The organism is Streptomyces collinus (assembly GCF_031348265.1).
In the GTDB taxonomy this organism is placed as follows: domain Bacteria; phylum Actinomycetota; class Actinomycetes; order Streptomycetales; family Streptomycetaceae; genus Streptomyces; species Streptomyces collinus.
Genome location: NZ_CP133771.1, coordinates 1,953,286 through 2,009,314, shown reverse-complemented (window position 1 = coordinate 2,009,314; position 56,029 = coordinate 1,953,286). Strand labels below are relative to the sequence as shown.

Here is a 56,029-nt window from a genome sequence, read left to right as displayed (position 1 = left end):
GCACACGCCCCGGCCGGGCGAGCCCGGCGATCGCGTCCGCCGGGTGCAGCACCGACGTCGGGTTCGTCGGGTTGCCGATCACCACCAGGTCCGCGTCCTCGGGCACGGCCGCCGGGTCCAGACGGAAATCGTCCTCCTCCCGCAGCAGCACCCGGCCGACGGCGTGTCCGGCATCCCGCAGCGCCGCCTCCGGCTCCGTGAACTGGGGATGCACGACGACCGGCCGCCGCACCTTCAGCGCCCGCGCCAGCAGCACGAACGCCTCCGCCGCACCCGCCGTCAGCAACACCCGTTCCACCGGCAGCCCGTGCCGCGCGGCCACCGCCGCCCGCGCGGTACGCCCGTCGGGGTAGGCCGCGAGCCCGCCGAGCGACGCGGCGATGTGCTCCCGCAGCCAGACCGGCGGCGTGTCCGCGCGGACGTTCACGGCCAGGTCGACGAGCGAACCGCCGTCGTCCCGGACCTCCGCGTCCCCGTGGTGACGCAGATCGTGCCCGCTCTCAGTGCGCATGCGAGTGAGCGCCGTGGTGGTGCCCGTGGCCGTGTCCGTGGTGGTGGTCGTCGTCGTCCGGGTGGAAGTGCGGCTGCTGCGGCATGCCCACCTTGTCCTCGAAGCCCGGCAGCGCGATGCGGTACACGCACGAGTCGCAGTTCATCCGCAGATCGCCCTTGACGGCCTCCTCGTACCGCTCCCACACCAGATCCAGCAGCTCCGGCTCCGGCCCGATGACGTCGGCCGACAGCACCTCGACCTCCGGGTGCGCGGCGGCCCAGCCCTCCGTCTGGTGCCGCACCCGGTCCGGCAGGATGCCCGTGAACAGGAAGTAGGGCAGGACGACGATCCGCCGGGCGCCCAGCCGCACACAGCGGTCGAGCCCGCTCGGCACGTCCGGCGCCGCCAGCGACACGAACGCCGTCTCGACGCCCGCGTACCCGCGCCCCTCCCACAGCAGCCGGGCCGCCTTGTGCACCTCGGCGTTCGCGTCCGGGTCCGTGGAGCCGCGCCCGACCAGCAGCACCGTCACGTCGGCCCGGTCGCCGGGCGTACGGCCCGCCGACCCCAGGGCCTCGTCCAGCCGCCGCTCCAGCACGTTCAGCAGCGCCGGGTGCGGGCCGAGCGGACGCCCGTACGTGTACGAGATGCCCGGGTGCCGCTCCTTCTCGCGGGCCAGGGCCGCCGGGATGTCGCCCTTGGCGTGCCCGGCGGACACCAGCATCAGCGGGACGGCGGCGAAGCGCCGCACGCCCTGCTCGACCAGTTCGGTGACGGCCTCGCCCAGCGGCGGCGGGGACAGCTCGATGAAGCCGCCCGCGACGGGCAGTTCGGGGTGCCGGGCCCCCAGCTGCCGTACGAAGTCGCGGAACGCCTCGGCTCCGGCGTCGTCCCGGGTGCCGTGGCCGGCGATGAGCAGGGCGGGCGGGGTGGTCACAGTTTCTCCTCGGCGGAAGTGGGGTGGTACAGCAGGGCGTTGAGCGCGGCGGCGGCGACCGCCGACCCGCCCTTCTCGGACACGTTGCTCACGGCGGGCAGGCCGCTCTCGCGCAGCGCGGCCTTCGATTCGACGGCTCCGACGAAACCGACGGGCAGTCCGATGACGAGCGCGGGGTCGGCGTCGAGCGTCAGCAGCTCCTCCAGCGCGGTCGGCGCGTTGCCGATCACCCAGAGGGCGCCGGGACCGACCTGCTCGTAAGCGAGCCGGATGGCGTGCGCAGACCGGGTCAGCCCGGGACCGGACTCGGCGTCCCTCAGACGGCAGACGGTCTCGCGCCGGGTGATCCCGGCGCCGACCATCTCCACGTCCACGACCACGGGCGCCCCGGCGTGCAGCGCAGCGTGCGCCTTCTCCAGGTCGGCCTCGTCCAGGACGAGGTCGCGGGCGTAGTCGAGGTCGGCGGCGGAGTGCACGACCCGCTCCACGACCGCGCGGGTCAGCGGCGGGAAGTGCGAGGTGTCCAGCCGGGCCCGCATGCGCCGGTAGGACTCCACCTCGATGGGATGGACGACACGGTTCACTCGGAGCCCTCCTGCGCCGACTGCCAGCGGTAGCCGCGAGGCGTCACCATGCGCCCCGCGATGTCCCGGGTCGCCGTGTTGCCCACGGTCACGACCGTCATCATGTCGACCGTCGCCGGGTCGAGCGCGCCCAGGGTGGTGAGCCGGCTGGACTCGTCCGGACGCGAGGCGTTGCGCACGACACCGACCGGTGTCTGCGGAGCCCGGTGCTCGGCGAGGATGCCCAGCGCCTTGGGGAGCTGCCAGTCACGGCCGCGCGAACGGGGGTTGTAGAAGGTGACCACGATGTCCGCCTCGGCCGCCGCCCGCACCCGCCGCTCGATGACCTCCCACGGCGTGTGCAGGTCGGACAGGCTGATCGACACGTGGTCGTGGCCCAGCGGGGCGCCCAGGATCGCACCGGCCGCGAGCGCCGCCGTCACCCCGGGCACACCGACCACGTCGATGTCGTCGGAGGCCTCGGCCAGCGCGGGGGAGGCCATGGCGTAGACGCCCGCGTCCCCGCTGCCGATCAGCGCGACGGCCTGCCCCTCGCGGGCCTCCTCGACGGCAGTGCGCGCCCGCTCCTCCTCGGCTCCGAGCCCCGACTCCAGGATCCGGGTGCCGGGCCGCAGCAGATCACGGATCTGGTCGACGTACTGGTCGAGCCCCACGAGCACGGACGCCCGCCGCAGTTCGGCCTTCGCGCGGGGCGTGAGCAGGTCCCGGGCGCCCGGCCCGAGCCCGACCACCGCGAGCCGCCCGCGCCCCGGACGCCGTACGACGGCACAGGTCGCCATGGCCGGGCTCGCGGCCGACTTCCGCTTGGGGACGAGCAGTTCGCCGCCGCCCACGAGCGCGGCGGCCTCCGCGACGGACGGGGTGCCGACGGCCGCGAGCGGGGCGTCGGACGGATTGGGCACGTCGACCCCGGCCAGCTCCTCCGCGGAGTACGTCACCAGCGGCACCCCGAGCCGCCGCGCGGCCTCGACGATGCCGGCCTCCTCGGACTTGGCGTCGACGGTGGCGAGTTCGGCGACGGACGCCACCGACAGCCCGGCCTCCCGCAGGGCGTCCCGGACCAGTCCGAGGACCTCCTCCACGGGGGCGCCCTTCGACGCCCCGACCCCGACGACCAGGGTCGGCGGACGCAGCACGGCCTCGCGCTCGGCCGTCTCCACGAGCCGGTCGGTGAGCCGGATCGTGTACGACCCCTCCTCCGCGACCGGCAGCGGCGGCAGCGGCCAGGCCACCTCGGCCCGCAGCGCCACGGCCTCGCCGTCCAGCAGCGCCCGCGACACCCCGGCGACGTCGCCCTCCACGGGCAGGCCGAGGGTGTCCAGGCCCGCCAGGTCCACGGCGTCCGTGGCCGTCGTCACCACCGGCTCGGCGCCCAGCACGTCACCCACTTCGCGGGCCAGTTCGTTGGCGCCGCCCGCGTGCCCGCCCAGCAGGGACACGGCGAACCGCCCGCCCTCGTCGACGCACACCACGCCCGGGTCCTCGGTCTTGCCGGACAGCAGCGGCGCCACCAGCCGCACCACCGCGCCCGTCGCCAGGAAGCACACGAGCTGCTCGCACTGCGCGAACGCGGTCCGTACGGCGTCCCCGACGGGACCCTCGTACACCCGGGTGCGGTCCGGCCACGCGGCGGCCAGCCGGTCCCGGGCAGCCGCTCCCGCCGCGGTGGCGGAAATGAGGCCGATCACTGGGCGACTCCTTCTTCGACAGCTGCCGGGGGCCGGACGCCCCACAGCAGGAAAACGGGGTTGGTCGCCGCGAGCCGGGTCACGTCCCCGGGCAGCGGCGCGAGCCGCGACGACTGCAGCAGCACGCCGTCGCAGCTGAGACCGGCGCTGGTCAGGGCCTCGCGCGCGGCCGGCACCCGGTCGAGCGCGGCCATGGCGACGACCACCGTGCGCCGGGCACGCCGCGCGCACGCGGCGACGATCGCGGGCAGTTCGCGCCCGCCGCCCCCCACGAACACGGCGTCCGGGGTCTCGGCGAGCTCCGCCAGCGCCTCCGGTGCCGCGCCCCGTACCACCCGCACGTCCACACCGTGCGCGGCGGCGTTGGCGCGGACGCGCTCCACGCCGTCCGCGGTCTTCTCCACGGCGGTCACGGCCGCACCGAGCCGCGCGCACTCCACGGCCACGGACCCCGAGCCCGCGCCCACGTCCCACACCAGGTCGCCCGGGCGCGGCCCCAGCCGGGCCAGGGCAAGCGCCCGCACCTCGAACTTGGTGATCATCGAGTCCCGGTGGGCGAACTCCGCCTCCTCCAGGGCCCAGCCGGCGGGCTGCTCCCCGGGCCCCGCGACCGTCCGCACCGGGCCGAGCGCCCGCGCCTCGTCCAGGCACAGCACCACGTTCACCGCCGTGCCCCAGTCCCGGGCGGCGGCCTCGGCGGGCGTCACCCGCTCCACGCGCTCCCCGCCCGAGCCGAGCCCGGACGCGACGACCAGCACCCGCGCCGTGTCCCGCAGCGCGGCACCCAGCTCCGCCGGACCCGCGCCCGGGCCGGTCAGCACGGCCGTCTTCGGCTGCGCCCGGCACACGTTGACGGCCGTCCGCAGCTCCCGCCCGTGGGCGCTCACCACCACGGCGTCGTCCCACGGCAGGCCGATCCGGGCGAACGCGGTGGCGACCGACGACGCCCCGGGCCGCACGTCCAGCCGCTCCGGCCCGAACCGCTCCGCCAGCACCCGCACGATCCCGAAGAACCCGGGGTCGCCGGAGGCCAGCACCAGAACGGGACGGTCCTTCGCGACGTACTCGCCGATGGTGTCGAGGGCCGGCGCGAGAGGCCCGAGCACGACCCGCTCGGCCGTCTCCGGCAGCCGGGCGGCGTCGAGATGCCGCCGCCCGCCCACCACCAGCTCGGCACCGGCGAGGACGTCGTCGGAAGGCGCCGCCCCCGTCCCCGTGCCGACCACCGTGATCACGTACTCGCCCCCCGCTCGCGCAGCGCCCGGCGGGCCTCCGGGTCCGCCTTGCGGTACCCGTGGAAGTGGCCCGGGTGGTACAGGTGCGAGCGCGTGCCCTGCGCGTCGAGCGCGGGGCCGACCAGGAACAGGGTGTGCTTCCAGAGCTTGTGCTCCTTGACCGTCTCCTCCAGCGTGCCGATCGTGCACTTCACGACCAGCTCCTCCGGCCAGGTCGCCTGGTACGCCACCACGACCGGCGTCGTCGTCGGGTAGCCGCCCTCCAGCAGCTCCCGCACGAGCTGCCCGCTGCGGGCGGCGGAGAGGAACACCGCCATGGTGGTGCCGTGCTTGGCGAACTCCCGGACCTCCTCCCCGGGCGGCATGGGCGTCTTGCCGCCGCCGAGCCGGGTCAGCACGACCGACTGCGCGACCTCCGGGATGGTCAGCTCGCGCTGCGCGAGCGCCGCGACGGCCGAGAAGGAGGACACGCCGGGCACGATCTCGGTCGCGATGCCGATCTCGGCACAGCGGTCGACCTGCTCCTGCGTGCCGCCCCACAGGGCAGGGTCGCCGGAGTGGATACGGGCGACCTTCAGCCCCTGGGCGCGGGCCCGCTCGTACACGGCGACGACGTCCTCCAGGGACATGGTCGCCGAGTCGAGGATCTCCGCGTCCTCACGGGCGTGTTCGAGGACCTCCTCCTGGACCAGGCTGGCCGCCCAGATCACGACGTCGGCCTCGGCGATGGCGCGCGCGGCGCGGAACGTCAGCAGGTCGGCGGCGCCGGGGCCGGCGCCGACGAAGGTCACTTTGCCGGCGGGGGCGTCGGCCATGGGATGGGTCCTCTCGTACAGGGGGTGAAGGGGGGCGGGGCGGTGGTGGGCGGGGTGCGTCAGAGCTTTCCGCCCCGGCCGCCCTCGCGCCGGGCGGGCGCGATGAGCGTCGACAGATAGGGCAGGGGCGCCTCGTCGAGGTCGGCGGCCGGGCGCACGGACTCCTCCGGGAGCCCCAGCGCCGAGCCCCACACGGCGTCGGCGAGCCGCCCGGTCTCCCGCAGCGCCTCGGCGACCTCGTGCGCCTGCCGCCCGAACTTGTAGGCGACCACGGTCCCGGGCCCGGCCAGGGCGTCCTTCAGCACGGCCGCCCCGGCGGTGACGGGCACGAGCGTGAGCGGCTCGGTGCCCTCGGTCAGCACGGCGCCCGACCGGGCGGCGAGGTCCTGCATGGCGGTGATCCCGGGAACGGTCTCGACGACGGTCCCCGGCACCAGCTCGGCGATGGTCTGCGCGAGGTAGGTGAACGTCGAGTACACGTTGGGGTCGCCGATGGTCGCGAAGGCCACCGAGGCGTGGCGCCGCAGCAGTTCGGCCACCCGGTCCCCGGCCGCGTCCCAGGCGGCCTCGCGCCGCCCCCGGTCGCTGCGCTCGTTCAGCGCGAACACGACCCGGACGACCTTCTCCTCGGGCACGTAGTGCAACACGGTCGCCTCGGCCCGGCCGCGCTCCATGGTGTCCATCACGGGGACCACCACGACATCGGCCTCCCGCAGGGCGTTCACGCCCTTGACGGTCACCAGCTCCGGATCCCCGGGGCCCACCCCGACTCCGACCAGCCTGCTGCTCATGACGTCCGGCACCTCTCGACGAACCTACGGGCGACACCGGGCTCGGACGCCCAGTGCGTGTGCAGATAGCTCGCGTGCACACCGCGCTCCACGAAACCTTCGACCCGCGGCCTGGGGCCGCGGACCCCCCAGGCGGGCTCCGCCCCCGAGCCGGGCTCCACGGCGGTCCGGTGGAACTCGTGGCCCCGCATCCGGGTCCCGGCCGCCGCGAGCACACTGTCGCCCACGGCCACGGCGTCCCGGTAGCCCAGAGTGAGCCGCTCGGTCATCCGCGCCCCGGCGTCCAGCACCCCGCACATCGGCAGCCCGTCCAGCTCCCGGCACAGATACAGCAGCCCGGCACACTCGGCGGCGACGGGAGCACCGCTCCCCGCCAGCTCGGCAACGGCCTTGCGCAGGGGTGCGTTGGCGGACAGCTCCGAGGCGTACACCTCGGGGAACCCGCCCCCGATCACCAACCCGGCGGTCCCCTCGGGCAGTTCCTCGTCCCTCAAAGGGTCGAAGGTGACGACGTCGGCACCGGCGGCGGTGAGCAACTCGGTGTGCTCGGCGTAGGAGAAGGTGAACGCGGCCCCACCGGCGACGGCGACGACGGGTGCACGCTGCTGATCCGCTTCATCCGACCGCGTCGGGTGGTGGGCGGGCGAGGCGGGAGTCCAGGGGGCGGAGCCCCCTGGCACGGCCCCGGCTGCACGTGCCAGGGCTTCCAACGCCCCCAGGTCACAACCGTCCACGACCTGCGCGGCCATCGCCGCAACGGCCTCGACCGCCGCGGCGTGCCGCTCGGCGACCGGCACCAGCCCCAGGTGCCGCGACGGCGTGTCCACCTGCGCAACCCGCCGCAACACCCCCAGCACCGGCACCCCGGCCTGCTCCAGCGCCTCCCGCAACAGCTCCTCGTGCCGGTCCGAGGCGACCTTGTTCAGGATCACGCCCCCGACCCGCACCTCCGGGTCCCAGGAGGCGAACCCGTGCACCAGCGCCGCCACCGACCGGGACTGCGACGACGCGTCCACGACCAGCACCACCGGCGCCCGCAACAGCTTCGCGACATGAGCCGTGGAGGCGAGTTCCCCCTCGCCCGCGGCCCCGTCGTACAGCCCCATCACGCCCTCGACGACGGCGATGTCACAGCCCTGTGCCCCGTGCAGGAACAGCGGCCCGACCAGCTCGGGCCCGCACAGGTACGCGTCGAGGTTCCGTCCCACCCGCCCGGTCGCGAGCGCGTGGTACCCGGGGTCGATGTAGTCCGGCCCGACCTTGTGCGGGGACACGGCGAGCCCCCGCGCGGCGAACGCGGCCATCAACCCCGTGGCGACGGTGGTCTTGCCGCTGCCCGAGGAGGGCGCGGCGATGACCAGCCGTGGGACGGAAGCACTCACCACTCGATGCCCCTCTGGCCCTTCTGGCCCGCGTCCATCGGGTGCTTGACCTTGGACATGTCGGTCACGAGGTCGGCGAAGTCCACGAGCTTCTCGGGCGCGTTCCGCCCGGTGATGACGACGTGCTGGGTCCCGGGCCGGTCCCGCAGCACGGAGATCACCTCGTCCGTGTCCACCCAGCCCCAGTGCATCGGGTAGGCGAACTCGTCCAGCACGTACAGCTTGTACGTCTCGGCCGCCAGGTCCCGCTTGACCTGCTCCCAGCCCTCCCGGGCCTTCTCCTCGTTGTCCATCTGGGCGTCGCGCTGCACCCAGGACCAGCCCTCGCCCATCTTGTGCCAGTCGACGGACCCGCCCTCGCCGGAGGCGCCGAGCACCCGCAGCGCGTTCTCCTCGCCGACCTTCCACTTCGCCGACTTGACGAACTGGAACACCCCGATCGGCCACCCCTGGTTCCAGGCCCGCAGCGCGAGCCCGAAGGCGGCGGTGGACTTGCCCTTGCCGACGCCCGTGTGGACGACGACCAGCGGCCGGTTGCGCCGCTGGCGGGTCGTCAGTCCGTCGTCCGGCACCACACTCGGCTGTCCCTGCGGCATTACGCGGCCCTCCTCTGCACGTCCTTCACGAGCCCGGCGATGCTGTCCGCGCGCAGCTCGTCCAATGTCACGGCCGTACCGCCCAGTTCGCCCGCGAGCTGCCCGGCGAGCCCCAGCCGCACCGGCCCCGACTCGCAGTCCACGACGACCGAGGCGACCCCGTCGGCCGCGAACAGCCGCGCCGCGCGCCCGGCCAGGGCGACCGGCTCCGGGCCGCCGGTGGCGCGCCCGTCCGTCACCAGCACGACCAGCGGCCGCCGCGCGGGATCGCGCAGCCGCTCCACGCGCAGCACGTCGTGCGCGCGCAGCAGCCCCGCGGCGAGCGGTGTACGCCCGCCCGTCGGCAGCGTCTCCAGGCGGGCCGCCGCCGCGTCCACCGACGAGGTCGGCGGCAGCGCGACGTCCGCGTCCGTGCCGCGGAAGGTCACCAGGCCCACCTTGTCGCGCCGCTGGTAGGCGTCCAGCAGCAGCGACAGCACGGCGCCCTTCACGGCGCTCATCCGCTGCCGTGCCGCCATCGACCCGGAGGCGTCCACGACGAACAGCACGAGATTGCCCTCGCGCCCCTCGCGGGTGGCCTGCCGCAGATCGTCCCGGCGCACCACCAGGCCCGGCCCGGACCGTCCGCGCGCCCGCTGGTGCGGGGCCGCGGCCTGCACGGTCGCCGCCAGATGCAGCTTGGTGAGCGCGCCCCGGGGCCGCCGGGCCCCGGTCGTCCGGCCGTGCTCGGTCCGCGCCCGCGAACGCCGCCCGGCGGCGCCCTCGCCGATCCCGGGCACGCTCAGCACCTTGGTGCGGAACGGCTCGGAGGCGCGTGCGGGCGACTGCTCGCCCCCGCCCGAGGGCTGCGGCTGCCCGCCCTCGCCGGCCTCGGGCCGGGCCGCGGTGTCACCGTCGCCCTGAGGCGCGTCGTCGGGTTCCGGCTGTCCGCCGCCCCCGCCGGGCCCGTCCGGGCCGGGGTCCGGATCCGGGTCGTCGTCGTCCGAGCCGCCGAACTCCTCCAGGGTCTCGTCGAGCTTGTCCTCGTCGAGCCCCGGCGCGTCGAAGGGGTTGCGCCGCCGCCGGTGCGGCAGCGCGAGCAGCGCCGCCTGCCGGACGTCCTCGGCGAGCACGTCCGTGCGCCCGGCCCAGGCCGCCAGCGCGGTGGCGGTCCGCGCCATCACGATGTCGGCGCGCATGCCGTCGACCTCGAAGGCCGCGCAGGTCGCCGCGATCTGCCGCAGCGCCCCGTCGCCCAGCCGCACGGACGGCAGCAGCTCCCGCGCGGCGACGATCCGCGCCCGTACGGCGGCCTCCTCCTCGGCCCAGCGCGCGGCGAAGGCGGCCGGATCGTCGTCGTAGGCCAGCCGCCTGCGCACGACCTCCACCCGCTGGTCCGGCTCCCGCGAGGCCGCGACCTCCACGGTCAGCCCGAACCGGTCGAGCAGCTGCGGCCGCAGCTCGCCCTCCTCGGGGTTCATGGTGCCGACGAGCAGGAAACGGGCGGCGTGCCGCACCGAGACGCCCTCGCGCTCGACGTACGAGGCGCCCATCGCGGCCGCGTCCAGCAGCAGGTCCACCAGGTGGTCGTGGAGGAGGTTGACCTCGTCGACGTAGAGGATCCCGCGGTGCGCGTCGGCGAGCAGGCCCGGCTCGAAGGCCTTCACGCCCTCGGAGAGGGCCCGCTCGATGTCCAGTGCGCCGACCAGCCGGTCCTCGGAGGCGCCGACCGGCAGTTCGACCATGCGGGCGGGCCGCTCGGCACCGCCGCCGGCCTCGTGGGGTCCGTCCGGGCACCCCGGGTCGGGGGAGGCGGGGTCGCACGAGAAACGGCAGCCGGGGACGACCGGGACCTCCGGCAGCAGCGCCGACAGGGCCCGCACCGCCGTCGACTTGGCCGTGCCCTTCTCGCCGCGCACCAGCACACCGCCGACCGCCGGGGACACCGCGTTCAGCAGCAGCGCGAGCCGCAGGTCGTCCTGGCCGACGACGGCCGTGAACGGAAAGGGGGTGGTCACTTCTCGTCGCCCTCCAAGTCGCCTTCGAGCTCCAGATAGGTGGCGCGCAGCCGCTCCAGCGTCTCCGCGTCCGGTTCGGCCCACAGCCCGCGCTCCGCGGCCTCCAGCAGCCGTTCGGTGATGCCGCGCAGCGCCCACGGGTTGGACTTCTTCATGAAGTCCCGGTTCTCCGGGTCGAAGACGTACTCGGCGCTGAGCTTCTCGTACATCCAGTCGTCCACGACCCCGGCCGTCGCGTCGTACCCGAACAGGTAGTCCACGGTCGCCGCCATCTCGAAGGCGCCCTTGTAGCCGTGCCGCCGCATGGCCGCCATCCAGCGCGGGTTGACCACCCGGGCGCGGAAGACGCGGTGCGTCTCCTCGCCGAGGGTGCGGGTCTTCACCTGGTCCGGGGTGGCCGAGTCGCCGACGTACGCCTCGGGGCTCGCGCCCGTCAGGTGCCGCACCATGGCGACCATGCCGCCGTGGTACTGGAAGTAGTCGTCGGCGTCGACCAGGTCGTGCTCACGGGTGTCGACGTTCTTCGCGGCGACGGCGATCCGCTTGAACGCCGTCTCCATGTCCCCGCGCGCGGCCCGCCCGTCGAGCCCCCGCCCGTAGGCGTAGCCGCCCCACACCGCGTACACCTCGGCGAGGTCCGCGTCGGAACGCCAGTTGCGGGCGTCGATCAGCGGCAGCAGACCGGCACCGTACGCCCCCGGCTTGGAGCCGAAGATGCGGGCCGTGGCGCGGCGGCGGTCGCCGTGCTCGGCGGTGTCCTGGTCGGCGTGGGCCCGGACGTAGTTGGACTCCGCCGGCTCGTCCAGCTCGGCCACCGTCCGCACGGCGTCGTCGATCAGGCCCACGACGTGCGGGAACGCGTCCCGGAAGAAACCCGAGATGCGGACCGTCACGTCGATGCGCGGCCGGCCCAGCTCCGCGAGCGGGACCACCTCGAACCCGGTCACGCGGCGCGAGGCGTCGTCCCACACCGGCCGGCAGCCCAGCAGCGCCAGGATCTCGGCGATGTCGTCGCCCTGGGTGCGCATCGCCGAGGTGCCCCACACCGTCAGGCCGACGGACGTGGGGTACTCGCCGGTGTCCTGCAGATACCGCTGCACCAGCGAGTCCGCGAGCGACTGCCCGACCTCCCAGCTCAGCCGGGACGGAATGGCCTTGGGGTCGACGGAGTAGAAGTTGCGGCCCGTCGGCAGGACGTTGACGAGACCGCGGGTCGGCGAACCGGAGGGGCCCGCCGGGACGTAGCCGCCGTTCAGCGCCCGCAGGATGTGCCCGATCTCGTCGGTGGTCTTCTCCAGCCGGGGCACGACCTCGGTGCAGGCGAACTCCAGCACGGCGACGGCCTCGGGCAGTTCGGTGCCGAGGACCTCGCGGACCAGCGGCGCGCTCCCGTCGACCGCCCAGCCGCGCTCCTCCATGCCCTCCGCGATCCGCCGGCACAGCTGCTCCAGCAGGTCGATCGCGTCGGCGGCGCTGCGGGCCGGGCCGTCCACCAGGTCCGTCAGCTCGACGGGCACCTTCACCGGGGCGCCCGGCTCGGCGAGCAGGTCCTTCTCCACCAGCCCGAAGTGCCGTGCCAGCGACGCCCGCAGGCCCGGCAGCGCGTTGGCCTGCCCGCCCCACACCTGCGAGGCGCGCAGCACGGCCAGCACGAGGTTGACGCGGGGCTCGCCGACCGGACCGCCGCCCAGGATGTGCAGCCCGTCGCGGATCTGCACGTCCTTGATCTCGCACAGATAGCCGTCGATGTGCATGACGAACTCGTCGAACTCCGCGTCGTCCGGCTGCTCGTCGACGTGCAGGTCGTGGTGGAGCTCGGCCGCCTTCACCAGCGTCCAGATCTGGGCGCGCACGGTCGGGGCCTTCGCCGGGTCCAGGTCGGAGACCAGCGCGTACTCGTCGAGGAGCTGCTCCAGCTTGGCCAGGTCGCCGTAGGTGTCGGCACGGGCCATCGGCGGCACGAGGTGGTCGACGACCGTGGCGTGCCCGCGCCGCTTGGCCTGGGTGCCCTCGCCCGGGTCGTTGACGATGAACGGGTAGATCAGCGGCAGGTCGCCGAGGACCGCGTCCGGGGCGCAGCCCCCGCTGAGCCCGAGCCCCTTGCCGGGCAGCCACTCCATGGTGCCGTGCTTGCCCATGTGGACGATGGCGTCGGCGCCGAAGCAGTTCTCCAGCCACCGGTAGGCCGCCATGTAGTGGTGGGACGGCGGCATGTCCGGGTCGTGGTAGATCGCGATCGGGTTCTCGCCGAAGCCGCGCGGCGGCTGGATCATCACGACGACGTTCCCGAACTGCAGGGACGCCAGCACGATGTCGTCGCCGTCGACGTAGAGGCTGCCCGGCGGCTCGCCCCACGCCTCCGTCATGGCGTCCTTCAGCTCCGGGTCGAGCTTCTCGAACCACGCCCGGTAGTCGGCCAGCGGCACCCGCGCGGGCGCGGCGGCCAACTGCTCCTCCGTCAGCCACTCCACGTCGTGCCCGCCGGCGTTGATGAGCCGGTGGATCAGCTCGTCACCCTCGTCCGGATGCCCCTCGACTACGTACCCGGCGTCCCGCAGCGCGTCCAGCACCCGCACCGCCGAGGCCGGGGTGTCCAGCCCGACCGCGTTGCCGACCCGCGAGTGCTTGGTCGGGTAGGCGGTGAAGACCAGTGCGAGCTTCTTCTCGGCGTTGTCCTTGTGCTTCAGCCGGGCGTGCCGTACGGCGATGCCGGCGACGCGTCCCGCACGCTCGGGGTCGGCGACGTAGACGGGCACGTCGTCCGGGCCCTGCTCCTTGAAGGAGAACGGCACGGTGATCAGCCGCCCGTCGAACTCCGGGATGGCCACCTGCATCGCGGCGTCCATGGGGGACAGGGCGGCGTCCGAGTCCGCCCAGGCCTGCCGCGAGGACGTCAGGCACAGGCCCTGCAGCACGGGGATGTCCAGCTCGGCGAGGGCGCCGATGTCCCAGGCCTCCTCGTCGCCGCCCGCCGAGGCCTGCGAGGCGTGGGTGCCGCCCGCGGCGAGGACGGTGGCGACCAGGGTGTCCGCCTGCCCGAGGATCTCGTAGAGGCCCGCGTCCGCCCCGCGCAGCGAACCGCAGTACACGGGCAGCGCGTTGGCGCCCCGCGCCTCGATCGCGTCGCACAGGGTGTCCACGAAGCCGGTGTTGCCGCTCAGCTCGTGCGCCCGGTAGAAGAGCACGCCGACGGTCGGACGGCCCGGCACGAGCTCACGCTCGCCGTGGACGCCGTACTCGGGCATCTTCCGCGGCTCGACGAATCCCTCGCCCGTCAGCAGCACGGTGTCGGAGAGGAACCGGGCGAGTTCGGTGAGGTTGTCCGGGCCGCCCTCCACGAGGTACCTCAGCGCCTCCGCAACGACACCGGCCGGTACGGACGACTCGGCCATCAGCTCCGCGTCCGGCACGGCCTCGCCGCCGAGCAGCACGGTCGGGATGCCGGAGGCCTTCAGCGCGGCGAGCCCGTCCTCCCAGGCCCGCTTGCCGCCGAGCAGCCGGACGACGGCGATGCCCGCCCCGTCCAGCAGGGCCGGCAGCTCCTCCCGGACGTCCACGCGGGTCGGGTTGCCGATCCGGTAGTCGGCACCGGAGGCGGCCCGGGCCGCCAGCAGGTCCGTGTCGGCGGTCGACAACAACAACACAGTGCTCATGCGGGTGCTCCCGGTGGAATGAAGGGCAGTCCTTGCGGCGCGCCGGACTCGATGAGCCGCCACAGCGCGTCGGTGTCCGCGTGCTGTTCGATCAGGTCGCCGAGCCGGTCGAGCTGCTCCTCGCGCAGCGCGGCGAACGAAGTGTCCGGCGCGGGCACGAAGCGACGGCCCGCGGCGGCCGCCACCTCGCGCAGAAAGGCCCGCCGGAAGCCGTCCGACTCCAGCGAGCCGTGCCAGTGCGTGCCCCAGGTCTGGCCGACCCGGCAGCCGTCGAGGAAGGGAGTTCCTCCCGTGACGTCGGCGACGCCGTGGTGGATCTCGTAGCCCTCGACGTGCTCCCCGAGGGCCTCCCCGAACGGCCGGGTGAGGGTCTTCTCGCGGGCGAACCGCACCCGCACGGGCAGGATCCCGAGCCCGTCGACATGGCCCCGGCGGCTCTCCACGTCGTCCTCGATGTGCTCGCCGAGGATCTGGAAGCCGCCGCAGATGCCGAGGACGGGCCGCTGCTCGGCGGCCCTGCGGACCAGGGCGTCGGCGAGCCCGCGCTCGCGCAGCCACTCCAGCGCCCGGACCGTCCCTCGGGTGCCGGGCACGATGACGAGGTCGGCGTCGGACAGCTCCTCCGGCCGGTCCACGAACCGCACCACGACGCCCGGTTCGGCGGCCAGCGCGTCCACGTCGGTGAAGTTGGACATGAGCGGCACGGCGCAGACCGCGACGCGCAGCACGTCCTCGCCGACCGGCGGGGCGACCAGGGACTCCCGCACCGCTCCCCGCAGGGAGACCCGCAGCCCGTCCTCCTCGTCGATCCCGAGCCCGTGCCGGAACGGCAGCACGCCGTACGTCTTCCGCCCCGTGAGCCCGTGCAGCATGTCCAGCCCCGGCTCCAGCAGGGAGACGTCCCCGCGGAACTTGTTGACGAGGAACCCGGCAACGCAACGCTGGTCCTCGGGCGACAGCAGCGCCACCGTCCCGAAGAACGAGGCGAACACCCCGCCCCGGTCGATGTCGCCGACGACGAGCACGGGCAGCCCGGCGTTCCGGGCGATCCCCATGTTCACGATGTCCGTCCGCCGCAGATTGATCTCGGCGGGAGAACCGGCCCCCTCACAGATCACCGCGTCATACGTGCCCCGCAACTGCTCCAGGCAGTCCAGCACCGTCCCGAGCAACTGCTGCTGCCGTCCGCCGTGGTAGCCGCGCGCACTCAGCTCCCCGACCGGCTTGCCCAGCAGCACGACCTGACTGCTCTGCTCGCCACCGGGCTTGAGCAGCACCGGATTCATCAGGGCGGTCGGCTCGACCCGGCAGGCCTGCGCCTGCATGGCCTGCGCCCGCCCGATCTCGGCCCCCTCCGTGGTCACGAAGGAGTTCAGGGACATGTTCTGCGCCTTGAAGGGCGCGACCTTCACGCCCTGCCGCACCAGCCACCGGCAGATCCCGGCGGTCACGACGCTCTTGCCGGCGTCGGAGGTCGTACCGGCGACAAGAAGCCCACCGCTCATGTCATTTCCCCCTCTTCGATGACCGCGCGCTCATCAGCAACCGCGCACCGGCGCACACCCCGAGCGCGAGCCAGGTGACGCGCTTCGACAGCCGCACGGCCCGCTCGACGTCGCGCGTCCCGACGGCCCGCCCCCGCGTGTTCAGCACGGGCCGGTGCTCCACCCGCCCGCCGTACGACAGCGTCCCGCCCAGCCGCACTCCGAGCGCCCCGGCGAACGAGGCCTCCACGGGCCCGGCGTTGGGACTCGGATGCTGTGCCGCGTCGGCCCGCCAGGCCCTCACGGCTTCCCGCGGATCCGGCCCGGCCAGCACGGCGAGTACGGCGGTCAGCCGCGCTCCCGGCCACCCCGCGAGGTCGTCCAGCCGCGCGGAGGCCCAGCCGTACCGGCGGTACCGGGCCGACTTGTGTCCGACCATGGCGTCCAGGGTGTTGACGGCCCGGAACCCGAGCAGCCCCGGCACCCCGCCGAAAGCCCCCCACACCAGTGCCCCCACCACCGCGTCCGAGGTGTTCTCGGCGACGGACTCGACCACGGCCCGGGCCATGCCGTCGGCGTCGAGGGCCTGTGGGTCCCGCCCGCACAGATGTGGCAGCCGCGCCCGGGCCGCCTCGACGTCCCCGGCCTCCAGGGCCCGCCCGATGGTCCGCGCCTCCCGGGCGAGCGAAGTCCCCCCGACGACGGCCCAGGTGGCGGCTGCGGTCAGCGCGACGGAGGCGACGGGAGACGGCCGCACGGCCCGCGCGGCGACGGACCCGAGGGCGACGGTCCCTCCGGCACACACGGCGGTGTGCAGCGCGCCCCACCCGCGGTGGTCCCGCCACAGCACCTGTTCCACGGCGCCCGCGGCCCGTCCGAACGCGGCGACCGGATGCCCCCGGCGAGGATCACCGAGCAGCAGGTCACCGATCAGACCGGCGGCGGCGCCGTACGCGAAGACGCGACCGGCACCCATGGGCTCAGCCGGCCAGGAGGGCGGGCAGGGGTGGGGTGTTGAACCTCGATCGGCAGCCGCGCATGGCGATATGTGTCCTCACTCAGGGTGTCCACGCCCTGGTTCGACGAGACCGGCGGTGAGAGTTCCTGGCTCCCGGGGATCACTACCCCGGTGACAGTGGCGGGACCGCGCCGGACTTGCACCGGCTTCCTCTCCTGCCGCCGTACTGGCCCCGGCAGTCCACCACGGCCGCGAACCGCCGTCAACTTGCCGTTGACCTGCGAGGGGAGAGTGTGGAGAACCCCACATCGCCCCCTGCGCACACACGACGACCGGGCGGCACAGGACTCAGGTCCCGTGCCGCCCGGCGGACGTTGTGCGGTCGGGCCGTCAGGCCACGATCAGATAGATGCCGTACCCGACGGCCGCCGCGCACGCCGCGAAGCACGCGTACGCGCCGGTGACCGCGAGGCCCGCGGACCCGCCCTGGGCCACCGCCCGCTCGCGGCGGGACAGACCGGTGATGCCGAGGGTGAACAGGCCCACGAGAGCCACGGTGACCACGAGGCTGACGCCGAACACGGAGCCGAGGGCCGCCCAGTCGATCTTCATATCGGAGACTCTTCCTTGTTGCCGGTGGGCGGGGTCAGACCGTGGTGGTCGTGGAGGCCGTCCGCTCGGCGGTGGCCTGGGCCGGGAACGACGGCACCGGCTCCTCCGCCGGCGTGCCGGCCGGCGGCGGCGTCACCGCGGCCATCGCCGTGGTGACCACGCCCGCGGGCTCCGCGTCGTCGGTGTCGTTGACGTTGGTGTGGTCGACGATCTCCCGCCGCGAGAGCTTCCAGATGGCCGCGCTGGAGGCGACGAGGAAGACGGCCACCACCGCGGTGCCCCAGGCCCCGAAGCCGGTGACGTACTCGGCGAGGGCGCCCACCAGGGCCGCCGCCGGCAGCGTCAGACCCCAGGCGACGAACATCCGCGTCGCGGTCGACCAGCGGACGACACCGCCCTTGCGGCCGAGCCCCGCGCCCATCACGGCGCCGGAGACGGAGTGCGTCGTGGAGAGGGAGAAACCGAGGTGCGAGGAGGCCAGGATGACCGTGGCCGCGGAGGTCTGGGCGGCGAAGCCCTGCTGCGGCTGGAGGTCGGTCAGGCCCTTGCCCATGGTGCGGATGATGCGCCAGCCGCCCAGGTAGGTGCCGAGCGCGATCGCGATGCCCGCGGAGAGGATGACCCACATGGGCGGGTCGGAGTCGGGGGCGAGGGTGCCGCCGGCGACCAGGGCGAGGGTGATGATGCCCATCGTCTTCTGCGCGTCGTTGGTGCCGTGCGCCAGGGAGACCAGGCCCGCCGACGCGATCTGGCCGGCCCGGTAGCCCTTCCGGGACGCCTCGCCGTCGGCCTTCTTGCCGAGGGAGTACGTCAGCCGTGTGGCCAGCATCGCCGCGATGCCCGCGACCAGCGGGGCGGCGATCGCCGGGATCAGGACCTTGGTGACCAGCACGTCGCCGTGCACCGCGCCGACGCCCGCCGAGGCGATCGTGGCGCCGATCAGACCGCCCATGAGAGCGTGCGAGGAGCTGGACGGCAGACCGACCAGCCACGTCAGCAGGTTCCAGAGGATCGCGCCGACCAGGGCGGCGAAGATGACCTCGGGCCGGATGCCGGCCTCGTCGACGAGGCCCTTGGAGATCGTGTTGGCGACTTCGACGGACAGGAAGGCGCCGACCAGGTTGAGGACCGCGGACATGGCCACCGCAACCTTGGGCTTCATGGCGCCCGTGGAAATGGTCGTGGCCATCGCGTTCGCGGTGTCGTGGAAACCGTTCGTGAAATCGAACGCGAGTGCGGTTACCACCACAATCGCGAGGATCAGCGAGAAGCTTTCCATTTACCCAGGCAATCGTTCGAGGTCGTTGGCCGTATGAACGTAGGCAACCTGAGTGAACGGGAGATGAACTGGGAGGGGCGCAGGGGTGACCGCAAAGGGGTGTCGTGGCGACGCCCGGGAACGGCCGCCCCGGCGCCCGGTCACCACGCGCCCCGCGCGAACCTCTTCAGCTGATCGAGTGACCCGTTGAAAAGGTTCTGATCACCCGGAAGTGTCCCGCCGCCGTTGTCGTACTGCCAGAAGGTCCAGGAGGACCAGCCGGCCGGCAGCGCACCGGGGTTCGGAGCGTCGTAGCGGGCGATCCACAGGGCATGACCGGCGGCCAGGGCGCGGCTGCCGCCCGTGCACGTGTTCCACCAGTGGGTGGTCGTGTAGATCACGGGGCGGCGGCCGGTGAGCCGCTCGGTCTCGTGGCTGAACGCCTTGATCCAGCTGACCATTCCCGCCCTCGTCAGCCCGTAGCACTGGTGCTTCTTGTCGTACGGGTTGTATTCGATGTCGAGCGCGGGCGGCAGCGTCCAGCCGTCCGCCGTCCAGCTGCCGCCGTTGCGCACGAAGTGCGCCGCCTGCGCCCGGCCGGAGGACCGGTCCGGCAGGGCGAAGTGGTACGCGCCGCGCACCAGTCCGGCCGCGCGCGAGCCGTTGTACTGCCGGGCGAAGGAGGGGTTGCGGTAGGTGGTGGACTCCGTCGCCTTGACGTAGACGAACCGGGCGCCCTGCGTCCGCGCGCCGGGCCAGTCGACATTCCGCTGGTGGGACGAGACGTCGTGCCCCTTCGGCCGGCTCGCCGCCGAGGCCGGGGCCTCGGTGAGCGCGGCCCCGCCCAGGGCGAGTGCGGCTGCGGATGCCGCCAGTAAGCGGCCGCGGCGTCGGGCCGGTGTGCGGTCACGGGCCATGTGGTTCCCCCCGGAATGGCGGCATGCACGGCAAATCTCCCGGAGCGTACCGGAAGATCGCTGAATGCCCGCAGGTCTGCGGCGGGAGGGATCCGCAGGGCCTTCTGTGCCGACAGCCGCCCTTACGGACCGTCGGCTTCCGGATCGAAGTACCCCCGCCCGGGGGCGCGTTGAGCCGCTGCCTGGCAGGATCGCGGCATGGCTGAGCAGCGAGGCGACGAGCAGGGCACGGGGGACGCGCGGGAGGGCGGACGGGATGCGGGGGAGCCGCGGCGCAGAAGTGCCCGCCCCGAGGAGGCGCACGCCTGGGAGGACCTCGTCGCGGCGGCCCGCCGGACGGTCGCGGACGGGCTCGTCGTCGGCACGTCCGGCAACGTCTCCGTGCGCGTCGGGGACACCGTCCTGGTCACGCCGTCGGGCGTCCCCTACGACCGGCTGACCCCGGACGACGTGACCGGCGTCGGCCTCGACGGCCGGCAGGTCCTCGGCACCCTCGTCCCCACCAGCGAGCTGCCCATGCACCTCGCGGTCTACCGCACGACCGGCGCCCGGGCCGTCGTCCACACCCACGCCGTCCACGCGACGGCCGTCTCGACCCTCGTCGACGAGCTCCCGCTGATCCACTACATGGCCGCCGCACTCGGCGGCCCCGTCCGGGTCGCCCCCTATGCCACGTACGGCACGGACGAGTTGGCCGAGCACATGCTCCGCGCCCTCGACGGCCGCTCCGGCTGCCTCCTCCAGAACCACGGCACCGTCACCCACGGCACCACCCTCGCCCAGGCCTACGACCGCACCGCCCAGCTGGAGTGGATGTGCCGCCTGTGGCTGACCGCCTCCTCGGTGCCCGGCCTGGCCCCGAGCCTGCTGTCCCGGGAACAGCTGACGGAGGTGGAGGAGCGCCTGCGCGGCTACGGCCAGCGGGGCTGAGCCCCCTGCGGCCGCCGCGGACGTCACTCCGCCGCCGCCGCCCGCTGGTCGCCCACGGCATCCGCCGGGACACTGGACCCGTGCGCACTGTCAAAGCGACGGCCGCTGCCGTCACCGCCGTCATCGGGGCCGGTGCCGCCGCGGTGGCCGCCGGCCGGCTCGCCAGCGACGCCGCGCTCAAGGCGCCTCCCGGCAGGCCCCTGCCCACCGAACCCCGGCTCACCGTGCACGGCACCGCCGCCGGGCAGATCAGCCTCACCCGGGACTTCGCCGCCCTGCGCCCCGGCCGCTACGGCCTGTCCGGCAACGGCTCGCACGCGGTCGTCGGCCCCGTCCTGACCGGCGCCCCGCACCCCGCCGACACCGTCGTGCGCCGCCTGGAGAGCGTCACCCACGGCACGCTGAAGCCCGGTGACAAGGTCTGGCTCACACCGAACGTGTACGTCGGCAACCCGGGCGCCGCCCTCGGACTCGACCACGCCGACGTCGACGTCCCCGGCGAACTCGGTGCCCTGCCCGCGTGGTTCGTGCCCGGCAAGCGGGACACCTGGGTGATCGCCGTGCACGGCCTGGGCGCCACCCGCGAACTCGCCATGAACGTCATGCCGTTCCTGCACCGCAACCACTTCCCGGTGCTCGCCCTCGCCTACCGCGGCGACCTGGGGGCACCCCGCCGGCCCGACGGCCTCAGCCACCTCGGCGAGACCGAGTGGCGCGACCTCGACGCCGCCATCCGCTACGCCGTGCGCTACGGAGCCCGCCAGGTCGTCCTGCACGGCTGGTCCACCGGCGCCACCATGGCCCTGCGCGCCGCCACGCACTCGGGGCTGCGCGACCGTGTCTCCGGGCTCGTCCTGGACTCCCCGGTACTCGCCTGGGAGACCACCCTGCGCGCCCTGGCCTCGGCCCGTCGTACCCCGGGGGCGCTGCTGCCCCTCGCGGTCCGGGCCGCCCAGGGCCGCACCGGCCTGCCCGGCGGCCGTGTCGCGGGCGCGGTGCCGCCCGGCGGGCCGAGCGTCCCGGCGCTCGTCATCCACGGCCCGGACGACACCGTCGCCCCCTGGCAGCTCTCCCGCCGGCTCGCCGACGCCCACCCCGGCACGGTCGCCCTGCGCACGGTCCGCAACGCACCCCACGGAGCCATGTGGAACGCCGACCCGGAGGCTTACGAGGAAGCCCTCCGACGCTTCCTGACACCCCTCATGTGACGCCGTTCCCACCCACTCGCCGGCCCGGCCTCCCGTTCCGGCTTCTCACGCACCCCCCGTTCACGCCCCCTTCGCCCCGTCGCCACCGCATTCCGCCGCCCCCGTCGCCGACCGGTCGCGGAGATTCCGTTTAGCGTCGTACCACTGGCCGATTCCCGGCCCTCGACCACTCCCGGGAACCGGTGCGTTGGCCATCCCCGTCGCCCGCCGTGACATTCCGTTTGGGTTTTCGGACCGTCAACCGGAAGACTGCACCCGTGACGTCCCGTATCCCGCGCGACTCCAGGCTTCGACTCGTCCGCCCGCGACCCCTGGCCGCCGCCCCACCAGCGATGAACCAGCGGCGCTCGCGCCGCCCCGCCCCACGCCCCCCGGAGGGCACCCCGGCACCGGCGGAGCTGGCCAGAATGGCACGCTCAGGTCTCGCCGACGCGGCCCGTGTCGCCCGCTGGGCCGACGCCGCGCTCGGTCCCGGCCGGGACAGCGCCACCGACGACGGCAAGGCCACCCTCTCCGACACGACGGCCGAACGGGCCGCCCGCGAACTGGGCCTGACACCGGCTCAGGTCAGAGCCGACTGGGACACCGCCCGCCTCGCCGGCCTCGTCGAGGTGCACGGCGACAGCGCCCGCCCCGGCTGGCGGCTGCGCGCCTGGGACCGCGACGACAGCGCCGTGCTGCGCGGCTGGGTCGCGCTCTTCGACGCCTGGTCGCTCGCCCACCCGGAGCCCGAGGAGCACGAGCCCGCCGCCGTCGCCGAGGTCGTCTCCGCCATGCCCCAGGCGCTGTCCTTCCTCCAGCTGTCCGCCGGGCCCGTCCCCGTGGAGCAGCTCCTCGACCTCCTGGAGCAGCGCGTCACCGAGCTGCGCACCGCCCGCTGCGAGATCCCCTACGGCCCCCAGCCCGAGCCGCCGGCCGAACCGGAGCCCACCGACGCCCCGCTCGCCCCCCTGCTCGACTGGGCCCTGCGCGCCCTCGCCTCCGTCGGCGCCCTCACCTACGGCGACGGCCAGGCCACCCTCACCCCGCTCGGCAGCTGGGCCGTCTGGGTCAAGCTGGAGCAGATCTGCGTCGCCGCGCAGAGCCCCGCCGGGAACATCGAGCAGGCCGCCGACGACATGCTCCGCGGCTGCGCCCAGCTGCGCCCGAACGCGGCCCGCGCCGAGTACCGCGCCTGGCTCGCCGCCCGACCCGTCGGCAGCGCCGTCACCGAGCTCCTCGGCGCCGCCCGCGGTGAGGACGCCCTGCTGCGCGGCCTCGCCTTCGAGGCGCTGCGCGTGGTCGGCGCCCCCGCCGAGCCGGACGTCCGCGGCGTGCTGGACGAGCCCACGCTCAGGCCGTACGCGCTGCTGTGGCTGGCCGAGCACGACGGCGCCGACCCCGAGGACGCCCACGAGGTCCTCACCCGCGAGGAGGCGACCTGGCTGTGGGTGGACACCGCGGCCGCCGTCGCCGACCACGGGGAGGCGCCGCTGCTGGTGCGCCACTTGGAGTCCGCGGTGCAGCCGACCGTCCCGATGCTCCTGGAGGAGGTACGCGCCGTGGGGCATCCGCGCACCGTGCAGGTCCTGGTCGCCCTCGCCGCCGCACACCCCGACCCGGCCCTGGCCAAGGCCGTCCGCCGGGCGGCCTTCCAGGTGCACACCGGCGGCAGCTAGGGCCGTCGCCCGGGCCCCGAAGCCTTCAGCTCACCTGTCCCGGGGCCGTCAGCCCGGTATCTCGGGCGCGTAGGTCCCGAAGCTCCACACGTTGCCCTCCAGGTCCCGGGCCAGGTAGTCCCGCGAGCCGTAGTCCTGGTCCGTCGGGGGCATCAGCACCTCCACGCCGTGGTCCACCGCGTGGCGGTGGTGCCCGTCCACGTCGTCCACCACCACGTACACCCCCGTGGTGCCGGCGTCCTTCATGGCGGCGTCGAACAGGCCGCCCCGGCCCTTGGTACCGACCATCACCGCGCCGTTGCCCTGCACCAGCTCGGCGTGCAGCACCGAGCCGTCCTCGCCCTCGTACACCGACAGCTCCGTGAAGCCGAAGGCCTCCGTGAGCTGGCGGATCGCCGCCTTCGCGTCGGCGTACAGCAGCGTCGGGTAGATGCTCGGACGCCCGCCGGACGTGCCTGCCATGGCGATCACTTCCTCGTGTCTCGCTGGGTGTTCCCCCGCCGGGAGAGCCGGATTCCGGCCCGTTCCCCGGCCCGCTGTTCAGTCTTCCACCGGGCACTGACAACGGCCCTCCGCCGGGCCGCCGGTGATCGAACACCCGCACACAGAAAAAGTGGTTGCACGTCCCCGTTAGACTGTCCCCATGGCCATTCTCCTCGCGCATTAGACGGACGGGAACGTCCTCAGCCGTCCATCCCGCCCCCGTATCCGCCCTGGAGTCTGTCCGTGATCTCCGCCTCCGGTATCGAGCTGCGCGCCGGTGCCCGCGTCCTCATCGAAAACGCCTCGTTCCGCATCGCCAAGGGCGACCGCATCGGCCTGGTCGGCCGCAACGGCGCGGGGAAGACCACCCTCACCAAATGCCTGGCAGGCGAGGGCATGCCCGCCGGCGGCGCCATCACCCGCTCCGGCGAGGTCGGCTACCTCCCGCAGGACCCCCGCACCGGCGACCTCGACATCCTCGCCCGCGACCGCATCCTGTCCGCGCGCGGCCTGGACGTACTGATCAAGAAGATGCGCGACAACGAACAGCGCATCGCCAACGGCCAGGGCGCCACCCGCGAGAAGGCGCTCAGGCAGTACGAGCGCCAGGAGACGGAGTTCCTCACCAAGGGCGGGTACGCCGCCGAGGCCGAGGCCGCCACCATCGCCGCCGCGCTCAACCTGCCCGACCGGGTCCTCGGCCAGCCGCTGCACACGCTCTCCGGCGGTCAGCGCCGCCGTATCGAGCTGGCCCGGATCCTCTTCTCGGACGCGGACACCCTGCTGCTCGACGAGCCCACGAACCACCTCGACGCCGACTCGATCGTCTGGCTGCGCGACTACCTGAAGACCTACCGCGGCGGCTTCATCGTGATCTCCCACGACGTCGACCTGGTCGAGACGGTCGTCAACAAGGTGTTCTACCTGGACGCCAACCGCGCTCAGATCGACATCTACAACATGGGCTGGAAGCTCTACCAGCAGCAGCGCGAGGCCGACGAGAAGCGCCGCAAGCGCGAGCGGCAGAACGCCGAGAAGAAGGCCTCCGCGCTGCACTCGCAGGCCGACAAGATGCGGGCCAAGGCCACCAAGACCGTCGCCGCGCAGAACATGGCCCGCCGGGCGGACAAGCTGCTGGCCGGCCTGGAGGCCGAGCGCAAGTCCGACAAGGTCGCCAAGCTGCGCTTCCCCGAGCCCTCCCCGTGCGGCAAGACCCCCCTCATGGCCGAGGGCCTGTCGAAGTCCTACGGATCGCTGGAGATCTTCACCGACGTCGACCTGGCCATCGACAAGGGTTCGCGCGTCGTCATCCTGGGCCTCAACGGCGCGGGCAAGACGACCCTGCTCCGCCTGCTCGGCGGTGCGGAGCAGCCCGACACCGGCAAGGTCATCGAGGGCCACGGCCTCAAGCTCGGCTACTACGCGCAGGAGCACGAGACCCTCGACCCGGAGCGCACGGTCCTGGAGAACATGCGCTCCGCCGCCCCCGACCTGGACCTGGTGGAGGTCCGCAAGACGCTCGGCTCGTTCCTGTTCTCCGGAGACGACGTCGACAAGCCGGCCGGCGTCCTCTCCGGCGGCGAGAAGACCCGCCTCGCCCTCGCCACCCTCGTGGTGTCCTCGGCGAACGTGCTGCTCCTCGACGAGCCGACGAACAACCTCGACCCCGCCAGCCGCGAGGAGATCCTCGGCGCGCTGCGCACCTACAAGGGCGCGGTCGTCCTCGTCACGCACGACGAGGGCGCGGTCGAGGCGCTCCAGCCGGAGCGGATCATCCTGCTGCCGGACGGCGTCGAGGACCTGTGGGGCGCCGACTACGCGGATCTCGTCGCCCTGGCCTGAGCGTCAATGCCGCTTGATCGAATACGTGATCAACGGCGTATGGATCATTCGGCCCAGCGGTGATCCATCATCTGTGTGAGATCTCCTCGTACCGAGGTGTGTCCTACATCGATTTCGCGGCCGAGCCCCCGATTCTTCCGGGCTCGGCCGCGCCGCCTTTCTGACCTGGCCTTTTCCTCCACCATCCGTTCGGCCACAGGGACACCGCTCTTCGGAATTCCATATTCCGTATGTGGGGATGCGCTCCCGTCGTCACAACCTTGTCTCACCGACCTTGCCGAATGGGTGGCCATCAAGGCCCGGAGGGGTGATCATGAGGAGACCAGAGCGCACTTCCCATGAGGAGGCACGGGTGGCCGAGACTCTGAAGAAGGGCAGCCGGGTGACCGGCGCCGCGCGCGACAAGCTCGCGGCAGACCTGAAGAAGAAGTACGACGCCGGTGCGAGCATCCGGGCGTTGGCCGAGGAGACCGGCCGCTCGTATGGCTTTGTGCACCGCATGCTCAGTGAGTCGGGCGTCACGCTGCGAGGGCGTGGCGGGGCGACCCGGGGCAAAAAGGCCACGGCCTGACCCCGGGTGGCCCCTCGGCTTCGATGGTGGCCACCCGGTCGGTCGTCTGATCGGCCGGGTGGTTACTGTGCAGTCACTTAAGCGTGGCCTGCCGCGGCGGTGAAGCCGTCGCGGGAGCCCGCGAGACGACCGCACACATCGGAGGCGTCCCATGGCTTCGTCCGACCAGGACCTCGTTCCCGTACTCGACAAGGACGGCGTACGGCTCACCGTCGACGACGCGATCGCCACGGTGACGCTGACCAACCCGGACAAGCGCAACGCGCAGAGCCCCGCTCTGTGGCGGGCGCTGACCGAGGCCGGTCGGCAGCTGCCGGGCTCCGTCCGAGTCGTGGTGCTGAGGGCCGAGGGCAAGTCCTTCTCGGCCGGGCTCGACCGACAGGCGTTCACGCCCGAGGGCTTCGACGGCGAACCGTCGTTCGTCGACCTCGCGCGCGGCGCCGACGCCGAGCTGGACGCGACCATCGCCGAATACCAGGAGGCGTTCACCTGGTGGCGGCGCAGCGACATCGTCTCCGTCGCCGCTGTCCAGGGGTATGCCATCGGGGCGGGCTTCCAGCTCGCCCTCGCCTGCGACCTGCGCGTCGTCGCCGACGACGTGCAGTTCGCCATGCGCGAGACCAGCCTCGGACTCGTGCCCGACCTGACGGGCACGCATCCGCTGGTGGGACTCGTCGGCTACGCCCGCGCGCTGGAGATCTGCGTGACCGGGCGCTTCGTCACGGCCGAGGAGGCCGTGAACACCGGCCTGGCCAACGTCGCCGTGCCCGTCGGCCAGCTCGACGACACCGTGCGCGACCTGGCCGCGGCCGTGCTCGCCGCGCCCCGCGACGCGGTCGTCGAGACCAAGGCCCTGCTGCGCGGTGCCCAGGACCGCACCTACGAGGAGCAGCGCGCGGCGGAGCGCCAGTCCCAGGCCCGCAGGCTGCGGGACCTCGCGGGCGTCGGGGACTGAGAGCCGCCGGGCCGCCGGGCCCCGAGCGCGGTCAGCCGATCGCGCTCACCACGACCGCCACCGTCGGGTGATCCGGCAGCGCCCTCCTGACCACCGTCCGGACCTCGCGGGCCACGTCCCGGGCCCGCTGGTCCGCGCCCACGGCCAGCTCCAGCCGGACATGACGGTGCGGCAGCGCGGCGCCCTCGCGGGGGAGTTCCTCGATGTGCACGGGGTGGCCCAGCGTGCCGGTCAGATGGAGCACGCCGTGCACCCTGAGCGCGGCGGCGGCCACCCGGCCCTCGTCGCCGCCCCCGGCCAGGGCGGCACTCGGGGGCTCGGGGAGGCGCTCGGCGACCCCGGCTTCCCCGGGCCCCTCCTCGTCCAGCAGCCCCGTCACCCGCAGGTCCACCTCCGCCACCGTCAGGCCCAGCCGCTGGGTCGCGGCGGTCGCCAACGTCGCCCGCAGCAGGGACGCCGTCGTCGGCAGGGGCTGCGAGGCCGTCGCGGCGAACTCCGCCGTCACCCGCAGCGGCCCGGGCGGCAGAGCACTCGGCGGAGCCGGCACGGCCGGCTCCGCGGTGTCCGCCGTGTCGGCGACCGCGACACGGAGCGTGTCGAGGCGCACGCCCGGCGCGTCCCGGGCCGCGCTCCGCAGTACCGCCTCGGCTGCCCGTTCCGCGATCCACGCGCCGTCCCGCGCGTCACCCAACGGCAGAAGCCTGCCGATTCCCAGCTGATGTCTCACTGCCTGTGTCCATCGGTCGGCCGTCATTCCTCCAGCCTGCCGTATCAGAGGCGCGCTTCCATGCAACCGTGCTTACGGTGGTCCAAGGACGACGAAAAGGACGTAACGGCGATGACTGACATGACTGAGAACCGGGGCGGGGAGACCGAGACCGCGGCGGTACGCAGGAGCCCCTTGGCCAAGCACAGCGGCGGAAACGCCGGTTCCCGCGGGCGGACGACCATCGCGGACGGCGTCGTGGAGAAGATCGCCGGCCTCGCCGCACGCGACGTCGACGGCGTGCACGCCATGGGCAGCGGCCTGTCCCGCACGTTCGGAGCAGTGCGCGACCGCGTGCCCGGAGGAACCAAGTCGGTGTCGCGCGGTGTGAAGGCAGAGGTCGGCGAAGTGCAGGCGGCCCTCGACCTGGAGATCGTGGTCGAGTACGGCGTGTCGATCTCCGATGTGGCCCGCGACGTACGGGAGAACGTCATCACCGCCGTGGAGCGGATGACTGGCCTGGAGGTCGTCGAGGTCAACATCGCGGTGAGCGACGTGAAGCTGCCGGACGAAGAGGAAGAGGAACCGGAGCGCCGGATCCAGTGAGGCACGGGCCAACACACAACGACACAGCGGCTGAGGAGCTGAGGAGCGCATGAGCATGGCCGTGGTCGGCATGATCGTCGGCATGGCACTGGCCTTCGCCGGATATTTCGGCGGATTCGGCGCCTTCCTGCTGGTGGCGGCACTGGGCGCCGTCGGCTTCGTCGTCGGCCGGTTCCTGGACGGGGACCTGGAGTTCGGCGACTTCTTCCGTCCTCGTGAACGTGAACGGCAGCGGTGACACCCATGAGTCCGGGGGCCGGTGAGCTCGACAGACCTCTGACCGTCGTCCCGCCGGGCGAGCGCGGCGCGACCCGGATCGCCGACCGGGTCGTCACGAAGATCGCCTCGCAGGCGGCCCTCGAAGCCGTCGGCACGCTGCCGACCGGCGCCGACCGGCCCTCCGCGTCCGTCGTCGTCCACCACGAGGTCGCCCATGTCCGGGTCCAGCTCGAACTCGGCTATCCCTGCGACATCGGCGCCCGCTGCCGCCAGGTGCGGCACCACGTCGTCGAACGGGCGGGCGCCCTGGTGGGAATGCAGGTGCCGGAGGTCGTCGTCCAGGTGGAGCGGCTGCACCTGGACCCGGCGCTCGGCGCGGTACAGGGGAGGACGCGATGAACGAACCCCAGGGCACTCAGCCCCCCGAGGACAGCACGCAGCGCCTGCCCGTCCTCGACAAGCAGGAGACGGAGAACGGCAACGGACCGGACCGGTCCGATGCGTCGGCGGCCTCCGGGCCGCCGCCCGAACTCGAGGGCAAGGGGGGCCGCGAAGGCCGCTTCTGGTCGGCGCGCCGCGTTCCCGCGGGCATCATCGCCCTGCTGCTCCTGGGCCTCGCCGGGCTGTTCCTGTACGACATCGTCTCCGTGCGCGCGGGCCGGCCCGGCATGGAATGGCGCCGGGAACTGGCCCGGCAGCTCGCCGCACGGCCCCTCGACGACACCTGGGTGCTCGTCGGCGCGGGGGTCGCGGCCCTCCTCGGCCTCTGGCTGCTGATCCTGGCCGTCACGCCCGGCCTGCGGGACGTGCTCCCGATGCGGCGCACGCACACCGACGTACGCGCCGGACTGCACCGGGACGCCGCCGCCACCGCGCTGCGGGACCGGGCCATGGAGGTGGCCGGCGTGCAGTCGGCACGGGTACGGGTGCGCCGGCGGCGGGCCGACGTCCGGGCCGTGGCGCACTTCCGGGAACTGGACGACGTACGAACCGATCTGGACGCCGTGCTTGCCGACGCGACCCGCGGACTGGGGCTGTCCCGGCCGCCCTCGCTGTCGGTGCGGGTCCGGCGGCCCGGCCGGAAGGGGTGAGAGCGGTGCTCAGGACCGTCAACCGCGTGTTCCTCGGCCTGGTGGGCCTGATCCTGCTGGCGCTGGGCGGCTCCGTCCTCGCCGTCGGCCTCGGCGTCTCGGCGCCCTCGTGGTGGATCCACGACAGCAAGCACGACGTGCTGCTGAGCAACGCCGAGCGCACCCGCTGGCGCGACGACGGCTGGTGGTGGCCGGTCGTCATCGCCGCCCTCGCGATCCTGCTGCTGCTCGCCCTGTGGTGGCTCGTCGCGGTTCTGCGCCGGCGCCGCCTCGCCGAGGTCCTCGTCGACACCGGCGACGGCGAGGGCGCGCTCGTGCGCGGCCGGGCTCTGGAGAACGCCCTCACCCAGGAGGCGGACCACATCGACGGCGTGGACGGAACCCAAGCCCATCTGAAGGGCGGGCGCAGCACCCCCGAGGCCCACGTGCGCCTCGCACTGGAGCCACACGTAAACCCGGGCACCGCACTGAACGACTTCACGACCGGCGCCCTCACCCACGCCAGGACATCGGCGGGCCTCGCCTCACTTCCGGCGGAGGTGAGGCTGAAGGGCGTCAAGCACGGCGCGGAACGGGTGAGTTGAGGACGCGCGAGCCGGTCACGGCCCTCAGAAGCCGTGCCGCGCGCCACCGTCGACCGGCACCATGACCCCGGTCAGATAGGAGGCCGCCGGCGACATCAGGAACGCCGCCACCCGCCCGAACTCCTCCGGAGTCCCGTACCGCCGCAGCGGAATACGCGACTCCGACGCCGCCCGGGTCGCCTCGGGGTCCGCCGACAGCGCGTCCAGCTGCCGTACCCGGTCGGTGTCGATCCGCCCGGGCAGGACACCGACCACCCTGATGCCCCGCGGCCCCAGCTCGTCGGAGAGCGACTTGGCGAACCCGGCCAGGCCCGGCCGCAGCCCGTTCGAGATGGTCAGCCCCGGGATCGGCTCGTACACCGACCCGGACAGCACGAACCCGATGACACCCCCGGCCTCCATCTCGGCGGCCGCGGCGCGCGCCAGCCGGACCGCACCGAGGAACACCGACTCGAACGCCGTCTGCCACTGCTCGTCCGTGTTGTCCGCGACGAACCCGGCCGGCGGCCCGCCCACGCTGACGAGGACGCCGTTGAAACGGCCGAAGTGCTCCCGCGCGGCGCCGATCAGCAGGGCCGCCGCATCCGGGTCCGCGTTGTCGACGGCCACCCCGACGGCGTTCGGTCCCAGCTCGGCCGCCGCTTCGGCGACGCTCTTCTCGTCCCGCCCCGAGACGACCACCTTCGCCCCGTCCGCGACGAGCTGACGCGCGGTGGCGTTGCCGAGGCCGCGCGTGGCTCCGGTGACGACGTACACCCGGTCCTTCAGTCCAAGATCCATGGTCCCTATCCTGCCCCTTCCCCACCGAACAGGGCGAGGGCGGTGTTCACCAGCCCGATGTGGCTGAAGGCCTGCGGGAAGTTGCCGAGGTGCCGGCCGGTCAGCGGGTCGAACTCCTCGGACAGCAGCCCGACGTCGTTGGCGAGCCCCGCCAGCCGCTCGAACAGCTCACGGGCCTCCTTTGCGCGCCCCGTCATGTACAGGGCGTCCGCGAGCCAGAACGAGCACACCAGGAACACGCCCTCGCCGCCGGGCAGCCCGTCGACGTCCCCGTCGGCCGTGCTGTAGCGGCGCAGGAAGCCGCCGTGGGTCAGCTCCTCGCGGACCGCGTCGATGGTGCCGATCACCCGCGGATCGTCCGGCGGCAGGAATCCGACGCGCGGGATGAGCAGCAGCGCCGCGTCCAGTTCGCGTGAGCCGTAGGACTGCGTGAAGGTGTTGCGTTCCGGGTCGTAGCCCTTCTCGCACACCTCCTGGTGCACCTCGTCGCGCAGCGCGCGCCAGCCGTCCAGGTCGCCGTCCAGCTCAGGGTGGCGCTCCAGGGTGCGGACGGCGCGGTCGGCGGCCACCCACACCATCACCTTCGAATGCACGAACTGGCGCTGCCCGCCGCGCACCTCCCACAGCCCCTCGTCCGGCTGCCGCCAGTTGGTCCGCAGGAAGTCCATCAGGGCCGTCTGCAGCGCCCACACGTCGGGCTGGGCGGACAGGCCCGACTCGCGGGCCAGCGACAGGGAGTCCATGACCTCGCCCCAGACGTCCAGCTGGAGCTGCTTCACGGCGTCGTTGCCGATGCGCACGGGGGCGGACCCGACGTAGCCGGAGAGCCAGGGCAGCTCGAACTCCGGCAGCCGTCGCTCGCCCGCCACGCCGTACATGATCTGCAGGTCCGCCGGGTCGCCCGCGACCGCGCGCAGCAGCCAGTTCCGCCAGGCCTCTGCCTCCTCCTGGTAGCCCACGGCGAGCAGCGCGTTCAGGGTGAGGGTGGAGTCGCGCAGCCAGCAGTAGCGGTAGTCCCAGTTGCGCACCCCGCCCGGCTCCTCCGGCAGCGAGGTGGTGGGGGCGGCGACGATGCCGCCCGTCGGGGCGTAGGTGAGCGCCTTGAGGGTGATCAGGGAGCGGACGACGGCGTCCCGGTGCGGGCCGTCGTAGCGGCAGTGCGACACCCAGGTTCGCCAGTCCTCCACACTCTGGCGCAGTGCGTCGTACGGGTCGACGAGCGGCGGGCGCGGCTCGTGGGAGGGGTGCCAGGTCAGGACGAACGCGACCTTTTCCCCCTTCTTGACGGTGAACTCCGCGTGCGTGCCGAAGTCCTCGCCCCAGCTGGTCACCTCCGGCTCGCTGCGCAGCCAGGTCGAGTCCGGGCCGGCGACGGCGACGCGGTGGCCGTCGGCCCGGCGCACCCAGGGGATGATCGAGCCGTAGTCGAAGCGCAGCTTCAGGACGCTGTGCAGCGTCACCTCGCCGTCGAGGCACTCGACGACGCGTACGAGGTCGGGGGCGCGGTCGCGTTGGGGCATCAGGTCGGTGACCCGGACCGCCCCTTGCCCCGTCTCCCACTCGGTGTCCAGGACGAGGGTGTCGCGGCGGTAGGCACGCCGGGTGCAGCGGTCCGCCCCCACGGGGGCGATGCGCCAGTACCCGTTGTCCTCGTCACCGAGCAGTCTGGCGAAGCAGGCGGCCGAGTCGAAGCGGGGCAGACACAACCAGTCGACGGATCCGTCCATACCGACCAGGGCCGCGGTCTGCTCGTCGCCGATGAGCGCGTAGTCCTCGATGCTGGGGTGCACGGAGTGCGGGTTCCCGGCAACTCGGCGTGGCAATCAGGGCGGGGGCCGGGGGAGTGATGTGTCCTGAACACCGGGGGCGGGGCTGCGACGCGCGCCGGCGTGTGGGCCGCGCCAGGTACCCCCGGCTCGGGGCGGGTACCGCCTGCGCGCCGGTGGCGCTACACCGCGGCCGGCTCGGACTCCGTCGTGTCGGACTTCTCGGCCGCCTTCTGGGCCCGCTCCCGGGCCTCGCGGCGGGCCAGGACCACCCAGCCGACCGGGACGGCCGCGGAGAACAGCCACCACTGGATGGCGTACGCGTAGTTCAGCGCGGCGTCCTCCTTGCCGGGGTCGCCCAGCAGCTCGGGGGTGTCGCCCTTGGGCTCGGGAGCCGTCTGGGAGATGTAGCCGCCGAGTACCGTGGCGCCCAGGCGCCGGGCCTGCTGCTCGCTGTTGATCAGCATGATCTGCCGGTCCGGCAGGCCCTGGAGGTTCTTGATGCCGCTCGCCGCGGTCGTCTCGTCGGGCATCAGCCGCCCCTCGACCGTGACCTCACCGCCCGGCGGTGCGGGGACCTTCGGGAACGCGGTCTGGCTCGGGCCGTCGGAGGGGATCCACCCCCGGTTGACCAGCAGCACCTTGCCGTCGTCCAGGACGAACGGGGTCAGCACGTGGTAGCCGACCTCGTCGTCGGAGTTGGTGCGGCGCCGGACGACGACCTCGTCCTCCGTGTCGAAGCGGCCCTTCGCCGTCACGGTCCGGTACCGCTCGGTGCTGGTCACGGTGTGCCCGGGCGCCGTCAGCTTCTCCACGGGCACCGGCTCGGCCGCCAGCGCGTCGGTGACCAGCTGATTCCGGGCGGTGCGCTCGTCGTAGCGGTGCATCTGCCAGATGCCCAGCCTGATCATCGTGGGGATGAGAAGCAGGGCGATCAGCGTGAGGATCACCCACTGCCGGGACATCAGGAAGCGGTACACCCCACGACCGTACAACTCGGTCGTGGGGTGCATTCAGGCGGGTACGGGTTCACACCTTGTCGACAATTCCCACCTTTCCCTCCGCGCGGGCGCAGTGGGCGCCGCAGTACCAGTGGCCCTCGACCTCGACGCCCTGGCCGATGATCTGCACCCGGCAGTGCTCGCAGATGGGGGCCATGCGGTGGATCGCGCAGGAGAAGCAGTCGAAGACGTGCACCGCGCCCTGCGCGTGCACCTCGAAGGTCATTCCGTACTGATTGCCACATACCTCACAGGTCGCCATGCGCCACAGGGTGAGCCGTCACTCCCCGCGCGGGCGAGCGGCCGCCGGGCGAGTCGCCCGGCAATCACCCGTCCGTACGGTCGCTCCTCCGGCGTGCGCTCACTCCTCCGACCTGCGCTCACCGCTCCGATGCCGGCTCCACGTCCGCGAGGAGCTGCCCGAACGCCGCCTCGTCCACGACGGGCGTACCGAACTGCCGGGCCTTGACGACCTTGGACGTGCCCGAGTCCGGGTCGTTCGTGACGAGCAGGCTGGTCAGCCGGGACAGGCTCGTGGCCACATGCAGCCCGGCCTCGGTCGCGCGGTCCTCCAGCAGGTCCCGCTCGGTGGAGGTGTCACCGGAGAAGGCGACCCGCATGCCCTGCTTGAGCCGCCCGCCCGCCTCGTACCGCCCGGGGTTGGGGTAGGGGCAGGCGGGGCGCTTGCGGGACGGGCGCCAACTGCTCGGCCGGTAGCCGCCGTAGCCTCCCGGGCCCGCCTGCTGCCCGATGCGGGGCGCGGCGGGGCGGTCCGTCCATTCGGTCAGCGGCCGGCACTCGTGCAGCGGCAGCCGTACGTTGTTCGCCGCCGCCGCCCGCAGGCTCGGCCGGAACGCCTCCGCCAGCACGCGCGCGTCGTCCAGCGCGTGGTGCGCCCGCTGCTGGACGACGCCGAAGTGCGCGGCGAGGGACTCCAGCTTGTGGTTGGGCAGCGGCAGCCCGAGCTCCTTGGACAGCGCGATGGTGCACAGCCGCTGCCGCACCGGCGCCTCACGCTCGGCGCGTGCGTACTCCCGGGCGATCATCTGCCAGTCGAAGACGGCGTTGTGCGCGACGAGCACCCGCCCCTGAAGCCGGGCGGTGAACTCCTCGGCGATGTCCGGGAAGAGGGGCGCCCCTTCGAGCGCCTCGCTCGTCAGCCCGTGGATCCACACGGGGCCCGGGTCGCGCTCGGGGTTGACCGTCGTGTACCAGTGGTCCTCGACCTCGCCGCGCTCGTCCAGCCGGTAGACCGCCGCGGAGATGATGCGGTCGTCCCGGGCCAGGCCCGTGGTCTCCACGTCAACGACCGCGTACCCCTTGGGATACGCGGCCGGCCACGGCGTGGCAGAGAACACTGCGGTCGTCAGGTCTTCCAGCATGGTCCCTGAGGATACGGGCCGCGACTGACACCGCCGTCCGCCAGGTGCGCCCGCAGGGCCCTCCCGACGCCCCCTCAGGCGGGTCGTCCGGTCTGTCCGTTCGTGGGGCGTACGTCTGACCGATTCTCAGCAGGTCGCCACGGACCCGACGACGCGAGCGGAGAGAAGCGCCGGGGGCGCGCCGCCGTCACCAGCGGATGGGCACCGGAAGCGCCGTCAGCAGTCCGGACGCCGCGACCGCCAGACCCAGGACGGCCACCTCCGCCCGGGCCGGCGCAACCGCGGTCAGCGGGTCGGCCGCCCGCCGCAGCCGCCGCCGGGCCCATACGGCGAGGGCGGCGACGACCGCCACGAGCAGCACCTTGGCGAGCAGTGCGCGCCCGTACGCCGTTCCCGTCAGCTGCTCCAGGACCGTCTCCGGCGGCATCCGGCGCAGCGAACTGCACACGCCGGTCGCGGTGATGGCGGCGAGCAGGATGAGCGCCACGCGCGCGTAGAGACCCAGCAGGGCCGCGCCCGCCGTGCCGGGCCACAGCCGGAGGGTGCGCAGGGCGTGCAGCAGGCCGCCCGTCCACAGCGCCGCGCACGTCAGATGGACGAGCGTCAGCGCGGAGCCGGTCAGCGGGCCGGGCTCGGTCGTGGGGTGCGCGCGCAGGGCCTCGGCGACGACCACGGCGGCCAGCGGCCAGGCCTGCGTGACAGGCCGGCGCGACATGGCGCACAGTCCCGCCACGAGGAACGCGTTGACCTCCAGCAGGGCGAGCTTGCCGTCCCGGGACGCGTAGAGCCCCCCGGCGTCGATGTCCGCCACATGGTCCGGCACGAGATTGCCGGTGGCCACGACCGAGGCGAGTCCCAGGGCGGCGGCGAAACCGGCGGCGGCCGCGAAGGGGGACCAGCTGCGGGGCGCCGGGTGCCCCTCCCCGCCGGGCAGCGAACACGCCAGCCGGTTCACGAACAGCTCGCCGACGGGTATGCACAGCGCCGCGAAGAGCACCGTACGCAGCAGGGCTATGCCGCCGGCGCCGGGTGCTCCGGCCTCCCCGGTGCCGTGCAGCGCGGCGGACGGGCCGAGCAGCGGGATCAGCGCGGCCAGAGCCACCAGCACCAGAACGGCGACGGCCCGCCCCGCACCCGCACGCGGTACCGGCCCCTGCGGATCGGGCACCCCGGGCGTGGGTCTTGTCGAAGTCACCCCAGGATCTTCACCAACCTCCACAGGACCGGGCAAGTCAGCTGAACGCCCTCAGCCGACCCGCGACGCGGCGCTCCACCACAGCCGCACCTCCTTGTGCCGGTCCGTCGGCCGCAGACGGGCGGCCTCCGCTTCTTCGGCTCGATCGGGCGCAGGCCCTGGCGGTCCACTTGCCCACCGCCTTCTCCGGCTGTCCAGGTCGCCGGATCCTCGTACAGGTCCATGACAAGAGATCCCGTCGCAGACGGGGAACGGGCCGGACAGGTGCCCCCGTCCGGCCCGTTCCGTCTTCACATGAGCTCTACTTGGTCACCGCGTCCAGCGCGTCCGCGATGCCCCAGCCGTAGAAGCCGTTGCGGTTCTTGGAGCCCTCGCACACCGCGTCGATCTTGCCGTCGGCGTTGATGTCGTAGGGGTCCGTGCACGGCGTGGCGTCCGCCTCCGCGTACAGCAGGGCCTTCACCAGCGCCGGGGAGGCGTACGGGTGCGTCGACTTGATGAGGGCGGCGACGCCCGCGACGTGCGGGGACGCCATCGACGTACCGGCCATGTAGCCCCACTTGCCGCCCGGCAGCGTGCCCAGGATGAGGCCGCTCGTGGCCGGCGCCTCCGGCTTCTGGTAGGCGGTCGAGTCACCGCCCGGGGCGGCTATGTCCGCCACGCCCAGACCGTAGTTGGAGAACGACGACTTGATGCCCTTCGCGCCCGTCGAGGCGACCGTGACGACACCCGGCAGCTGGGTCGGGATGTCGAGGCACTTCGAGGGGTCGACGACCCGGTCGCCCGGCGTGGTGTCGTTCGGGGACGACGGGTCGGTGATCTCGTCGGAGGCGAGGTCGTAGTTCTCGTTGCCGGCCGCGGCGACGTTGACCGCGCCCTTCCTCTCCGCGTACTTCGCGGCCCGCGTGACGGCGTCCACGAGCGCCTTCTGGTCCGGGTCGTTCTTGCAGTTGAAGTACCAGGGGTCCGTGTAATAGCTGTTGTTCGTCACGTCGACCCCGTGCTCGGCCGCCCACACGAAGCCGCACACCACGGCCTCCGTGTAGAAGAAGCCGTCCGGGTTGGACACCTTGATGCCGGAGACCTTCACCCCGGGCGCCACACCCGTCATGCCGACGCCGTTCTTCGCGGCGGCGATCTCACCGGCGACGTGCGTGCCGTGCGGGCTCTCCGCGGCGCTCGGCCGCCAGGCCCCGTCGGCCGTGTCCGGCTTGCCCGACACACAGTTGACCGACGCCTTGCGGTCGAAATTGGGCGCGATGTCGGGGTGCGTGTCGTCGACACCGGTGTCGATCACGGCGACCGTGACCTTCTTGCTGCCCAGCGTCTTCTCGTGCGCCTTGTCCGCCTTGATGGCGGGCAGGTCCCACTGCTGCGGCTGCAGCGGGTCCTGTCCGGCGGGCGCTTCGGCCTTCGCGACCTCGGCCGCGCTCAGCACCTTCGGCGCGCCCAGGTCCCCCGTCGACGCCGAGGGCAGTGGCGCGGTGCGGGTGGCGCCCGCCGACTGCACGCCGCGCACCTTGCGGACGGTCTTGGCGAAGTCGGCGTTCGAGGAGTGGACGACGATGACGCCGATCTGGTCGTACGACGTCACGACCGTGCCGCCGGCCTTGGCGACGGCCTTCTTCACGTACGCCGAAGTGCGGTGCCCCGGCTTGACGTTGACGACGTAGCTGAGCGGGGTCGCCTCGGCCCGGGCCGACGCGGGAGCCGGGGCGTCCTCGGCGGCCGTGGCCATGGTGTTCGGCAGGAACGCGAGGGCTGTGGCCATGGCCATCCCGGCAGGGATCGCGACGGCGCGACGGTAGCGCGCGTACGGCGCAGTCATGGTGTCTCCAGTTCGTTCACGGTACGTGCTGATCTTGCGGAGGGTCTCGGTGGCGAGCCGGGTCACTTGACCGCGCGCAGCGCGTTGACGATGCCGTGTCCGTAGAAGCCGTTGAGGCGCTCGCCGCCCTCGCAGACCGCGTCCTGGGTGCCGTCGCCGTCCTGGTCGTAGGAGGCGGGGCAGGCGGTCTCGTCGGCCTGCGCCTTCAGCAGCGCCTGGAGCTGGGCCGGAGACGCCCAGGGGTGCTTGGACTTCAGCAGCGCGGCGACGCCGGAGGCGTGCGGCGAGGCCATCGAGGTGCCCTGCAGGAAGCCCCACGCGCCGTTCGGCATGGTGGACAGGATGCGGCCGTCCTTCGAGGGCGTGTCCGGGATCTGGTAGCGGCGGTCACCACCCGGCGCGGCGACGTCGACGACGCCCTTGCCGTACGTCGAGAAGTACGACTTCACGTTGTCGACGCCCGTGGAGCTCACCGTGACGACACCCGGCAGCTGCGTCGGGATGTCGAAGCACTCGTGCGGGTCGATGGTGCGCTCGGCGGGCGTGGTGTCGTTCGGGCTGGAGTCGTCGACGATCGCGTCCGCGTCCAGGTCGTGGTTGGAGTTGCCGGCCGCGGCGACGTTCAGCGTGCCCTTCTTCTGGGCGTACAGCTGCGCCCTGTTGACCGCGGTGACGACGGCGCGCTGGTCCGGGTCGTCCATGCAGTTGTACAGCCACGGGTCGACGTAGTAGCTGTTGTTCGTGATCTCGACGCCGTGGTCGGCGGCGAACACGAACGCGCAGACGACGCTCTCCGGGTAGAAGAGGCCGTTCGCACGGTCGGTCACGTTGATGCTGGACACCTTCACACCGGGAGCGACGCCCGCGACGCCGACGCCGTTGCGGGCGGCGGCGATCTCACCCGCGACATGCGTGCCGTGGTAGTCCTCGGGCGTGTACGGCCGCCAGGCGCCCTCGCTGGTGTCGGGCTTGCCGCCGGCGCAGTTGGCGGACTGCGAGGCGGAGAAGTTCGGGGCGATGTCGGGGTGGGTGTCGTCCACGCCCGTGTCGATCACGGCGACGGTCACCTTGCGGCTGCCCGGGTTGATCGATGCGGCCTTGTCGGCGCCGATCGCGCGCAGGTCCCACTGGTCCGCCTCAAGAGGCTCGCTCTCGGGCGTCTTCGCCGAGACGGCCTCGGTGCGCTTCGCCTGGGCGGCCGTCAGGTACTCGACCGCGCCCTCTTCCTTCGTCCCCGCGGCCGCCAGCGGCGCCGTCCGCGTCGCACCCGCGGACTGGACCCCGCGGGCCGTGCGGATCGTCTTGGCGAAGTCGGGGTTCGAGGAGTGGACGACGATCACGCCGATCCGCTGGTACGTGGCCACGACCGAGCCGTCGGCCTTCGCGATCGCCTTCTTCACCGAGGCGATCGTGTGGCGGTCCACCTTGGTGTTGACGACGTACGCCAGCTTCGGCGCGTCCGCCGTCCGGGCGGCCGGCGCCGCCTGCGGGGCCGCCGACGCGGCGGCAGGCAGGAAGCCCAGAGAGGCCGTCAGGGACAGCGCGACGGGCACGGCGAGAGCGAGCCGGCGTCTGGAACGCAAGTGAGACATGGGGTCTCCACATCCTCCGGAAACGAAACCGGCCCGAGGCACAGGTGGTGCTCGGGCAGGTACATGACGTGGTGGTGCAGGGTGAAGCTATCCCGGCCTCTCGCTGGCCAGCAACGCTTTGCCGAAACGACTTCGGAAAGAACGCCGGGCGTTTGAACCGGTTCTCGCGTGCCGCCGTGACGTTGAACAAGGAGCGCGAGGACTCTCGCCTCCGCCCCCGTTCCCGCCCGCTTCCGTCATTGCGAGGAGACTCCGTGGCCACCGACGCACCGCCCCCCTCGAAAGAGCAACACAAGCTCCCCTCACCCGAGGAGTTCGCGGAGGTGCAGGAGAGCGCGGAGTTCGGTGAACTGCGCCGCTCCTACCGCTCCTTCGCCTTCCCGCTGACCGTCGGCTTCATCACCTGGTACCTGCTGTACGTCCTGCTCTCGAACTACGCGGGCGGCTTCATGGGCACCAAGCTGTTCGGCAACATCAACGTCGCCTTCGTCCTCGGCGTCGCCCAGTTCGTCACCACGTTCCTCATCGCCTGGTGGTACTCGCGGCACGCCGCCGCGAAGCTCGACCCCAAGGCCGAGGCCATCAAGACCCGGATGGAGAGCGGCGCATGAGCCCCGTACAGCAGACCCTCCTTGCCGCGAACGAGGCCAGCGAGCACCGCCCGCTGATCATCACCCTGTTCGCGCTGTTCGTCGTCGCGACCCTCGGCATCACCATCTGGGCGGGCCGCCAGACCAAGGACGCCGCCGACTTCTACGCCGGCGGCCGCCAGTTCAGCGCCTTCCAGAACGGCCTCGCCGTCTCCGGCGACTACATGTCCGCCGCGTCGTTCCTCGGCATCGCGGGCGCCATCGCCCTCTTCGGATACGACGGCTTCCTCTACTCCATCGGCTTCCTGGTCGCCTGGCTCGTCGCCCTGCTCCTGGTGGCCGAGCCGCTGCGCAACTCCGGCCGCTACACCATGGGCGACGTCCTCGCGTACCGCATGCGCCAGCGCCCGGTCCGCACCGCCGCCGGTACGTCCACGATCGTCGTGTCGATCTTCTACCTGCTGGCCCAGATGGCCGGCGCCGGCGTCCTCGTCTCGCTGCTGCTCGGCATCACCACCGACGCCGGCAAGATCCTCATCGTCGCCCTCGTCGGCATCCTGATGATCGTCTACGTCTCCATCGGCGGCATGAAGGGCACCACCTGGGTCCAGATGATCAAGGCCGTGCTGCTCATCGGCGGCACCATCCTGATCACCTTCCTGGTGCTGCTGAAGTTCAACTTCAACATCTCCGACCTGCTCGGCCAGGCCGCCGAGAACAGCGGCAAGGGCGCCGCCTTCCTGGAGCCCGGCCTGCAGTACGGCGCGACCGGCACCTCCAAGCTGGACTTCATCTCTCTCGGCATCGCCCTGGTCCTCGGCACCGCCGGCCTGCCGCACATCCTGATCCGCTTCTACACCGTGCCCGACGCCAAGGCCGCCCGGAAGTCCGTGAACTGGGCGATCGGCATCATCGGCGGCTTCTACCTGATGACCATCGCGCTCGGCTTCGGAGCCGCCGCGCTCATCTCCCAGGACGAGATCATCGCGTCCAACCCGTCCGGCAACACGGCGGCACCCCTGCTCGCCCTGCACCTCGGCGGCGTCGACTCGACCTGGGGCGCGATCCTGCTCGCCACGATCTCGGCGGTGGCCTTCGCGACCATCCTCGCCGTCGTCGCCGGCCTCACCCTCGCCTCCTCGTCCTCCTTCGCGCACGACATCTACGCCAACGTCATCCGCAAGGGGAAGGCCTCCGGCGCCGAGGAAGTGCGCGCCGCCCGCTGGGCGACCGTCTTCATCGGTGTCGTCTCCATCGGCCTCGGAGCCCTCGCCCGCGACCTGAACGTGGCCGGCCTGGTCGCACTCGCCTTCGCGGTCGCGGCCTCCGCCAACCTGCCGACCATCCTCTACAGCCTGTTCTGGAAGCGCTTCACCACCCAGGGCGCCCTGTGGTCGATCTACGGCGGTCTGATCGTCGCCGTGGGCCTGGTGCTGTTCTCGCCCGTCGTCTCCGGCGACCCCAAGGCGATGTTCCCCGAGGTCGACTTCGCCTGGTTCCCGCTGAAGAACCCGGGCATCATCTCCATCCCGTTCGGCTTCCTCATGGGCTGGCTCGGCACGGTCCTGTCCAAGGAGGAGCCCGACGCCAAGAAGTACGCGGAGCTGGAGGTCCGGTCCCTGACCGGCACCGGAGCCCACTGAGCACGACCCCTCCCGCGCGGCCGTGTCGTAGGAACCTCCAGGTCCCTGCGGCACGGCCGCGTCCCGCGTCGTGGGATCGGGCCTGTGGCGTTGTCGGTGGTGTCACGTAGGCTCGCGGTGTCGGACAAAACAGTGCCGCACGCACGATCCGCGACGAGGGAGGGGGCCCACGTGCTCATCGACACCTACGGCCGGGTGGCCACCGACCTGAGGGTCTCACTGACCGACCGGTGCAATCTGCGCTGTACGTACTGCATGCCCGAGGAGGGTCTGCAGTGGCTGGCCAAGCCGGACTTGCTCAGCGACGACGAGATCGTCCGCCTGATCGACATCGCCGTCACCTCCCTCGGCATCGAGGAAGTGCGCTTCACCGGCGGCGAGCCGCTGCTGCGCCCCGGCCTGGCCGGCATAGTCGAGCGCGTCGCCGCTCTGGACCCGCGCCCCCAGATGTCGCTGACCACCAACGGCATCGGCCTCAAGCGCACGGCGGCGGCCCTGAAGGCGGCGGGCCTGGACCGGGTCAACGTCTCCTTGGACACCCTGCGCCCGGAGGTCTTCAAGACCCTCACCCGCCGCGACCGCCACAAGGACGTCATCGAGGGCCTGTACGCCGCCCGTGACGCGGGCCTGACCCCGGTCAAGGTCAACTCGGTCCTGATGCCGGGCCTCAACGACGACGAGGCCCCCGAGCTCCTCGCCTGGGCCGTGGAGCACGACTACGAGCTGCGCTTCATCGAGCAGATGCCCCTGGACGCCCAGCACGGCTGGAAGCGCGACGGCATGATCACCGCCGGGGACATCCTGGCCTCCCTGCGCACCCGCTTCGAGCTGACCGCGGAGGGCGAGGAGAAGCGCGGCTCGGCCCCGGCGGAGCGCTGGCTGGTCGACGGCGGGCCGCACGTGGTCGGCGTCATCGCCTCCGTCACCCGCCCGTTCTGCTCGGCCTGCGACCGCACCCGACTCACCGCCGACGGTCAGGTCCGCACCTGCCTGTTCGCCCAGGAGGAGACCGACCTGCGCGCCGCCCTGCGCTCCGGCGCCCCCGACGAGGAGATCGCCCGCATCTGGCGCCTCGCGATGTGGGGCAAGAAGGCGGGAGCGGGCCTGGACGACCCGGCGTTCGTGCAGCCCGACCGGCCGATGTCGGCGATCGGCGGCTGACGGCCTAGCGGCTCTCTTCCCACTCCTTGAGCAGGACCACGTCCTTCAGGAACCCCCGCACTCCGAGGAACTGCGACAAGTGCTCGCGGTGCTCCTCACAGGCCAGCCACGTCTTGCGCCGCTCCGGCGTGTGGATCTTCGGGTTGTTCCACGCCAGGACCCACACGGCCTCGGCCCGGCAGCCCTTCGCGGAACAGATGGGCGTCTCGTCACTCACAGCTTCGTCTCACAGAAAAAGGCGACGCCGAGCAGCCACGGGGGGAGCTGCCCGGCGTCGGTCCGTCGCTCCGACGGGGGATGCGGAGCGCGTACGAAGTATGTCACGCATCACCCCGGGCCCGGCACTGGAACAACATGATTGATCTGAGCTTTTCTTGAGCTTGGCGGGAAGATGACTTCCCCTCCCGATCACCGGTGATCTCTCCCCGGCGTCCCTACCGCTCGGGCGTCTCGCCCCGCCCACCCGGCACCGGCTCGGACACTGCGTCTTCCGCGCCGGATTCCGCCGGCCCGTCACCCGGAGCCGACGGCGAGATCATCGGACGCACCGGCGGCGCCACGAACGTCGACGGCAGAGACGGCGCGTTCTCGCGCCCCGCGTTCGCGATCACCACGGCGACGTACGGCAGTACCAGACCGAGCACCAACGCCACGATGGCCACGTGCCGTTCGACGTTCCACAACGTGGCCGCGAGGATCACCGAGATCGTGCGGACCGTCATCGAGATCACGTACCGGCGCTGCCGCCCGCGTACGTCCTCGTGGAGTCCCGTCCGGGCGCCGGTGATCCGGAAAACCTGGACGTTGCCGCCGCCATGCTGCTTCCGCATCGCATTCCACCATCCGCCCGTATCGGACTCTCCCCGCCCCGTAGCCGCCCTCGGCCGGCCGGGGGACCTGGCCGGGACAGCTCCCACGTTACGCCGCGGCTGCGCCGGTCACGAGACCGGGTCGCGCACCGGCCGGACCAACGGCCTGCGCCGGAGCGCGTACGGCCCGTGTCGGCATGCGGCGTACGGCACGGGGGCCGACACTGGCCGTAGTGCTCACGTCGAGCCGCACGAGGAGGCAGCGATGGGCTGGTTGTGGGCGATCATCGTAGGACTGGTACTCGGTCTGATCGCCAAGGCGATCATTCCGGGCAAGCAACACGTTCCCCTGTGGCTGACCGTCATCCTGGGCATGATCGGTGCCATCGCCGGCAACGCCATCGCCCGGGCGGCCGGTGTCGACGCCACATCGGGGATCGACTGGTGGCGGCACGTCTTCCAGCTGGTGATGGCGATCATCCTCGTCGGTCTCGGCGACCGGGCCTGGACGGCGGCCAGGGGAGACAAACGCAGGGCATAACGGGGCGCACGGCGAAGGGGGCGGCCTCCGGCACCGGAGACCGCCCCCTTCGCCGTGCTCTCAGACGCCCGTGACCTCGACCGCCGCCAGGTTCTTCTTGCCCCGGCGCAGCACCAGCCAGCGGCCGTGCAGCAGGTCCTCCTTGGCGGGGACGGCGTCCTCGCCGGCGACCTTGACGTTGTTCACGTAGGCGCCGCCCTCCTTGACCGTGCGGCGCGCGGCCGACTTGCTGGCCACCAGACCGACCTCGGCGAACAGGTCCACGGCCGGGCCGAGCTCGGCGACCTGGACGTGCGGCACCTCCGAGAGGGCCGCGGCCAGCGTCCTCTCGTCGAGCTCCGCCAGCTCGCCCTGTCCGAAGAGGGCCTTGGACGCGGCGATCACGGCGGCCGTCTGACCGGCGCCGTGCACCAGCGTCGTCAGCTCCTCGGCCAGCGCGCGCTGCGCGGCCCGGGCCTGCGGACGCTCCTCGGTCTGCCGCTCCAGCTCCTCCAGCTCCGCACGGGAACGGAAGGACAGGATGCGCATGTACCGGGAGATGTCCCGGTCGTCCACGTTCAGCCAGAACTGGTAGAACGCGTACGGCGTCGTCATCTCCGGGTCGAGCCAGACGGCGCCGCCCTCGGTCTTGCCGAACTTGGTGCCGTCCGCCTTGGTCATCAGCGGCGTCGCCAGCGCGTGCGCGGTCGCGTCGGGCTCCAGGCGGTGGATCAGGTCCAGGCCCGCCGTGAGGTTGCCCCACTGGTCGCTGCCGCCCTGCTGCAGCGTGCAGCCGTAGCGCCGGTACAGCTGGAGGAAGTCCATGCCCTGCAGGAGCTGGTAGCTGAACTCCGTGTAGCTGATGCCCTCGGAGGACTCCAGGCGCCGGGCCACGGAGTCCTTCGTCAGCATCTTGTTGACGCGGAAGTGCTTGCCGATGTCCCGGAGGAACTCGATCGCGGAGAGGTTCTCCGTCCAGTCGAGGTTGTTGACCATGACGGCCGCGTTCTCGCCCTCGAAGTCCAGGAACGGCTCGATCTGGGCGCGCAGCTTGGCGACCCAGCCGGTGACCGTCTCCGGGTCGTTCAGCGTGCGCTCCGCGGTCGGGCGCGGGTCGCCGATCAGGCCCGTGGCACCGCCGACCAGCGCCAGCGGCCGGTGACCGGCCTGCTGGAGCCGGCGCACGGTGAGCACCTGCACCAGGTGTCCCACGTGCAGCGACGGCGCCGTCGGGTCGAAGCCGCAATAGAACGTGACGGGACCGTCCGCGAGCGCCTTGCGCAAAGCGTCCTCGTCAGTGGACAGGGCGAACAGCCCGCGCCACTTCAGCTCGTCGACGATGTCCGTCACGGTTCTCGCATCTCCTTGAATGGGCTCGTAATCAGGTACGAGGTTATACGCCCTGGCTGACAGAGCTCATATTGAAATCCGGCACCCGCAGGGCCGGCATCGCGGCCCTGGTGAACCAGTCGCTCCACTCCCTGGGCAACGTCTTCTCGGTCCGCCCCGCCTCGGTGGCCCGGCCGAGCACTCCGACCGGCGACTCGTTGAACCGGAAGTTGTTCACCTCGCCCGTCACCTCGCCGTTCTCGACGAGGTAGACGCCGTCCCGGGTGAGACCGGTGAGCAGCAGCGACGCCGGGTCGACCTCGCGGATGTACCACAGGCAGGTCAGCAGCAGCCCGCGCCCGGTGTTAGCGACCATCTCCTCCAGGGACCGGTCCTCGCCGCCGTCCAGGACGATGTTGTCGATCCCCGGCGCCACGGGCAGCCCGGTCAGGCCCGCGCTGTGCCTGCTGGTCGTCAGATGCCGCAGCTCGCCCTCGCGCATCCACTCGGTGGCCGCGAGCGGCAGCCCGTTGTCGAACACCGACTGATCACCCCCGGAGGAGTGCGCGATCACGAAGGGCGCCGACTCCAGGCCGGGCTCGTTCGGGTCGCTGCGCAGGGTCAGCGGCAGGTCGGTCAGCTTCTCGCCGACCCGGGTGCCGCCGCCCGGCTTGGAGAACACCGTGCGGCCCTCGACCGCGTCCCGGCCCGACGCCGACCACATCTGGTAGATCAGCAGGTCCGCCACGGCCGTCGGCGGCAACAGCGTCTCGTAGCGCCCGGCGGGCAGCTCCACGCGCCGCTCGGCCCACCCCAGGCGCACCGCCAGCTCCGCGTCCAGGGCCGCCGGATCGACGTCCTTGAAGTCCCGCGTGGAGCGCCCGGCCCATGCGGACCGGGTCCGGTCGGGGGACTTGGCGTTCAGCTCCAGCGTCCCGTTCGGCTGGTCGTGCCGCAGCCGCAGCCCCGTGGACGTGCCGACGTACGACGACACCATCTCGTGGTTGGCGAAGCCGTACAGCTCCCGGCCGCCCGCACGCGCGCGTGCGAAGGCCTCGCCGAGCGCCGGGGCGAAGTCGGCGAACACGGCGGACGAGGTCTCGGCGGGCGCCTCGGTGAACTCCGGCGACCGCTCCACGCCCGTGACCAGCGACTGCGCGTCCTCGGCGGGCCCGGCGCCGCGCGCGGCGGCCTCGGCGGCCCGCACCAGGGGCTCCAGCTCGTCGGGGGTCACCGCGGACCGCGACACGACCCCGGAGGCCGTGCCCTCCTTGCCGTCGACCGTGGCGACCACGGTGAGCGTGCGCCCGCGCGTGACACCGTTGGTGGTGAGCGTGTTGCCCGCCCAGCGCAGGTTGGCGGTGGACTGCTCGTCGGCGATGACGACACAGCCGTCCGCCCGGGACAGTTCGAGGGCGCGCTCGACGACCTCGTGCGGCTTGCTGGAACGCGCGCTCATCGACCGGCCTCCTGGGTCGTGTTGAGGATGTTGACGCCCTTGAAGAGGGCCGACGGGCAGCCGTGCGAGACGGCCGCGACCTGCCCCGGCTGGGCCTTGCCGCAGTTGAAGGCGCCGCCGAGCACATAGGTCTGCGGCCCGCCCACCGCGGACATCGAGCCCCAGAAGTCGGTGGTCGTCGCCTGGTAGGCGACATCGCGCAGCTGCCCGGCGAGCCGCCCGTTCTCGATGCGGTAGAAGCGCTGACCGGTGAACTGGAAGTTGTACCGCTGCATGTCGATCGACCAGGACCGGTCGCCGACCACGTAGATGCCGCGCTCCACACCCCCGATCAGATCCTCGGTCGACATCCCGGCCGGGTCCGGCCGCAGCGACACGTTGGCCATGCGCTGCACCGGCACGTGCCCGGGGGAGTCGGCGTAGGCGCAGCCGTTGGACCGCTCGAAGCCGGTGAGCTTCGCGATCCGCCGGTCCAGCTGGTAGCCGACGAGCGTGCCGTCCTTGACCAGGTCCCAGGACTGGCCCTCGACGCCCTCGTCGTCGTAGCCGATGGTGGCCAGGCCGTGCTCGGCGGTGCGGTCACCGGTGACGTTCATCAGCTCGGAGCCGTAGCGCAGCTTGCCCAGCTGGTCGAACGTCGCGAACGAGGTGCCGGCGTAGGCGGCCTCGTAGCCGAGCGCCCGGTCCAGTTCGGTGGCGTGCCCGATGGACTCGTGGATGGTCAGCCACAGGTTGGACGGGTCGACGACCAGGTCGTAGAGGCCCGCCTCGACGCTGGGGGCGCGCATCTTCTCGGCGAGCAGCTCCGGGATCCGCTCCAGCTCGCCCTCCCAGTCCCAGCCGGTGCCCCGCAGGTACTCCCAGCCGCGGCCCACCGGCGGCGCGAGGGTGCGCATCGAGTCGAACTCGCCGCTCGACTCGTCCACCGACACGGCGTTGAACACCGGGTGCAGCCGCACCCGCTGCTGCGTGGTCACCGTCCCCGCGGTGTCGGCGTAGAACTTGTTCTCGTGGACCGTGAGCAGGGAGGAGTCGACGTGGTCGACGCCGTCGGCCGCCAGCAGCCGCGCGCTCCACTCCGCGATCAGCCCGGCCTTCTCCTCGTCGGGCACGCTGAACGGATCGATCTCGTACGACGAGATCCACGTCTTCTCGGCGTGCACCGGCTCGCCGGCCAGCTCGACGCGCTCGTCCGAGCCGGCCGCCTTGATCACCTGGGCGGACAGCTTGGCCATCGCCACCGCCTGCCCGGCGACCCTGGCGGCGGCGTCCATGGTGAGGTCGACGCCGGACGCGAAGCCCCACGTACCGCCGTGCACCACCCGGACCGCGTACCCGAGGTCGGTGGTGTCCGACGACCCGGCGGGCTTGGCGTCCCGGAACCGCCAGGAGGCGCCCCGCACCCGCTCGAACCGGAAGTCCGCGTGCTCGGCGCCCAGCGCACGCGCGCGTGCGAGGGCCGCGTCGGCGAGGGCGCGTAGGGGGAGGGCCGTGAAGGCCTCGTCGATGGTATGAGGCACCGCCGTCTCTTTCTGTCGAGGTGACCGTGGTTGCCGTACGTCGTGACTGCTCCGATCATGTCGTCCATCCCGCGCGCGGGCCATGAGTTTCCGGAGCCGGGCCGGCGGGTTTCTGTAGGGACCCGACAGTGAGTCCCGTACGCCACTGTGGGTGCCCGATTGTCCGCGGGCGTGCCCGGACCGATAGGTTTTCGAAGAAGCCGCCTGTCATCACCGCCTGTCGTCCAGGCGGCCGGGCGGGTATCAGACCGCTATCGAAAGGGTGATCCGTTGAGCCGCTCGGTTCTCGTCACCGGAGGCAACCGGGGCATCGGCCTCGCCATCGCCCGCGCTTTCGCCGATGCCGGCGACAAGGTCGCCATCACGTACCGCTCGGGTGAGCCGCCGGCCGCCCTGACCGAATTGGGCTGCCTGGCCGTCAAGTGCGACATCACCGACGCCGAGCAGGTGGAGCAGGCCTACAAGGAGATCGAGGAGGCCCACGGCCCCGTCGAGGTCCTCGTCGCCAACGCCGGCATCACCAAGGACCAGCTCCTGATGCGCATGTCCGAGGAGGACTTCACCTCGGTCATCGACACCAACCTCACCGGCACCTTCCGCGTCGTCAAGCGCGCCAACCGCGGCATGCTGCGCGCCAAGAAGGGCCGCGTGGTGCTCATCTCGTCGGTCGTCGGTCTGTACGGCGGCCCCGGCCAGTCGAACTACGCCGCCTCCAAGGCCGCCCTGGTCGGCTTCGCGCGCTCCCTCGCCCGTGAGCTGGGCTCGCGCAACCTCACCTTCAACGTCGTCGCGCCCGGCTTCGTCGACACGGACATGACCAAGGCGCTCACCGACGAGCAGCGCGAGAACATCGTGAAGCAGGTCCCGCTCGGCCGGTACGCGCAGCCGGAGGAGATCGCCGCGACGGTGCGGTTCCTCGCCTCGGACGACGCCTCGTACATCACTGGAGCCGTCATCCCCGTTGACGGCGGACTGGGAATGGGTCACTGATCACCATGAGCGGAATTCTCGAGGGCAAGCGCATCCTGATCACGGGTGTGCTGACGGAGTCCTCCATCGCCTTCCACACCGCCAAGCTGGCCCAGGAGCAGGGCGCCGAGATCATCCTCACGGCGTTCCCGCGGCCCACGCTGACCGAGCGCATCGCCAAGAAGCTGCCCAAGCCCACCAAGGTCATCGAGCTCGACGTGACGAACGACGAGCACCTCGGCCGGCTCGCGGACATCGTCGGCGAGGAGCTCGGCGGCCTCGACGGCGTCGTGCACTCCATCGGTTTCGCCCCGCAGGACGCCCTCGGCGGCAACTTCCTCAACACGCCGTTCGAGTCGGTCGCCACGGCCATGCACGTCTCGGCGTACTCCCTGAAGTCGCTCACCATGGCCTGCCTGCCGCTGATGCAGAACGGCGGCTCCGTCGTCGGTCTGACGTTCGACGCGCAGTTCGCCTGGCCGCAGTACGACTGGATGGGCCCGGCCAAGGCCGCCCTGGAGGCGACCAGCCGTTACATGGCCCGCGACCTGGGCAAGCAGAACATCCGCTGCAACCTGGTCTCGGCCGGTCCGCTCGGCTCCATGGCCGCCAAGTCCATCCCGGGCTTCAGCGAGCTGGCCTCCGTGTGGGACGACCGCTCCCCGCTGGAGTGGGACCTGAAGGACCCCGAGCCGGCCGGCCGCGGCGTCGTCGCGCTGCTGAGCGACTGGTTCCCCAAGACCACGGGCGAGATCATCCACGTCGACGGCGGTCTGCACGCCATCGGAGCCTGATCTCCCGTACGTCCTCGACGCCCCGTTCCCCGCAGCGCGCGGGGAGCGGGGCGTCACCCGTTCGGCTCAGCCGGCCGGGCGGGGGAGGCCCGCGACAGGGCACTCTGGAGTACGCGAACTGGGCATCCAGGAGTACGCGTTCACCACCCGAGCCCCTCCCCAGCACGGCCGAGGAGGTCCCCTTGTGCGCTTGTCCCGCCGAACGGCCTCAGCGTCCCTCGCCGTCGCGCTCGTGCTGACCCTGGCGTACGAGGCGGTGCCCCACGCGCGCGTTCCCGCCGATGAGCGGGAGTCCGCCGATGAGCGGGAGTCCGCCGACCCCTTCGGCGCCGCGTGCCGGATCCGCGTGAACGGCTCCAAGGTGACCGCGTACTGCCACAACCCCTACCCGGAGACCGACCGGGTGAGCCTGCACGTCGAGTGCACCCGCTGGTGGGACATCGACACCGACAGCTCACCGGTCGCGGCCGGGCCCGCGCAGACCGTGCGGCTGACGGGGCGGTGCTGGAAAGAGATCGGCGAGGTGTGGATCAGCCACCGGCGGGAGAGCTGAGCCGGCGGGCTGTGTCAGTCACCGGTGGGAGGGCCGAGCTGAGCGCGGTGGGTGGTGTCAGTCACCGGTGGGGGAGGTGACGCCGCCCAGCCGGCACAGGAACGGGTAGCGGGCCGCCTCCGCCGCGGCCGTGTCCGCCTCGCCCGCGCGAATGGCCTCCAGCAGCCGCCCGTGGTCCATGTACGTCTCCGGCGTCAGCTTCTCGCCGACGTCCTCGCGCAGCCAGTCCCGCAGCACCTCGCCCAGATCCGCGTACATGGCCGTCATCACGTCGTTGTGGGAGGCGGACACGACGGCCAGGTGGAAGGTCGCGTCCGCGGTCACGAACGCCTCCTTGTCGCCCGACTCCCAGGCCTCCTCCCGCCGCAGCAGCAGCGCGTCGAGCTGTTTGAGGTCCTTCTCCGTGCGCCGCTCGGCGGCCAGCCGGGCGGCGGCCGACTCCAGCGTGGAGCGCAGCTCGGCGATGTGCCGGGGGTCGGCCTCGGCGAACCGCCGCTGCATCACGCCGGCCAGCTCACTCGTCGCCACGACGTACGTGCCGGAGCCCTGGCGGATGTCCAGCAGGCCGTTGTGCGACAGGGCGCGGACGGCCTCACGGACCGTGTTGCGGGCGACGCCCAGCTGCTCGACCAGTTCCGGCTCGGTCGGGATGCGGGAGCCGACCGGCCACTCGCCCGACGTGATCTGGGCCCGCAGGGCGGCGATGACCTGCTCGGAGAGCGCCGAACGGCGGGGATGGCTCAGGGGCATGGCTCACCTTCGCACGACCAGGGGGCCGCAGGGCAGCGGAGGAGTGGACAGTCAATCATCCCATGATTCTATGATGGGCCGCATGGCTAGTGAGGAAACCCGGACGATGACGCCCCCGACCGGACGCAGCGCGGCCGCGCACGACGCGGGGAAACCGGGCGGCGCCGCCACGCGCGCGTGGACGGTGCGGCTGCTCGTCCTCGGCATCGTGCTGTCCGCGCTCAACCTCCGCCCCGCCATCACCAGCCTCGGCGCCCTCCTGGAGGAGGTCCGCGACGGGCTCGGCATGAGCGGCAGCGTCGCCGGGCTGCTCACCTCCGTGCCGCCGCTGTGCTTCGCCGTCTTCGGGGTCATGGCACCGCGGCTCGCCCGCCGCTTCGGGGCCGGTGCCGTGGTGTGCGCCGGCATGGCCGCGATCGCCACCGGCCTGCTCGTCCGTCCCTACGCCGGCGGCACGGCCGGCTTCCTGGCCGGCAGCGCCCTGGCCCTCATGGGCATCGCCGTCAGCAACGTCCTGATGCCGGTCATCGTCAAGCACTGGTTCCCCGACCGCGTGGGTTCCATGACCGGCCTGTACTCGATGGCCCTCGCCCTCGGAACGGCCCTCGCGGCCGCGGTGACGGTCCCCCTGACCGACACCCTCGGCGGCAGCTGGCAGACGGGCCTGGCCCTGTGGGCGGGGCTCGCCGTCGCGGCCGTCCTGCCGTGGCTGCCCTTCGTCCGGGGACGCGCCACACCGCCCGGGGCGGGGGAGGAGGCCGCCGGGGCGACGCAGACGCCGGGCCCGGTGTCTCCTTCCGCTTCCGCGGAGCACGCGCGCGTGGAGGCGCCCCGGCTGCGCATGACCCGCAGCCGCACCGCCTGGGCCCTGGCCGTCTTCTTCGGCCTCCAGGCCACCGCCGCCTACATCACCATGGGCTGGATGGCGCAGATCTTCCGGGACGCCGGTGTCCCCGCCGGCACCGCGGGGCTGCTCCTCGCGGTCACCATGGTGATGGGCGTGCCCCTGGCCCTCGTCATACCCCGCCTGGCCACCCGGCTGCCCCACCAGGGCCCGATCGTGCTCGCCCTGGGCGTCTGCGGCCTCGCCGGCTACGCCGGGCTGTACCTGGCGCCCGCCGCCGGCGCCTGGGCCTGGGCGGTGCTGCTCGGCGTCGCCAACTGCGCCTTCCCGCTCGCCCTGACCATGGTCGGCATGCGGGCCAGGACCGGCCAAGGCGTGGCCCGGCTGTCGGCGTTCGCGCAGAGCACCGGCTACCTGATCTCCATCCCCGGACCGCTCCTGGTGGGCGTCCTCTACCAGCACAGCGGCGGCTGGGGCCTCCCGATCGCGCTGATGAGCGCCCTGATGATCCCGCAGATGGTCGTCGGCTTCCTGGCCGGGCGCGACCGCACGGTGGAGGACGAGGCGGCCCGCTGAGCACGCCCCGGGACCGGGGGTCACCCCCGGGCACCGGGCGGCCTCGGGGGGTGGGACACTTGCCCCATGCCAGTGCTCGACCCGAATCCCCAGCACGGTCAGAAGAAGATGCTGCTCGTCTTCGGCGCCTTCTTCGCGATCTTCATCGTCATCGCCGTCATCGCGACCATCGCCTCGCCATGACCCGCGCTCGCGCGGCCCGTGGTGGGGTTAGCCCCCCTGTCCCCTAGGGGGTGAGGGTCAGGGTCAAGTGGGTGGATCACCGGATGGGGCGGCAGCCGCGCATTCCGTAGCTTGGATTGTGTGACCGCGGGACGGTCACCGACCACTCGGAGAGCGGAGGCACCATGTCGGCCCCTACGCACACCCGGCCCCACCCGGCGACCCGGGCCGGTGCCGCCGGCCGGCTGCCCTGGTGGGCTCTCGCCCTGCCCGTGCTCGCCTTCACCGCGCTGCTCGCCCTGATCCTGAACCCGTCCGACGCCCACGCCGCCACCGGTGACCCGGCGATCACCCACCTCTTCGAGCGCGTGCACCAGCTGATCGCCCGCTGACCACGGCCGAAGCCCGTGGTCAACTCCCTGCGCCCCGTGGCGTGTTTCATGCGAAGCTGGATCTCATGAGCGTCGCAGAACCCCGAAGGATTGTCCTCTTCCGCCATGCGAAAGCCGACTGGCCACAGGTCACGGATCACGAGCGTCCGCTCGCCGACCGGGGCCGAATGGACGCGGCGGAGGCCGGGCGCAGGCTGACCGACACCGGTATCGCCTTCGACCTGGCCCTGTGCTCCACCGCGGTCCGGACCCGGGAGACCTGGAAGCTCGCCGTCCAGGAGTTCCCGCAGCGGCCGAAAACCGTCTACGAGGAGCGGGTCTACGAGGCCTCGCCCGGCGAGCTGATCGCCCTGCTCAACGAGACCCCCGACGACGCGCAGAACGTCCTCATGATCGGGCACAACCCCGGCATCCAGGGCCTCGCCGACGTCCTGGCGGGCTCCGGCGAGGACGACGCCCGGGAGCGGATGACCCGCCGCGGCTTCCCGGCCGCCGCCTTCGCCGTACTGTCGTTCGGCGGCACGTGGAAGAGCCTGGAGCCGGGCGTGGCCACGCTGCGGGACTACTGGGCGCCGGCCGAGTGACGATCCCCGCGTGACAGGGGCCCGGCGCCGGTGCGGCGCCGGGCCCCTCTCTGGTCGGGTCGGCCGATGTCGTGCCGGGTCAGCCGTCCCTGTCTGGTCGGGTCGGCCGATGTCGTGCCGGGTCAGCCGATGTCGAGGATGTCCGCCGCCTCGACCTCTTCCCGCGTGACGCCCAGCAGATACAGGACCGTGTCCAGGAAGGGGAAGTTCACCGCGGCGTGCGCGGCCTCGCGCACCACCGGCTTGGCGTTGAAGGCGACACCGAGACCGGCGGCGTTCAGCATGTCCAGGTCGTTGGCACCGTCACCGATCGCCACCGTCTGCGACAGCGGCACGCCCGCCTCCGCGGCGAACCGGCGCAGCAGCCGCGCCTTGCCCGCCCGGTCGACGATCTCGCCGGTGACCTTGCCCGTCAGCCTGCCGTCGACGATCTCCAGGGTGTTGGCATGGGCGAAGTCCAGCCCGAGCCGCTCCTTCAGATCGTCCGTGACCTGGGTGAATCCGCCCGAGACGACGCCGACTTGGTAGCCGAGCCGCTTGAGCGTACGGATCAGGGTGCGGGCGCCCGGCGTCAGCCGCACCTCGCTGCGCACCTTGTCCACGACCGAGGCGTCCAGCCCCTCCAGCAGTGCCACGCGCGCGTGCAGGGACTGCTCGAAGTCCAGCTCCCCGCGCATCGCGGCCGCCGTCACCTCGGCGACCTTGTCCTCGCAGCCGGCGTGGGCGGCGAACAGCTCGATGACCTCGTCCTGGATCAGCGTCGAGTCGACGTCCATGACGACCAGGCGCTGCGCGCGCCGGTACAGACCGGCGGCGACGACCGCCACGTCGATCCCGAGCCGCGCCGCGTCCGTCACCAGGGCGGTGCGCAGCGGTTCGGTCTCCACGCCGGAGACGGCGAACTCGACGGCGGTCACGGGGTACTTGGCGAGCCGGAAGATACGGTCGATGTTGCCGCCGGTCTTCGTGATCCGCGCGGCGATGGCGGCCGTGGCCTCGGCGGTGAGCGGATGCCCGAGCACGGTGACCAGGGACCGGCCCAGCCCGCGCGGGCGGTTGTCGCCCAGGCCGGAGATGATCTCCGCCTGCATCTTCATCGACTCGGCCCAGCTGTGGACGGTCGACCGCAGATCTCCCTCCAGCCCGGGAGGCGGCTCGGTCACGAGCGCGCAGAGCACCATCCGGCCGCGGGTGACGACCTGCTCGATGTCGACGACGTCGACGGAGTAGGCGGCGAGGGTGTCGAAGAGACCGGCGGTGATGCCCGGCCTGTCCTTGCCGAAGATCTTCACAAGGAGGGTGGGGACGTCGGCAGGGACGTCGGAAGACGAGGTCTGCGAAGCGCTCATGGTGGTTCCACCGTATCCGGCGGGCAGGGCATACCGCCCCTGAGGTCCGTCTGGCGGACAGCGAACACTGCATGTCGCGTCGGCGGCGTGAACCTTTCGTGCCGATGCCGATGCCGATGCCGATGCCGATCCTGATGACGATGACGGTGCCGGCACGACGTCCGGTCCTTCGCCGGTCACCTCCCGCCGCGTGGTTGCCGCGGCGGCGGGGGAGGCGGAGGAGGAGGG

Annotated in this window: 55 protein-coding genes and 1 riboswitch (1 of these 56 cut by a window edge); of the genes, 22 read left to right on the top strand and 33 right to left on the bottom strand. The window is 72.6% G+C overall.

From position 1 onward, the window contains the following. The 16 genes from cobC to RFN52_RS08940 form a co-directional block, all read right to left on the bottom strand. Positions 1-511: the start of an Rv2231c family histidinol phosphate aminotransferase CobC gene (gene cobC, locus RFN52_RS09015; protein ID WP_184844768.1), read on the bottom strand. The gene continues 545 nt to the left of window position 1, outside the view; the window shows 511 of its 1,056 coding nt (coding positions 1-511); its start codon is at positions 509-511; its stop codon lies beyond the left edge, outside the window. Continuing rightward, a complete protein-coding gene (locus RFN52_RS09010) occupies positions 501-1,430 on the bottom strand; it encodes a sirohydrochlorin chelatase (protein ID WP_184844765.1) in 930 nt (309 codons plus the stop codon). The genes cobC and RFN52_RS09010 overlap by 11 nt, the downstream gene beginning before the upstream one ends. After that, the gene (locus RFN52_RS09005; RefSeq protein WP_184844763.1) at positions 1,427-2,014 is read right to left on the bottom strand and encodes a precorrin-8X methylmutase; all 588 of its coding nucleotides are present in this window, start codon (positions 2,012-2,014) and stop codon (positions 1,427-1,429) included. The genes RFN52_RS09010 and RFN52_RS09005 overlap by 4 nt, the downstream gene beginning before the upstream one ends. Beyond that, positions 2,011-3,702 (bottom strand): precorrin-3B C(17)-methyltransferase, encoded by a 1,692-nt coding sequence (cobJ, locus tag RFN52_RS09000; RefSeq protein ID WP_184844760.1) that lies wholly within the window; start codon positions 3,700-3,702, stop codon positions 2,011-2,013. Before cobJ ends, RFN52_RS09005 begins: the two co-directional genes overlap by 4 nt. Continuing rightward, the gene (cbiE, locus tag RFN52_RS08995) at positions 3,699-4,937 is read right to left on the bottom strand and encodes a precorrin-6y C5,15-methyltransferase (decarboxylating) subunit CbiE (protein WP_184844757.1); all 1,239 of its coding nucleotides are present in this window, start codon (positions 4,935-4,937) and stop codon (positions 3,699-3,701) included. Before cbiE ends, cobJ begins: the two co-directional genes overlap by 4 nt. Further along, entirely contained in the window at positions 4,934-5,752 is an 819-nt protein-coding gene (cobM, locus tag RFN52_RS08990) for a precorrin-4 C(11)-methyltransferase (protein WP_184844754.1), read from the bottom strand. Before cobM ends, cbiE begins: the two co-directional genes overlap by 4 nt. Before the next feature lie 59 nt (positions 5,753-5,811). Next, positions 5,812-6,543, bottom strand: coding sequence for a precorrin-2 C(20)-methyltransferase (cobI, locus tag RFN52_RS08985; protein WP_184844751.1), 732 nt, complete (start codon positions 6,541-6,543; stop codon positions 5,812-5,814). After that, positions 6,540-7,925 (bottom strand): cobyrinic acid a,c-diamide synthase CobB, encoded by a 1,386-nt coding sequence (locus RFN52_RS08980; protein ID WP_184844747.1) that lies wholly within the window; start codon positions 7,923-7,925, stop codon positions 6,540-6,542. The genes cobI and RFN52_RS08980 overlap by 4 nt, the downstream gene beginning before the upstream one ends. Beyond that, positions 7,922-8,521: a cob(I)yrinic acid a,c-diamide adenosyltransferase gene (gene cobO / locus RFN52_RS08975; RefSeq protein WP_079308227.1), complete on the bottom strand. Its 600-nt coding sequence runs from the start codon at positions 8,519-8,521 to the stop codon at positions 7,922-7,924. Before cobO ends, RFN52_RS08980 begins: the two co-directional genes overlap by 4 nt. Next, positions 8,521-10,518, bottom strand: a complete 1,998-nt coding sequence (locus RFN52_RS08970) for a putative cobaltochelatase (RefSeq protein WP_184844744.1) — start codon at positions 10,516-10,518, stop codon at positions 8,521-8,523. Before RFN52_RS08970 ends, cobO begins: the two co-directional genes overlap by 1 nt. Beyond that, complete coding sequence (cobN, locus tag RFN52_RS08965; protein ID WP_184844740.1) at positions 10,515-14,171, bottom strand: cobaltochelatase subunit CobN; 3,657 nt, start codon at positions 14,169-14,171, stop codon at positions 10,515-10,517. The genes RFN52_RS08970 and cobN overlap by 4 nt, the downstream gene beginning before the upstream one ends. Then, positions 14,168-15,676 (bottom strand): cobyric acid synthase, encoded by a 1,509-nt coding sequence (locus RFN52_RS08960; protein WP_184844737.1) that lies wholly within the window; start codon positions 15,674-15,676, stop codon positions 14,168-14,170. The genes cobN and RFN52_RS08960 overlap by 4 nt, the downstream gene beginning before the upstream one ends. A gap of 1 nt (position 15,677) precedes the next feature. Continuing rightward, complete coding sequence (locus RFN52_RS08955) at positions 15,678-16,631, bottom strand: cobalamin biosynthesis protein (protein WP_184844734.1); 954 nt, start codon at positions 16,629-16,631, stop codon at positions 15,678-15,680. Between the two features lie 103 nt (positions 16,632-16,734). Beyond that, positions 16,735-16,873: riboswitch (cobalamin riboswitch) on the bottom strand. Between the two features lie 130 nt (positions 16,874-17,003). Next, complete coding sequence (locus RFN52_RS08950; RefSeq protein WP_059422310.1) at positions 17,004-17,225, bottom strand: hypothetical protein; 222 nt, start codon at positions 17,223-17,225, stop codon at positions 17,004-17,006. A gap of 34 nt (positions 17,226-17,259) precedes the next feature. Beyond that, complete coding sequence (locus RFN52_RS08945; RefSeq protein WP_184844731.1) at positions 17,260-18,504, bottom strand: inorganic phosphate transporter; 1,245 nt, start codon at positions 18,502-18,504, stop codon at positions 17,260-17,262. Between the two features lie 140 nt (positions 18,505-18,644). Then, complete coding sequence (locus tag RFN52_RS08940; protein WP_184844728.1) at positions 18,645-19,400, bottom strand: lysozyme; 756 nt, start codon at positions 19,398-19,400, stop codon at positions 18,645-18,647. A 198-nt stretch (positions 19,401-19,598) separates the two neighbouring features. Here RFN52_RS08940 and RFN52_RS08935 point away from each other — a divergent pair, with 198 nt between their 5' ends. The 3 genes from RFN52_RS08935 to RFN52_RS08925 all read left to right on the top strand — a co-directional run bounded on the left by RFN52_RS08935 (position 19,599) and on the right by RFN52_RS08925 (position 23,196). Next, positions 19,599-20,330, top strand: coding sequence for a class II aldolase/adducin family protein (locus RFN52_RS08935; RefSeq protein ID WP_184844725.1), 732 nt, complete (start codon positions 19,599-19,601; stop codon positions 20,328-20,330). Positions 20,331-20,410: 80 nt separating this feature from the next. Next, positions 20,411-21,538, top strand: a complete 1,128-nt coding sequence (locus tag RFN52_RS08930) for an alpha/beta hydrolase (RefSeq protein WP_184844722.1) — start codon at positions 20,411-20,413, stop codon at positions 21,536-21,538. Between the two features lie 407 nt (positions 21,539-21,945). Further along, positions 21,946-23,196, top strand: coding sequence for a hypothetical protein (locus RFN52_RS08925; protein ID WP_184844720.1), 1,251 nt, complete (start codon positions 21,946-21,948; stop codon positions 23,194-23,196). A 48-nt stretch (positions 23,197-23,244) separates the two neighbouring features. On the opposite strand, the gene RFN52_RS08920 is transcribed toward RFN52_RS08925, so the two are convergent. Next, entirely contained in the window at positions 23,245-23,658 is a 414-nt protein-coding gene (locus tag RFN52_RS08920) for a VOC family protein (RefSeq protein ID WP_184844717.1), read from the bottom strand. Between the two features lie 264 nt (positions 23,659-23,922). Here RFN52_RS08920 and RFN52_RS08915 point away from each other — a divergent pair, with 264 nt between their 5' ends. The 3 genes from RFN52_RS08915 to RFN52_RS08905 all read left to right on the top strand — a co-directional run bounded on the left by RFN52_RS08915 (position 23,923) and on the right by RFN52_RS08905 (position 27,047). Next, the gene (locus RFN52_RS08915; protein ID WP_184844714.1) at positions 23,923-25,521 is read left to right on the top strand and encodes an ABC-F family ATP-binding cassette domain-containing protein; all 1,599 of its coding nucleotides are present in this window, start codon (positions 23,923-23,925) and stop codon (positions 25,519-25,521) included. A gap of 352 nt (positions 25,522-25,873) precedes the next feature. Then, the gene (locus RFN52_RS08910; protein ID WP_010037790.1) at positions 25,874-26,092 is read left to right on the top strand and encodes a helix-turn-helix domain-containing protein; all 219 of its coding nucleotides are present in this window, start codon (positions 25,874-25,876) and stop codon (positions 26,090-26,092) included. A 151-nt stretch (positions 26,093-26,243) separates the two neighbouring features. After that, the gene (locus RFN52_RS08905; RefSeq protein WP_184844711.1) at positions 26,244-27,047 is read left to right on the top strand and encodes an enoyl-CoA hydratase/isomerase family protein; all 804 of its coding nucleotides are present in this window, start codon (positions 26,244-26,246) and stop codon (positions 27,045-27,047) included. Positions 27,048-27,078: 31 nt separating this feature from the next. Here the strand turns inward: RFN52_RS08905 and RFN52_RS08900 are convergent, their stop codons facing one another. Beyond that, entirely contained in the window at positions 27,079-27,801 is a 723-nt protein-coding gene (locus RFN52_RS08900) for a nucleopolyhedrovirus P10 family protein (RefSeq protein ID WP_184844708.1), read from the bottom strand. 84 nt (positions 27,802-27,885) lie between these two features. Here RFN52_RS08900 and RFN52_RS08895 point away from each other — a divergent pair, with 84 nt between their 5' ends. The 5 genes from RFN52_RS08895 to amaP are packed head-to-tail and all read left to right on the top strand — an operon-like array spanning position 27,886 to position 30,253. Next, the gene (locus RFN52_RS08895; protein WP_184844705.1) at positions 27,886-28,359 is read left to right on the top strand and encodes an Asp23/Gls24 family envelope stress response protein; all 474 of its coding nucleotides are present in this window, start codon (positions 27,886-27,888) and stop codon (positions 28,357-28,359) included. 49 nt (positions 28,360-28,408) lie between these two features. Next, a complete protein-coding gene (locus RFN52_RS08890) occupies positions 28,409-28,597 on the top strand; it encodes a hypothetical protein (protein WP_184844702.1) in 189 nt (62 codons plus the stop codon). A 5-nt stretch (positions 28,598-28,602) separates the two neighbouring features. Continuing rightward, positions 28,603-28,977, top strand: a complete 375-nt coding sequence (locus RFN52_RS08885) for a hypothetical protein (RefSeq protein ID WP_184844699.1) — start codon at positions 28,603-28,605, stop codon at positions 28,975-28,977. Then, positions 28,974-29,669, top strand: coding sequence for a DUF6286 domain-containing protein (locus tag RFN52_RS08880; protein WP_184844696.1), 696 nt, complete (start codon positions 28,974-28,976; stop codon positions 29,667-29,669). Before RFN52_RS08885 ends, RFN52_RS08880 begins: the two co-directional genes overlap by 4 nt. Next, positions 29,666-30,253 (top strand): alkaline shock response membrane anchor protein AmaP, encoded by a 588-nt coding sequence (gene amaP, locus RFN52_RS08875; protein ID WP_184844694.1) that lies wholly within the window; start codon positions 29,666-29,668, stop codon positions 30,251-30,253. The genes RFN52_RS08880 and amaP overlap by 4 nt, the downstream gene beginning before the upstream one ends. Before the next feature lie 24 nt (positions 30,254-30,277). Here the strand turns inward: amaP and RFN52_RS08870 are convergent, their stop codons facing one another. The 8 genes from RFN52_RS08870 to RFN52_RS08835 form a co-directional block, all read right to left on the bottom strand. Next, positions 30,278-31,033: an SDR family oxidoreductase gene (locus RFN52_RS08870; RefSeq protein WP_184844691.1), complete on the bottom strand. Its 756-nt coding sequence runs from the start codon at positions 31,031-31,033 to the stop codon at positions 30,278-30,280. Positions 31,034-31,038: 5 nt separating this feature from the next. Then, on the bottom strand, positions 31,039-32,823 hold the full coding sequence (locus RFN52_RS08865) for a glycoside hydrolase family 15 protein (protein ID WP_184844688.1): 1,785 nt from the start codon (positions 32,821-32,823) through the stop codon (positions 31,039-31,041). 158 nt (positions 32,824-32,981) lie between these two features. Continuing rightward, positions 32,982-33,779: an SURF1 family cytochrome oxidase biogenesis protein gene (locus RFN52_RS08860; RefSeq protein ID WP_229856199.1), complete on the bottom strand. Its 798-nt coding sequence runs from the start codon at positions 33,777-33,779 to the stop codon at positions 32,982-32,984. Positions 33,780-33,828: 49 nt separating this feature from the next. Next, entirely contained in the window at positions 33,829-34,062 is a 234-nt protein-coding gene (locus RFN52_RS08855) for a metallothionein (protein ID WP_078625432.1), read from the bottom strand. A gap of 118 nt (positions 34,063-34,180) precedes the next feature. Then, on the bottom strand, positions 34,181-35,182 hold the full coding sequence (locus RFN52_RS08850) for a DEDDh family exonuclease (RefSeq protein ID WP_184844683.1): 1,002 nt from the start codon (positions 35,180-35,182) through the stop codon (positions 34,181-34,183). Positions 35,183-35,369: 187 nt separating this feature from the next. Continuing rightward, the gene (locus tag RFN52_RS08845; protein ID WP_184844680.1) at positions 35,370-36,377 is read right to left on the bottom strand and encodes a CopD family protein; all 1,008 of its coding nucleotides are present in this window, start codon (positions 36,375-36,377) and stop codon (positions 35,370-35,372) included. Between the two features lie 301 nt (positions 36,378-36,678). Beyond that, a complete protein-coding gene (locus RFN52_RS08840; RefSeq protein ID WP_184844677.1) occupies positions 36,679-38,205 on the bottom strand; it encodes a S8 family peptidase in 1,527 nt (508 codons plus the stop codon). A 62-nt stretch (positions 38,206-38,267) separates the two neighbouring features. Further along, entirely contained in the window at positions 38,268-39,797 is a 1,530-nt protein-coding gene (locus tag RFN52_RS08835; RefSeq protein WP_184844673.1) for a S8 family peptidase, read from the bottom strand. Positions 39,798-40,051: 254 nt separating this feature from the next. Here RFN52_RS08835 and RFN52_RS08830 point away from each other — a divergent pair, with 254 nt between their 5' ends. The 3 genes from RFN52_RS08830 (at position 40,052) to moaA (ending at position 43,191) form a co-directional block, all read left to right on the top strand. Further along, positions 40,052-40,408 carry a DUF485 domain-containing protein gene (locus tag RFN52_RS08830; protein ID WP_033310948.1) on the top strand — a complete coding sequence of 119 codons (357 nt, stop codon included), beginning with the start codon at positions 40,052-40,054 and terminating at the stop codon, positions 40,406-40,408. Beyond that, complete coding sequence (locus RFN52_RS08825) at positions 40,405-42,030, top strand: monocarboxylic acid transporter (protein WP_184844670.1); 1,626 nt, start codon at positions 40,405-40,407, stop codon at positions 42,028-42,030. The genes RFN52_RS08830 and RFN52_RS08825 overlap by 4 nt, the downstream gene beginning before the upstream one ends. Positions 42,031-42,201: 171 nt before the next feature. Continuing rightward, complete coding sequence (gene moaA, locus RFN52_RS08820) at positions 42,202-43,191, top strand: GTP 3',8-cyclase MoaA (protein WP_229856197.1); 990 nt, start codon at positions 42,202-42,204, stop codon at positions 43,189-43,191. 4 nt (positions 43,192-43,195) lie between these two features. Here the strand turns inward: moaA and RFN52_RS08815 are convergent, their stop codons facing one another. After that, positions 43,196-43,408 carry a hypothetical protein gene (locus RFN52_RS08815; RefSeq protein ID WP_184844667.1) on the bottom strand — a complete coding sequence of 71 codons (213 nt, stop codon included), beginning with the start codon at positions 43,406-43,408 and terminating at the stop codon, positions 43,196-43,198. A 217-nt stretch (positions 43,409-43,625) separates the two neighbouring features. Then, complete coding sequence (locus tag RFN52_RS08810; protein WP_184844664.1) at positions 43,626-44,021, bottom strand: DUF3099 domain-containing protein; 396 nt, start codon at positions 44,019-44,021, stop codon at positions 43,626-43,628. A 244-nt stretch (positions 44,022-44,265) separates the two neighbouring features. Here RFN52_RS08810 and RFN52_RS08805 point away from each other — a divergent pair, with 244 nt between their 5' ends. Continuing rightward, positions 44,266-44,541, top strand: coding sequence for a GlsB/YeaQ/YmgE family stress response membrane protein (locus tag RFN52_RS08805; protein WP_184844661.1), 276 nt, complete (start codon positions 44,266-44,268; stop codon positions 44,539-44,541). Between the two features lie 60 nt (positions 44,542-44,601). Here RFN52_RS08805 and tyrS read toward each other — a convergent pair whose 3' ends face one another. The 3 genes from tyrS to RFN52_RS08790 are packed head-to-tail and all read right to left on the bottom strand — an operon-like array spanning position 44,602 to position 48,828. Then, positions 44,602-45,870 (bottom strand): tyrosine--tRNA ligase, encoded by a 1,269-nt coding sequence (gene tyrS / locus RFN52_RS08800; protein ID WP_184844658.1) that lies wholly within the window; start codon positions 45,868-45,870, stop codon positions 44,602-44,604. A gap of 43 nt (positions 45,871-45,913) precedes the next feature. After that, positions 45,914-47,308 carry a metallopeptidase TldD-related protein gene (locus RFN52_RS08795; RefSeq protein ID WP_184844655.1) on the bottom strand — a complete coding sequence of 465 codons (1,395 nt, stop codon included), beginning with the start codon at positions 47,306-47,308 and terminating at the stop codon, positions 45,914-45,916. Next, positions 47,305-48,828 carry a TldD/PmbA family protein gene (locus RFN52_RS08790; protein ID WP_184844652.1) on the bottom strand — a complete coding sequence of 508 codons (1,524 nt, stop codon included), beginning with the start codon at positions 48,826-48,828 and terminating at the stop codon, positions 47,305-47,307. The genes RFN52_RS08795 and RFN52_RS08790 overlap by 4 nt, the downstream gene beginning before the upstream one ends. Before the next feature lie 270 nt (positions 48,829-49,098). On the opposite strand from RFN52_RS08790, the gene fabG reads away from it, so the two are divergent. From fabG to RFN52_RS08775, 3 genes are all read left to right on the top strand, one after another. Beyond that, complete coding sequence (gene fabG, locus RFN52_RS08785; RefSeq protein WP_031104169.1) at positions 49,099-49,818, top strand: 3-oxoacyl-[acyl-carrier-protein] reductase; 720 nt, start codon at positions 49,099-49,101, stop codon at positions 49,816-49,818. Between the two features lie 5 nt (positions 49,819-49,823). After that, positions 49,824-50,591, top strand: a complete 768-nt coding sequence (gene fabI, locus RFN52_RS08780) for an enoyl-ACP reductase FabI (RefSeq protein ID WP_030852333.1) — start codon at positions 49,824-49,826, stop codon at positions 50,589-50,591. A 184-nt stretch (positions 50,592-50,775) separates the two neighbouring features. Then, complete coding sequence (locus tag RFN52_RS08775) at positions 50,776-51,144, top strand: hypothetical protein (protein WP_184844649.1); 369 nt, start codon at positions 50,776-50,778, stop codon at positions 51,142-51,144. Positions 51,145-51,201: 57 nt separating this feature from the next. Here the strand turns inward: RFN52_RS08775 and RFN52_RS08770 are convergent, their stop codons facing one another. Next, positions 51,202-51,894, bottom strand: a complete 693-nt coding sequence (locus RFN52_RS08770; RefSeq protein ID WP_142164766.1) for a FadR/GntR family transcriptional regulator — start codon at positions 51,892-51,894, stop codon at positions 51,202-51,204. A 70-nt stretch (positions 51,895-51,964) separates the two neighbouring features. Between RFN52_RS08770 and RFN52_RS08765 the strand changes: the two genes are divergently transcribed. From RFN52_RS08765 to RFN52_RS08750, 4 genes are all read left to right on the top strand, one after another. After that, positions 51,965-53,314, top strand: a complete 1,350-nt coding sequence (locus RFN52_RS08765; RefSeq protein WP_184844646.1) for a CynX/NimT family MFS transporter — start codon at positions 51,965-51,967, stop codon at positions 53,312-53,314. A 66-nt stretch (positions 53,315-53,380) separates the two neighbouring features. Then, positions 53,381-53,497, top strand: a complete 117-nt coding sequence (locus RFN52_RS08760; RefSeq protein WP_097215821.1) for an SGM_5486 family transporter-associated protein — start codon at positions 53,381-53,383, stop codon at positions 53,495-53,497. Between the two features lie 164 nt (positions 53,498-53,661). Continuing rightward, entirely contained in the window at positions 53,662-53,868 is a 207-nt protein-coding gene (locus RFN52_RS08755) for a hypothetical protein (RefSeq protein ID WP_062931376.1), read from the top strand. Positions 53,869-53,933: 65 nt separating this feature from the next. Next, positions 53,934-54,452, top strand: a complete 519-nt coding sequence (locus RFN52_RS08750; protein WP_184844643.1) for a SixA phosphatase family protein — start codon at positions 53,934-53,936, stop codon at positions 54,450-54,452. 122 nt (positions 54,453-54,574) lie between these two features. On the opposite strand, the gene serB is transcribed toward RFN52_RS08750, so the two are convergent. Further along, complete coding sequence (serB, locus tag RFN52_RS08745; RefSeq protein ID WP_184844640.1) at positions 54,575-55,801, bottom strand: phosphoserine phosphatase SerB; 1,227 nt, start codon at positions 55,799-55,801, stop codon at positions 54,575-54,577. Between the last annotated feature and the right edge of the window lie 228 nt (positions 55,802-56,029).

What these genes read in the sequence shown, in the direction of transcription:
- cobM (WP_184844754.1), bottom strand. Translation starts at nt 5,752, where the DNA reads ATGGCCGACGCCCCCGCCGGCAAAGTGACCTTCGTCGGCGCCGGCCCC.
- cobI (WP_184844751.1), bottom strand. Translation starts at nt 6,543, where the DNA reads ATGAGCAGCAGGCTGGTCGGAGTCGGGGTGGGCCCCGGGGATCCGGAG.
- cobO (WP_079308227.1), bottom strand. Translation starts at nt 8,521, where the DNA reads ATGCCGCAGGGACAGCCGAGTGTGGTGCCGGACGACGGACTGACGACC.
- cobN (WP_184844740.1), bottom strand. Translation starts at nt 14,171, where the DNA reads ATGAGCACTGTGTTGTTGTTGTCGACCGCCGACACGGACCTGCTGGCG.
- RFN52_RS08960 (WP_184844737.1), bottom strand. Translation starts at nt 15,676, where the DNA reads ATGAGCGGTGGGCTTCTTGTCGCCGGTACGACCTCCGACGCCGGCAAG.
- RFN52_RS08955 (WP_184844734.1), bottom strand. Translation starts at nt 16,631, where the DNA reads ATGGGTGCCGGTCGCGTCTTCGCGTACGGCGCCGCCGCCGGTCTGATC.
- RFN52_RS08950 (WP_059422310.1), bottom strand. Translation starts at nt 17,225, where the DNA reads ATGAAGATCGACTGGGCGGCCCTCGGCTCCGTGTTCGGCGTCAGCCTC.
- RFN52_RS08945 (WP_184844731.1), bottom strand. Translation starts at nt 18,504, where the DNA reads ATGGAAAGCTTCTCGCTGATCCTCGCGATTGTGGTGGTAACCGCACTC.
- RFN52_RS08940 (WP_184844728.1), bottom strand. Translation starts at nt 19,400, where the DNA reads ATGGCCCGTGACCGCACACCGGCCCGACGCCGCGGCCGCTTACTGGCG.
- RFN52_RS08935 (WP_184844725.1), top strand. Translation starts at nt 19,599, where the DNA reads ATGGCTGAGCAGCGAGGCGACGAGCAGGGCACGGGGGACGCGCGGGAG.
- RFN52_RS08925 (WP_184844720.1), top strand. Translation starts at nt 21,946, where the DNA reads ATGGCACGCTCAGGTCTCGCCGACGCGGCCCGTGTCGCCCGCTGGGCC.
- RFN52_RS08920 (WP_184844717.1), bottom strand. Translation starts at nt 23,658, where the DNA reads ATGGCAGGCACGTCCGGCGGGCGTCCGAGCATCTACCCGACGCTGCTG.
- RFN52_RS08905 (WP_184844711.1), top strand. Translation starts at nt 26,244, where the DNA reads ATGGCTTCGTCCGACCAGGACCTCGTTCCCGTACTCGACAAGGACGGC.
- RFN52_RS08900 (WP_184844708.1), bottom strand. Translation starts at nt 27,801, where the DNA reads ATGACGGCCGACCGATGGACACAGGCAGTGAGACATCAGCTGGGAATC.
- RFN52_RS08895 (WP_184844705.1), top strand. Translation starts at nt 27,886, where the DNA reads ATGACTGACATGACTGAGAACCGGGGCGGGGAGACCGAGACCGCGGCG.
- RFN52_RS08890 (WP_184844702.1), top strand. Translation starts at nt 28,409, where the DNA reads ATGAGCATGGCCGTGGTCGGCATGATCGTCGGCATGGCACTGGCCTTC.
- RFN52_RS08885 (WP_184844699.1), top strand. Translation starts at nt 28,603, where the DNA reads ATGAGTCCGGGGGCCGGTGAGCTCGACAGACCTCTGACCGTCGTCCCG.
- RFN52_RS08880 (WP_184844696.1), top strand. Translation starts at nt 28,974, where the DNA reads ATGAACGAACCCCAGGGCACTCAGCCCCCCGAGGACAGCACGCAGCGC.
- RFN52_RS08870 (WP_184844691.1), bottom strand. Translation starts at nt 31,033, where the DNA reads ATGGATCTTGGACTGAAGGACCGGGTGTACGTCGTCACCGGAGCCACG.
- RFN52_RS08855 (WP_078625432.1), bottom strand. Translation starts at nt 34,062, where the DNA reads ATGGCGACCTGTGAGGTATGTGGCAATCAGTACGGAATGACCTTCGAG.
- RFN52_RS08850 (WP_184844683.1), bottom strand. Translation starts at nt 35,182, where the DNA reads ATGCTGGAAGACCTGACGACCGCAGTGTTCTCTGCCACGCCGTGGCCG.
- RFN52_RS08840 (WP_184844677.1), bottom strand. Translation starts at nt 38,205, where the DNA reads ATGACTGCGCCGTACGCGCGCTACCGTCGCGCCGTCGCGATCCCTGCC.
- RFN52_RS08835 (WP_184844673.1), bottom strand. Translation starts at nt 39,797, where the DNA reads ATGTCTCACTTGCGTTCCAGACGCCGGCTCGCTCTCGCCGTGCCCGTC.
- RFN52_RS08825 (WP_184844670.1), top strand. Translation starts at nt 40,405, where the DNA reads ATGAGCCCCGTACAGCAGACCCTCCTTGCCGCGAACGAGGCCAGCGAG.
- RFN52_RS08810 (WP_184844664.1), bottom strand. Translation starts at nt 44,021, where the DNA reads ATGCGGAAGCAGCATGGCGGCGGCAACGTCCAGGTTTTCCGGATCACC.
- RFN52_RS08805 (WP_184844661.1), top strand. Translation starts at nt 44,266, where the DNA reads ATGGGCTGGTTGTGGGCGATCATCGTAGGACTGGTACTCGGTCTGATC.
- RFN52_RS08795 (WP_184844655.1), bottom strand. Translation starts at nt 47,308, where the DNA reads ATGAGCGCGCGTTCCAGCAAGCCGCACGAGGTCGTCGAGCGCGCCCTC.
- fabI (WP_030852333.1), top strand. Translation starts at nt 49,824, where the DNA reads ATGAGCGGAATTCTCGAGGGCAAGCGCATCCTGATCACGGGTGTGCTG.
- RFN52_RS08770 (WP_142164766.1), bottom strand. Translation starts at nt 51,894, where the DNA reads ATGCCCCTGAGCCATCCCCGCCGTTCGGCGCTCTCCGAGCAGGTCATC.
- RFN52_RS08765 (WP_184844646.1), top strand. Translation starts at nt 51,965, where the DNA reads ATGATGGGCCGCATGGCTAGTGAGGAAACCCGGACGATGACGCCCCCG.
- RFN52_RS08760 (WP_097215821.1), top strand. Translation starts at nt 53,381, where the DNA reads ATGCCAGTGCTCGACCCGAATCCCCAGCACGGTCAGAAGAAGATGCTG.
- RFN52_RS08755 (WP_062931376.1), top strand. Translation starts at nt 53,662, where the DNA reads ATGTCGGCCCCTACGCACACCCGGCCCCACCCGGCGACCCGGGCCGGT.
- RFN52_RS08750 (WP_184844643.1), top strand. Translation starts at nt 53,934, where the DNA reads ATGAGCGTCGCAGAACCCCGAAGGATTGTCCTCTTCCGCCATGCGAAA.
- serB (WP_184844640.1), bottom strand. Translation starts at nt 55,801, where the DNA reads ATGAGCGCTTCGCAGACCTCGTCTTCCGACGTCCCTGCCGACGTCCCC.